The 57,671-nt window shown below is 41.0% G+C and carries 53 protein-coding genes, 5 tRNA genes and 1 pseudogene (1 of these 59 running past the window's edge); 38 read left to right on the forward strand and 21 right to left on the reverse strand.

The genetic code is table 11. The features are described 5' to 3' along the window. Window positions 1-30 precede the first annotated feature (30 nt). The 7 genes from BOD01S_RS07290 to BOD01S_RS07320 all read left to right on the forward strand — a co-directional run bounded on the left by BOD01S_RS07290 (window position 31) and on the right by BOD01S_RS07320 (window position 6,446). Window positions 31-105, forward strand: a tRNA-Gln gene (locus BOD01S_RS07290). A 3-nt stretch (window positions 106-108) separates the two neighbouring features. Continuing rightward, a tRNA-Gly gene (locus BOD01S_RS07295) sits at window positions 109-183 on the forward strand. A gap of 13 nt (window positions 184-196) precedes the next feature. After that, window positions 197-270, forward strand: a tRNA-Cys gene (locus BOD01S_RS07300). A 50-nt stretch (window positions 271-320) separates the two neighbouring features. Continuing rightward, window positions 321-395, forward strand: a tRNA-Gly gene (locus BOD01S_RS07305). A gap of 6 nt (window positions 396-401) precedes the next feature. Then, window positions 402-483, forward strand: a tRNA-Leu gene (locus BOD01S_RS07310). A 1,398-nt stretch (window positions 484-1,881) separates the two neighbouring features. Next, window positions 1,882-5,466 (forward strand): S-layer homology domain-containing protein, encoded by a 3,585-nt coding sequence (locus BOD01S_RS07315; protein WP_169745632.1) that lies wholly within the window; start codon window positions 1,882-1,884, stop codon window positions 5,464-5,466. A 107-nt stretch (window positions 5,467-5,573) separates the two neighbouring features. Then, the gene (locus tag BOD01S_RS07320) at window positions 5,574-6,446 is read left to right on the forward strand and encodes a GNAT family N-acetyltransferase (protein ID WP_036157639.1); all 873 of its coding nucleotides are present in this window, start codon (window positions 5,574-5,576) and stop codon (window positions 6,444-6,446) included. A 588-nt stretch (window positions 6,447-7,034) separates the two neighbouring features. Here the strand turns inward: BOD01S_RS07320 and BOD01S_RS07325 are convergent. Continuing rightward, window positions 7,035-7,757 (reverse strand): hypothetical protein, encoded by a 723-nt coding sequence (locus BOD01S_RS07325; RefSeq protein ID WP_233153080.1) that lies wholly within the window; start codon window positions 7,755-7,757, stop codon window positions 7,035-7,037. 172 nt (window positions 7,758-7,929) lie between these two features. Here BOD01S_RS07325 and BOD01S_RS07330 point away from each other — a divergent pair, with 172 nt between their 5' ends. The 5 genes from BOD01S_RS07330 (at window position 7,930) to nagB (ending at window position 14,431) form a co-directional block, all read left to right on the forward strand. Further along, window positions 7,930-9,555 carry an alkaline phosphatase family protein gene (locus tag BOD01S_RS07330; protein ID WP_244887291.1) on the forward strand — a complete coding sequence of 542 codons (1,626 nt, stop codon included), beginning with the start codon at window positions 7,930-7,932 and terminating at the stop codon, window positions 9,553-9,555. Window positions 9,556-10,197: 642 nt separating this feature from the next. Next, the gene (locus BOD01S_RS07335) at window positions 10,198-10,881 is read left to right on the forward strand and encodes a hypothetical protein (RefSeq protein ID WP_052124955.1); all 684 of its coding nucleotides are present in this window, start codon (window positions 10,198-10,200) and stop codon (window positions 10,879-10,881) included. An 18-nt stretch (window positions 10,882-10,899) separates the two neighbouring features. Beyond that, window positions 10,900-12,786: a DUF6792 domain-containing protein gene (locus BOD01S_RS07340; protein ID WP_036157630.1), complete on the forward strand. Its 1,887-nt coding sequence runs from the start codon at window positions 10,900-10,902 to the stop codon at window positions 12,784-12,786. 6 nt (window positions 12,787-12,792) lie between these two features. Further along, window positions 12,793-13,119 carry a hypothetical protein gene (locus BOD01S_RS07345; protein WP_036157626.1) on the forward strand — a complete coding sequence of 109 codons (327 nt, stop codon included), beginning with the start codon at window positions 12,793-12,795 and terminating at the stop codon, window positions 13,117-13,119. A 598-nt stretch (window positions 13,120-13,717) separates the two neighbouring features. Further along, a complete protein-coding gene (gene nagB / locus BOD01S_RS07350) occupies window positions 13,718-14,431 on the forward strand; it encodes a glucosamine-6-phosphate deaminase (protein ID WP_036157730.1) in 714 nt (237 codons plus the stop codon). Window positions 14,432-14,461: 30 nt separating this feature from the next. On the opposite strand, the gene BOD01S_RS07355 is transcribed toward nagB, so the two are convergent. After that, complete coding sequence (locus BOD01S_RS07355; RefSeq protein WP_036157623.1) at window positions 14,462-15,340, reverse strand: DMT family transporter; 879 nt, start codon at window positions 15,338-15,340, stop codon at window positions 14,462-14,464. Window positions 15,341-15,525: 185 nt separating this feature from the next. Between BOD01S_RS07355 and BOD01S_RS07360 the strand changes: the two genes are divergently transcribed. After that, entirely contained in the window at window positions 15,526-16,437 is a 912-nt protein-coding gene (locus BOD01S_RS07360) for a S66 peptidase family protein (protein ID WP_036157617.1), read from the forward strand. A gap of 221 nt (window positions 16,438-16,658) precedes the next feature. On the opposite strand, the gene BOD01S_RS07365 is transcribed toward BOD01S_RS07360, so the two are convergent. Together BOD01S_RS07365 and BOD01S_RS07370 are read right to left on the reverse strand one after the other, a co-directional pair. Further along, the gene (locus BOD01S_RS07365; protein ID WP_036157615.1) at window positions 16,659-17,165 is read right to left on the reverse strand and encodes a hypothetical protein; all 507 of its coding nucleotides are present in this window, start codon (window positions 17,163-17,165) and stop codon (window positions 16,659-16,661) included. Window positions 17,166-17,176: 11 nt separating this feature from the next. After that, a complete protein-coding gene (locus tag BOD01S_RS07370) occupies window positions 17,177-17,866 on the reverse strand; it encodes a B3/B4 domain-containing protein (protein ID WP_036157613.1) in 690 nt (229 codons plus the stop codon). Between the two features lie 50 nt (window positions 17,867-17,916). On the opposite strand from BOD01S_RS07370, the gene queG reads away from it, so the two are divergent. Both queG and trmL read left to right on the forward strand, forming a co-directional pair. Further along, window positions 17,917-19,044 (forward strand): tRNA epoxyqueuosine(34) reductase QueG, encoded by a 1,128-nt coding sequence (queG, locus tag BOD01S_RS07375; RefSeq protein WP_036157611.1) that lies wholly within the window; start codon window positions 17,917-17,919, stop codon window positions 19,042-19,044. 16 nt (window positions 19,045-19,060) lie between these two features. After that, entirely contained in the window at window positions 19,061-19,534 is a 474-nt protein-coding gene (trmL, locus tag BOD01S_RS07380; protein WP_036157608.1) for a tRNA (uridine(34)/cytosine(34)/5-carboxymethylaminomethyluridine(34)-2'-O)-methyltransferase TrmL, read from the forward strand. 140 nt (window positions 19,535-19,674) lie between these two features. Here the strand turns inward: trmL and BOD01S_RS23240 are convergent, their stop codons facing one another. Then, entirely contained in the window at window positions 19,675-19,836 is a 162-nt protein-coding gene (locus BOD01S_RS23240; RefSeq protein WP_169745631.1) for a hypothetical protein, read from the reverse strand. Window positions 19,837-20,039: 203 nt separating this feature from the next. On the opposite strand from BOD01S_RS23240, the gene BOD01S_RS07385 reads away from it, so the two are divergent. Further along, entirely contained in the window at window positions 20,040-20,261 is a 222-nt protein-coding gene (locus BOD01S_RS07385) for a hypothetical protein (protein ID WP_036157606.1), read from the forward strand. Between the two features lie 39 nt (window positions 20,262-20,300). Here BOD01S_RS07385 and lepB read toward each other — a convergent pair whose 3' ends face one another. The 3 genes from lepB to BOD01S_RS07400 form a co-directional block, all read right to left on the reverse strand. Beyond that, a complete protein-coding gene (lepB, locus tag BOD01S_RS07390) occupies window positions 20,301-21,092 on the reverse strand; it encodes a signal peptidase I (RefSeq protein WP_036157603.1) in 792 nt (263 codons plus the stop codon). Beyond that, on the reverse strand, window positions 21,085-21,633 hold the full coding sequence (locus BOD01S_RS07395) for a sigma-70 family RNA polymerase sigma factor (protein WP_052124954.1): 549 nt from the start codon (window positions 21,631-21,633) through the stop codon (window positions 21,085-21,087). The genes lepB and BOD01S_RS07395 overlap by 8 nt, the downstream gene beginning before the upstream one ends. Window positions 21,634-21,760: 127 nt before the next feature. Continuing rightward, on the reverse strand, window positions 21,761-22,645 hold the full coding sequence (locus BOD01S_RS07400) for a VOC family protein (protein ID WP_036157601.1): 885 nt from the start codon (window positions 22,643-22,645) through the stop codon (window positions 21,761-21,763). A 371-nt stretch (window positions 22,646-23,016) separates the two neighbouring features. Between BOD01S_RS07400 and BOD01S_RS07405 the strand changes: the two genes are divergently transcribed. Continuing rightward, complete coding sequence (locus BOD01S_RS07405) at window positions 23,017-23,178, forward strand: hypothetical protein (RefSeq protein WP_036157598.1); 162 nt, start codon at window positions 23,017-23,019, stop codon at window positions 23,176-23,178. 135 nt (window positions 23,179-23,313) lie between these two features. On the opposite strand, the gene BOD01S_RS07410 is transcribed toward BOD01S_RS07405, so the two are convergent. Both BOD01S_RS07410 and BOD01S_RS07415 read right to left on the reverse strand, forming a co-directional pair. Beyond that, window positions 23,314-24,927: a long-chain fatty acid--CoA ligase gene (locus BOD01S_RS07410; RefSeq protein ID WP_036157595.1), complete on the reverse strand. Its 1,614-nt coding sequence runs from the start codon at window positions 24,925-24,927 to the stop codon at window positions 23,314-23,316. Window positions 24,928-25,081: 154 nt separating this feature from the next. Next, entirely contained in the window at window positions 25,082-26,383 is a 1,302-nt protein-coding gene (locus BOD01S_RS07415; RefSeq protein WP_036157592.1) for an NCS2 family permease, read from the reverse strand. Window positions 26,384-26,533: 150 nt separating this feature from the next. Between BOD01S_RS07415 and BOD01S_RS07420 the strand changes: the two genes are divergently transcribed. Beyond that, a complete protein-coding gene (locus tag BOD01S_RS07420; RefSeq protein ID WP_036157589.1) occupies window positions 26,534-27,364 on the forward strand; it encodes an aldo/keto reductase in 831 nt (276 codons plus the stop codon). 66 nt (window positions 27,365-27,430) lie between these two features. Then, complete coding sequence (locus BOD01S_RS07425; RefSeq protein WP_036157586.1) at window positions 27,431-28,252, forward strand: aldo/keto reductase; 822 nt, start codon at window positions 27,431-27,433, stop codon at window positions 28,250-28,252. 125 nt (window positions 28,253-28,377) lie between these two features. On the opposite strand, the gene BOD01S_RS07430 is transcribed toward BOD01S_RS07425, so the two are convergent. The 5 genes from BOD01S_RS07430 to BOD01S_RS07450 all read right to left on the reverse strand — a co-directional run bounded on the left by BOD01S_RS07430 (window position 28,378) and on the right by BOD01S_RS07450 (window position 32,481). Continuing rightward, window positions 28,378-29,754, reverse strand: a complete 1,377-nt coding sequence (locus tag BOD01S_RS07430; RefSeq protein ID WP_036157583.1) for a hypothetical protein — start codon at window positions 29,752-29,754, stop codon at window positions 28,378-28,380. A 94-nt stretch (window positions 29,755-29,848) separates the two neighbouring features. Continuing rightward, window positions 29,849-30,469: a hypothetical protein gene (locus tag BOD01S_RS07435; protein ID WP_036157581.1), complete on the reverse strand. Its 621-nt coding sequence runs from the start codon at window positions 30,467-30,469 to the stop codon at window positions 29,849-29,851. A gap of 224 nt (window positions 30,470-30,693) precedes the next feature. Next, window positions 30,694-31,527, reverse strand: coding sequence for an RluA family pseudouridine synthase (locus tag BOD01S_RS07440; protein ID WP_036157578.1), 834 nt, complete (start codon window positions 31,525-31,527; stop codon window positions 30,694-30,696). Between the two features lie 59 nt (window positions 31,528-31,586). Next, complete coding sequence (locus BOD01S_RS07445; protein ID WP_036157576.1) at window positions 31,587-32,054, reverse strand: thioredoxin family protein; 468 nt, start codon at window positions 32,052-32,054, stop codon at window positions 31,587-31,589. Between the two features lies 1 nt (window position 32,055). Then, complete coding sequence (locus BOD01S_RS07450) at window positions 32,056-32,481, reverse strand: disulfide oxidoreductase (protein ID WP_036157573.1); 426 nt, start codon at window positions 32,479-32,481, stop codon at window positions 32,056-32,058. Window positions 32,482-32,603: 122 nt separating this feature from the next. On the opposite strand from BOD01S_RS07450, the gene BOD01S_RS07455 reads away from it, so the two are divergent. The 9 genes and pseudogenes from BOD01S_RS07455 to BOD01S_RS07495 all read left to right on the forward strand — a co-directional run bounded on the left by BOD01S_RS07455 (window position 32,604) and on the right by BOD01S_RS07495 (window position 40,136). Beyond that, window positions 32,604-34,160, forward strand: coding sequence for a carbon-nitrogen hydrolase family protein (locus tag BOD01S_RS07455; protein WP_036157571.1), 1,557 nt, complete (start codon window positions 32,604-32,606; stop codon window positions 34,158-34,160). Window positions 34,161-34,301: 141 nt separating this feature from the next. Then, the gene (locus BOD01S_RS07460) at window positions 34,302-35,411 is read left to right on the forward strand and encodes a sensor histidine kinase (protein WP_036157567.1); all 1,110 of its coding nucleotides are present in this window, start codon (window positions 34,302-34,304) and stop codon (window positions 35,409-35,411) included. A 12-nt stretch (window positions 35,412-35,423) separates the two neighbouring features. Further along, window positions 35,424-36,074 carry a response regulator transcription factor gene (locus tag BOD01S_RS07465; RefSeq protein WP_036157562.1) on the forward strand — a complete coding sequence of 217 codons (651 nt, stop codon included), beginning with the start codon at window positions 35,424-35,426 and terminating at the stop codon, window positions 36,072-36,074. A 139-nt stretch (window positions 36,075-36,213) separates the two neighbouring features. Further along, on the forward strand, window positions 36,214-36,987 hold the full coding sequence (locus BOD01S_RS07470; RefSeq protein ID WP_143815040.1) for a hypothetical protein: 774 nt from the start codon (window positions 36,214-36,216) through the stop codon (window positions 36,985-36,987). Beyond that, window positions 36,984-37,340 carry a GntR family transcriptional regulator gene (locus tag BOD01S_RS07475; RefSeq protein ID WP_036157558.1) on the forward strand — a complete coding sequence of 119 codons (357 nt, stop codon included), beginning with the start codon at window positions 36,984-36,986 and terminating at the stop codon, window positions 37,338-37,340. Before BOD01S_RS07470 ends, BOD01S_RS07475 begins: the two co-directional genes overlap by 4 nt. A 91-nt stretch (window positions 37,341-37,431) precedes the next feature. Further along, window positions 37,432-38,046: pseudogene (locus BOD01S_RS07480) on the forward strand (ATP-binding cassette domain-containing protein); the annotation flags it as partial. Next, a complete protein-coding gene (locus BOD01S_RS07485) occupies window positions 38,047-38,961 on the forward strand; it encodes an ABC transporter ATP-binding protein (RefSeq protein WP_036157553.1) in 915 nt (304 codons plus the stop codon). Then, complete coding sequence (locus tag BOD01S_RS07490) at window positions 38,945-39,877, forward strand: ABC transporter permease (RefSeq protein WP_052124953.1); 933 nt, start codon at window positions 38,945-38,947, stop codon at window positions 39,875-39,877. Before BOD01S_RS07485 ends, BOD01S_RS07490 begins: the two co-directional genes overlap by 17 nt. A 43-nt stretch (window positions 39,878-39,920) precedes the next feature. Then, entirely contained in the window at window positions 39,921-40,136 is a 216-nt protein-coding gene (locus BOD01S_RS07495; protein WP_052124952.1) for a hypothetical protein, read from the forward strand. Window positions 40,137-40,176: 40 nt separating this feature from the next. On the opposite strand, the gene BOD01S_RS07500 is transcribed toward BOD01S_RS07495, so the two are convergent. Further along, the gene (locus BOD01S_RS07500; protein WP_036157717.1) at window positions 40,177-41,067 is read right to left on the reverse strand and encodes a cation diffusion facilitator family transporter; all 891 of its coding nucleotides are present in this window, start codon (window positions 41,065-41,067) and stop codon (window positions 40,177-40,179) included. A gap of 74 nt (window positions 41,068-41,141) precedes the next feature. Continuing rightward, window positions 41,142-42,485 (reverse strand): hemolysin family protein, encoded by a 1,344-nt coding sequence (locus tag BOD01S_RS07505; RefSeq protein WP_036157551.1) that lies wholly within the window; start codon window positions 42,483-42,485, stop codon window positions 41,142-41,144. A gap of 646 nt (window positions 42,486-43,131) precedes the next feature. Here BOD01S_RS07505 and BOD01S_RS07510 point away from each other — a divergent pair. The 4 genes from BOD01S_RS07510 (at window position 43,132) to BOD01S_RS07525 (ending at window position 48,659) form a co-directional block, all read left to right on the forward strand. Continuing rightward, entirely contained in the window at window positions 43,132-44,874 is a 1,743-nt protein-coding gene (locus BOD01S_RS07510) for an ABC transporter ATP-binding protein (protein ID WP_036157548.1), read from the forward strand. Further along, window positions 44,871-46,607, forward strand: a complete 1,737-nt coding sequence (locus BOD01S_RS07515; protein ID WP_036157546.1) for an ABC transporter ATP-binding protein — start codon at window positions 44,871-44,873, stop codon at window positions 46,605-46,607. Before BOD01S_RS07510 ends, BOD01S_RS07515 begins: the two co-directional genes overlap by 4 nt. A gap of 35 nt (window positions 46,608-46,642) precedes the next feature. Continuing rightward, the gene (locus BOD01S_RS07520) at window positions 46,643-47,113 is read left to right on the forward strand and encodes a GNAT family N-acetyltransferase (protein WP_233153078.1); all 471 of its coding nucleotides are present in this window, start codon (window positions 46,643-46,645) and stop codon (window positions 47,111-47,113) included. Between the two features lie 262 nt (window positions 47,114-47,375). Then, window positions 47,376-48,659: an MFS transporter gene (locus BOD01S_RS07525; protein WP_036157711.1), complete on the forward strand. Its 1,284-nt coding sequence runs from the start codon at window positions 47,376-47,378 to the stop codon at window positions 48,657-48,659. A 120-nt stretch (window positions 48,660-48,779) separates the two neighbouring features. On the opposite strand, the gene BOD01S_RS07530 is transcribed toward BOD01S_RS07525, so the two are convergent. The 4 genes from BOD01S_RS07530 to BOD01S_RS07545 all read right to left on the reverse strand — a co-directional run bounded on the left by BOD01S_RS07530 (window position 48,780) and on the right by BOD01S_RS07545 (window position 52,210). Then, window positions 48,780-49,589, reverse strand: a complete 810-nt coding sequence (locus BOD01S_RS07530) for an undecaprenyl-diphosphate phosphatase (RefSeq protein WP_036157533.1) — start codon at window positions 49,587-49,589, stop codon at window positions 48,780-48,782. A 422-nt stretch (window positions 49,590-50,011) separates the two neighbouring features. Beyond that, the gene (locus BOD01S_RS07535) at window positions 50,012-51,340 is read right to left on the reverse strand and encodes a hemolysin family protein (protein WP_036157529.1); all 1,329 of its coding nucleotides are present in this window, start codon (window positions 51,338-51,340) and stop codon (window positions 50,012-50,014) included. 36 nt (window positions 51,341-51,376) lie between these two features. Continuing rightward, on the reverse strand, window positions 51,377-51,748 hold the full coding sequence (locus BOD01S_RS07540) for a MerR family transcriptional regulator (RefSeq protein WP_036157526.1): 372 nt from the start codon (window positions 51,746-51,748) through the stop codon (window positions 51,377-51,379). Between the two features lie 252 nt (window positions 51,749-52,000). Further along, entirely contained in the window at window positions 52,001-52,210 is a 210-nt protein-coding gene (locus BOD01S_RS07545; RefSeq protein WP_036157522.1) for a YheE family protein, read from the reverse strand. Between the two features lie 120 nt (window positions 52,211-52,330). Between BOD01S_RS07545 and BOD01S_RS07550 the strand changes: the two genes are divergently transcribed. The 6 genes from BOD01S_RS07550 to BOD01S_RS07575 all read left to right on the forward strand — a co-directional run. Then, window positions 52,331-53,476 carry a DUF445 domain-containing protein gene (locus BOD01S_RS07550; protein WP_036157519.1) on the forward strand — a complete coding sequence of 382 codons (1,146 nt, stop codon included), beginning with the start codon at window positions 52,331-52,333 and terminating at the stop codon, window positions 53,474-53,476. Between the two features lie 23 nt (window positions 53,477-53,499). After that, window positions 53,500-53,844, forward strand: a complete 345-nt coding sequence (locus BOD01S_RS07555; RefSeq protein WP_036157516.1) for a YlbF family regulator — start codon at window positions 53,500-53,502, stop codon at window positions 53,842-53,844. Window positions 53,845-54,198: 354 nt separating this feature from the next. Then, window positions 54,199-55,701: a coproporphyrinogen III oxidase gene (locus BOD01S_RS07560; RefSeq protein WP_036157513.1), complete on the forward strand. Its 1,503-nt coding sequence runs from the start codon at window positions 54,199-54,201 to the stop codon at window positions 55,699-55,701. Between the two features lie 135 nt (window positions 55,702-55,836). Then, the gene (locus BOD01S_RS07565) at window positions 55,837-57,027 is read left to right on the forward strand and encodes an MBL fold metallo-hydrolase (protein ID WP_036157510.1); all 1,191 of its coding nucleotides are present in this window, start codon (window positions 55,837-55,839) and stop codon (window positions 57,025-57,027) included. After that, on the forward strand, window positions 57,014-57,262 hold the full coding sequence (locus BOD01S_RS07570) for a DUF3006 domain-containing protein (RefSeq protein WP_036157507.1): 249 nt from the start codon (window positions 57,014-57,016) through the stop codon (window positions 57,260-57,262). Before BOD01S_RS07565 ends, BOD01S_RS07570 begins: the two co-directional genes overlap by 14 nt. 152 nt (window positions 57,263-57,414) lie before the next feature. Further along, a protein-coding gene (locus BOD01S_RS07575; RefSeq protein WP_036157505.1) for an HAD family hydrolase crosses the window boundary here: on the forward strand, window positions 57,415-57,671 show its 5' end (the start). Its footprint extends 532 nt past the window's final position; only the first 257 of its 789 coding nucleotides appear in the window; its start codon is at window positions 57,415-57,417; its stop codon lies off the right edge, out of view.

A 57,671-nucleotide genomic window follows, 5' to 3' on the forward strand; every position in this document is an offset into this window, starting at 1 on the left:
ACTTTTTAAATAACTTGCATATAATATTATTGGGGTATAGCCAAGCGGTAAGGCAACGGATTTTGATTCCGTCATGCCTAGGTTCGAATCCTAGTACCCCAGCCATTTGCGGAAGTAGTTCAGTGGTAGAACACCACCTTGCCAAGGTGGGGGTCGCGAGTTCGAACCTCGTCTTCCGCTCCAAATTTCTTTTAACGGCGGCTTAGCCAAGTGGTAAGGCACAGGTCTGCAACACCTTTATCACCGGTTCAAATCCGGTAGCCGCCTCCAGTATTTTTTTGATCGGACATCCGGTTTTTTTTTATCTTAACTAACAATCTGCGGAAGTAGTTCAGTGGTAGAACACCACCTTGCCAAGGTGGGGGTCGCGAGTTCGAACCTCGTCTTCCGCTCCAATCCTTGCCGGTGTGGCGGAATTGGCAGACGCGCACGACTCAAAATCGTGTTCCTTCTGGAGTGCCGGTTCGACCCCGGCCACCGGTATCATAATACTGCTACCATTGCAGTAAAATCAACGTTTCTTACTATATTGTAGGAAACGTTTTTTTATTTGCCTTAATATAATTTTGTAAAAGAAATCGTTTGCATAAAATTTTGCTTTTACCTGTCATTAAAAAGCGAAGAATTAATAGTAGCAGGATATACGAAGGAGCTATCTATTGAGGAATTATCATTCATTAATACAATAAAGGTTTTAAAATGTGCTATAAAACTCTAAGAGGATAGGACATTATCACCCTCCCTTAACACTACTATGAAAGAACATATAAAACGGAATGTTGTTATCCTCATAGAAGAAAGAAGGTATTATAAGCCTTTAAAAGGCACTTAAGAGCCATTCGGGCATTCTTTTATTAGGAGAGGAGAGAAAGATCATACTTTTCCTAAATGAAACAAGCATCTGTTTGATGAATTATAAGGAAGAGGGTTTTATTGAATAAGTTAATACGCCATACAATGAATATGAAAAGGTATAAAGGTTGAGTCATACCTATCCAGTTAAAAATGAAAATCAGCTCCAAAAGTATACTATAATTCATGGCGACTATAACTCTGGTGGATTGTTTAGAAGCTATGGAAGCTTGGATTAATTATGAAAAGGGAGTGTTGGTATCAACCCAACAGTGTCTAAGCAATCATTATAGGCTGGCACATCTTCTTTTTATCATATTATCAAAAATATAATGAAGACAAAGCCATAGAACGGCTTTGTCTTCACTCCGGAGCATTATCCAATAAGGATAATGCTCTTTTTCTTTAAATTAATAACCTTCATTTCACGGCAGTTTTTCTCTTTCGACAGTCTTTTGACTTGGTCAAAAGAGAGGTAATATAAATTTTTAATATAAACTATAGCTATTTTATTTATTCATCTTACACTTACAATTAATGGTTAGAGTTATTGTTATTCAATATTTTCTTTAAGTAGAGATCTAAATTCTTTTAGTCTTTTCTAGGGAGCAAGATAGTAGAGTGCGGGATTGTAATAGTGAGATGTTTGAAGGAAAAAATGATTCACCGAATAACAGCAATTCGGTTATAGATTAAGATACACTAATATTTTTATCCCGATATTCAAAAATTTATATATGAAAATTTTATTATTTATTATAAAATATTTTTACCACATTTGTATGATAGGTAGACTAATAGACTAAATATGGGAAGTAGTAAATGGTGGTATATAGATTAATTGGTAATTATGACCTAAAATCTATTGTGGAATTGACGATGAAGAAAGGAAGATATTCCAATCTAGAAATATATAGAAAAGATGCATCACTAATTACTACTTATTTGCACGATGGTCACCATCAATAATTAGAGAAAGAATGAGAGACTATGAAGAAAAAGAATAACAACAACAACTTTAATAAGATAATGGCATCTACGATTACAGCATCTATTGTAGCAAGTGCTTTAGTGACAGCTGTACCAAATGCTAACGCAGCTGCCGCTAAATTTAAAGATGTGCAGTCAGATGCATACTTTTACGAAGCAGTAAATAATTTACATGCGCGAAATATTATTAGCGGCTATGCTGATGGTACATTTCGTCCGTACGAAATTTTAACTCGGGCCCAAGCAGCAAAAATCATTGCACTTGCATTAGATTTAGATACAACGAATATTAAAGACCCAGGATTTAAAGATGTATCCAAGGAGAATGGTGCATATAAATATATTGCTGCATTGGCGAATAAAGGCATTGTTACAGGATCTAAAGGTGAATACAAACCGAATAATCCTATGACTCGTGCACAGATGGCTAAAGTTATATCCTTATCCTATAACCTTCAAAATGAAAATTCTCAACAGCTACCATTCGCAGATGTGAATCAAGACGATTGGTTTAAAAATTATGTTGAAGCATTGTTTGAAAATCAAATTACATCCGGAACGACTTCAACAACATTTTCACCTAATAAAAATGTGACTCGCGGACAAATGGTAGCATTCGTTTACCGCAGTGAAAACAAAATAAAGCCTGTTCAAGTAAATGAAACGATATCTAATATTACGAAGGAAACAATCGTTACATCTGAAGGAACATATATACTTTCAGACGAACAGAAGAAATGGATTAATCCTAGTAATCTGGAGGCTTTAAAAGGGGCTAGCTTAAAACTATCTTCAAAAGAAAATAAGATTGAAAAAATACAATCCATTGAATTAACAGCAAAGGGTACACCAAGTACAGATATATTAAACCCATATGCAAATCATCTTGTATTTGACGGAAAAGGAGCAATAATTGATTCGGATGTCATTGTGAACGGCGACTATATCACAATGAAAAATATCACAATTATGGGTGATTTACATGTTGACAAAGGCGTTGAGAATTCTTTCTTTTCTGAATTCATAAAAGTAGAAGGGAAAACGACGGTTGATGACTCTCTACAAGTAGCAAGCCAGACTAAATCATATAAAACTTTTGCAAAGGTAGCATCTACGAATAACTTCCCGTTAGCAGCCTTAAATACACTTACAGCGAAGGGAAGAGTTGTGTTCAGTGAATTCCAATTGGGAGATATGAATATCGATAAAAATGCAGATGTTATTTTCCTATCGAAAACATTGGGCATGTCTACAGTAGGAGAAATCGTTGTTAATAGCAATGTAACATTAACTGCAGAAAGTTCAGTGGTGCTTCCTAAATTAGTCATTGCTCAAGGAGCTGGCGACGTTGCCATTAACTCTAATGTAACATCCTTAAAAGTGACAACTACTAACAACGTTAAATTAGCAGGTAAAAGTGACATTGAAAACCTATCCCTAATGACAAAGGCAAATGTAAATCTACAAACAATTGGGCGAGTAAGTAACCTTGAAATAGTTAATAAAGAAACAAACGTGACAGTAGGAACAGAAACGAAAATTGGTAATCTTGTTATTCCAACAGGATCGAAACCAGTTGATATAATAGGAAACTATAATGCTGTAAAAGAAAATGTTGAACAAGTTGGAGGAACAAAGAACCCGGATTTATCTGACAATCCGTCTAGTAACTCAGGTAGTGGATCAATTGTCACGACACCACCAGCACCATCAGCAGCACCAACAGGACTGCAAGGTGTATCTCCAAGTGTGAGAGGCAATGATGGTAAAATTACAGGTTTAGATGCAAGTAAGACATACCAATATAAATTAACTACTGACACAAGCTGGACGAATATACCTTTATTATCAACAGAGATTACTGGCTTAGGCGCTGGAAACTACGAAGTACGTTTTGCAGCAAAGGGGAACGTACCAGCAAGTCTATCATCGACTGTATCTGTAAGTCTTGAATCATTAGGCATTTTAACTGTTAATGCTGTAGATGATGCTTCAAGTAACGATAAAACAAGCATTAATGTAACTGAAGTCCCCGATTTAGGCTCTGAATTTGCTTATAAGGTTTTTGATAATGATATTGCAGCGAATGCTGGAATACCAACAATAAACGCTGATGTGTCCTCTTGGGAGCCACTTCCGCGGGATGGAAAGATTTTAGCGGCTGATGGTAAGCAAATTGTTGTAGTAGAGAGAAATCAAGTAGGCCAAGCGAAAAAGACTGGACAAGTAGCTGCTGTGACACTGATCAACAACCGATTGTTAGAAACGGTTATGATAGACGGTAAAGATGGTGTAAGTTCTCAAGATGGAAAAGTTGAAACAATTCGCCTGAAGTTTTCAGCGAATATTGATCCAATGTCAGTATATAATAACTCATTTACAGTGAATGGATTTAATGTTGAGTCTATAAAAGTAACAGATAAAAACGGAAGAACGCCTGTACTTAGTGATGGTATAACTCCTAATCCTTTATATACGCAAGGTGAAAATCAATATATCACGATTAGAGTTACACCAAAGGAAGGTACTTTGTTCACACCAACAGTTAATCAAAATCCGGACTTATCTATAGTAGATGTTAATAGAGTGAATATAACTGGAATTAATGTTACAGCAATTGATCAGGCTGCACCAGTTATTATTAGTTCAGCCTTCGTTGACAATGGTTCTAGCGGTGTAGATGCAGGGGACCAATTAACGATTACATTCTCAGAAGATGTAAACCTTATTTCTAATAATCTAGCTGATTTAGCGAATGATTTTGCATTAAGTAATCAAGCTAATGCTAATTTTGCTTTTGCTAGCGATGATAGCTTCGAACTTACGGGAAATACAGTTACAGTAACATTAGGTTCAACGACAGTATCAAAAATGGAACCAAATACGACAATTACGATGAGTGGAAATGGTAATGATATTTCCTTAAGAGATGCCGCCTTGAATAAAGCGAAGCCTCAAAAAGTGTTTGTGAGTGAAACAGAGTATTCTACTCCAAAGACAATAGAGATAAATAACATACCATTACCTATCGTAAATGTAGTTGCTGCACCTAATGCAGCTAAAGCACAAGGAACCAATCCAGGAACAATCAAACTGACAGGATTGACTGATGGTGTTAAGTATGAATATTTAATAGATAATGACGCTGCAACATCTGTTAGCGTTGATTGGACACGGGCAACATCAGTAGCACTATTAGGTAAAACAGAAATTGATAACATTCCGGTGAATGCGGGTCAATATGTGCACATTCGTGTAGCTTCAGCAGAGGCACAACCAGCAAGTGACGTACAAAATTTAGCGCAAGTTGAGTTGAGTGATATAAAACCTGCTGCTGCTCCTAATCCAGGTGCAATGTCAATGGCGGGATCTACTGGTGCAGGGTATACAAAATTAACAAATTTAATACCAGAGGAGACTTATGAATATTATATTGATAGCAATCCAACTGCAGCAGATGACGCAACTGGTTGGCAAGAGGAAACGGCTAATCCAAATGGTGCTATTGAAAATATCCCAGCTAATACTTCGCAATATATTCATATTCGTGTAAAAGCCACCCTAGAAAAACCTGCATCTTATATAAAGGATATTCAGGGGCAAGGCCAAGTTTCAAATCCGTAATTTAGCTTCATGTTAATCGAAATGGGTCACTAAAAAAGTGATCCATTTCACCTTGTCATCAAATTAAATTTATTAGTTAAACTATTTTTATATAGAAGGTAAAAATCATGCAAATTCAAAAATTAAATCAAACACAAGTTGCTGAAGTATTGTTACATTTTGAGAACGTTAAAGGCGATTTTTTATTGAAGGACATAAACAACGAATCATTTGTAATAGGTGTTTCGATTGATAAAAATAATGAGATACTTGGGATAATATTTGCGGAATATAAAGAGTTAGACAGGATGGGGGTCGTCTATTCGGTCAATGTCAGGGAAAAGTTTCAAAATAAAAACATTGAAGAAAAACTATTGAAGTTTGCCGAAAAAGAACTAAAGGCAAAAGGTGCAAAAGTTTTATATACAAATATTTTTCCGGAAACTAGTCCGAATGTAAAATTTACATTAAGAAAGCAATCGTGGACTCCGCCAGCTTTGGATAAGACTCATTTTATTATTAATGTTAATGATATGAAGCAGGAAAAATGGATTGAAACAAACACTTTTTCGGAAGATTTCTCAGTGAAAGAGCTGAATCAAATTCGTGATACAGAGCTGGAATCCTTACGCAATGCTGATTGGTATCCTGCACATTTATCACCTTTAGAGGACTTTCAATTTGGCGAAGCTAGTACGCAAACGAGCTTTTGGCTTTACTTTAAAGAGGAAATCGTCGGTTGGATATTAAGTACAAACGTTAATAATGAACATTTATTTATTACATCTCTCTTCATTAAAGAAGATAGAAGGAATCATTATCTTTTAAGACCGTTACTAGGTGAGGTTATAAAAAATCAAATTAAGCTTAATATTCCTTATGCTTGTTTTGATGTGAGAAATGAAGACAAAAAAGTATTGAAATTTTTCAAGAGTTTTTTTAGACACTATATTCATAATACCATTGAAATTCACAGTTCATATAAAATATTGAGAAGGTAGTACAGAATCGTTAACAAGCATAAGCACGCTGAAAACCGTAGAGGTTAAGAGCCATTTATATTTTGGATTACGCTATGAAACAGTGGCTTTTACGATTTCTTTAGAAATGGCTCCTCCTGCTTGATGTAAAATGTGTTGATTCTAACGATTCACCTTCCCATAAAGGTAATAGGAATTTTTCATCTTTATTATAAAAGTAAGTACAAATTACCTCATGCCTTCTAATAATAGTAGTGTTCTATGATAATGATATTAACATTACTTGTTAGAAGGTTTTTTATATCGGAGGCAGAGAACGACTTAGATAAATCATTTGGTGAAATTACAAGCGAAGAGAAGGAATGTATGAAGTGCGGGTGCGTCTGTCTAATTTGAAAAGAATCGAGCATATTAGCAAGTAAGCATAGAAGGTTTCCCAACGCTGCTCCTCAACAGAAAAAATTCCTGAAATCTTGGCTGTACCGCCCATCAGATAACGGATATAGCCATAACGTATAATCAAATCATTTCAATTCGCGGGATTTTAATTAGAAAGAAGGAGAGCTTACTTCTTACTTAATAATAATCTGCTTATATATAAGACGTGTTTTAAATCAGTAATAACAATAAAGAATAGCCTACCATGCCTAGAAAGAAGGATATGAAGCTGCTTTTTCTTTCTTCGGGTAATTCCTCTTTTAAAACATTCAGGATGATACCGCCTGCCAAGAAAGCAGTAAGTAAGGAAACATACACTTCCTCTAATTGTGTATAGACTCCTACTACCCACCCAAGTAAAATAGCGACTGTTAACAGCCACCTTCCGTAGCGGTCATAAATTTCCTTATGGTCTTTTCGCAGACTATGGTCATTCGTAACGAAATGTACGGCCAAGGCCAAAAAATAAAAGAACATCCCCCAATTACTTTTATATTCCTCCCTGATCAGCAGATAGCCAATCAAGGCATTATAGAGAAAAAAAGAGGCAATATGAATCCAAAAAACACCTAGATTTGTTTCTTCGTCTTGCTGCTTTTTAGAGTTCTTCACCATTCTCTCCAGCCCATAAAAAGCAGTAAGACCCAATAAAGCAATTATATAAGCATGATTCTCTAAAGTTTCAAATATGCCTGATTTTACTGCTTCTGAAAGGATTTCCTGGTGCTTGTTTAAATCCGGTAAGAGATGAATAAAAACATAGGAGACAGCGATTCCCCCAGCAATTGAAAGGAAACGGCTTCTCGGAGTATCCTTTATAAATTTCATTGATTTCGAAAAGAAATGAATCAGCATAAAACCGATTGCAAAAATGAGGCTAAGCCACGTTTCCAAAATTCTCCCTCCCATGTCCAGCTTATTTATATGTACATTTCACCCAAAAAAAGAAGATGAAACAAAGGGATAAAGAAATTTAATTATTCTCATGTAAGCCTATGTAACGCCCTTATTCATTCGGTCGGCATATTTATACCCGAGCAGTGAAGGGATTTTATTTTTAAAAAGCATGTATTCATTCGGAATCACCATACTACTACTAATGAATGGAAGACAGGTGACAACGATGAAAAGAAAAATACTCATTGCTTTTGCTTTAGTTGTGATTGTGTGTGGGGTGCTTGCTTTTGCCATTTCCATGTCCCCGACAAAAAAGCTGAATGGAGCAACGGTAACCGAGACTCAAAAGCCGGTTATTCTAGTCACGGTTGATTCCTTAATGACTGAACCATTAAAAAAGGCTATAAAGGAAGGAAAAGCACCTGCTTTCTCCTTTTTGATAAAGAATGGGCAGTTCTATCCTGAATTTATAAGCTCTTATCCGACAATGTCTGTGACAATCGATAGCACGTTATTAACAGGGGCATATACAAATCGTCATAAAGTTCCGGGCTTGATTTGGTTTAAGGAAGATGAGAATCGGATGGTCAGTTATGGAAGCGGAATAAGGGAAATGTGGGCTAACGGGATAAAGAATGTAGCAGCTGATAGTGTGATTCGCCTGAACGAACAGCATTTAAGTAAGGATGTGCAGACGATCCATGAAGAACTAGCAAAAGTCAAATTGCAATCTGCCTCTATTAATGGTCTCTTATACCGTGGAAGTGTCCGGCAAGAATTGCATGTACCGAAGCTGCTCTCCTTCACCAGGCTGCTTCCAAAGAAAATAGAAGTGAACGGACCGATGCTTTTATCGCTTGGTGCATTATCTCAATATAATCCACAAAACGACTGGAATAAGTTTAGCTGGAAGCGTATGGGTGTCAATAATGACTTCACAGTAAACGAGTTGAAATATGTAATGGAAAAGCAGAAGCTCCCGTCTTTTACTCTTGTTTATTTTCCTGATGCCGATGCTTCTATCCATAGAAATGGCCCTGAAGATACGAAAGGTATAGAAAAGGCCGATCAAGCACTCCAAGAGCTATTCAATCAATTTGCTTCCTGGGAGGAGGCTGTGCAGAAGGTAACCTGGATTGTCCTTGGTGACAGTGGGCAATCATTGGTCAAGGAAAAAAAGGAGACAGCTTTAATTGATCTAAATGAGTTGTTAAAAGACTACACCTTCTGGGAGAACGGAAAAGAGAATGCGCAGCTGGCTGTAGCTGTTAATGAAAGAATGGCCTACATCTACCTGCATGATGAACAAATACCGTTTTCTGAGGTAGTAGACATTTTAAAAAAGGATGAGCGGATTGGTTTTGTTGCATGGAATGATCAACAAATAAACTATGTTACGGGTCCAATAGGGAAAGAAGAATTTACATTTTCACCAAATGGGCCGTTTACCGATGAGTACGGTCAATCATGGCAGCTGGATGGTGATTTGTCTATTTTGGATGTAAAGAAGGACCAGCAGGGAATCATACGTTACCATACGTATCCTGATGCGCTTGCAAGGCTGCATGGAGCGCTTCATTCACAAGAAGGAAAGGTAATCATTGTAGATGCAAAGCCTTCTTACGAGTTTATCGAAAAGCATAGTCACGATCATGCTGGCGGCGGAGCACATGGATCTCTCCATCGTGTTGATTCTCTTGTACCGCTCATTATTACGGGGGAAACAGCTAAGCCGCCATCGAACCGGCTTGTAGATGTGAAGGGATGGGTTTTAGACTTGGTAGGTGGCTCGTAAATGTGGGGCTGCCTTTTTTGGCTAGATATGCATGTTTGGATAGAGAGTAATTACTTTTAGAACATCTTTTAACAGTTATGTAATCGGGTTGATTAGCGGGTTAGGAAATGTTTTTCACTCCTATTGAATGAAAGGGAATCCTTGTTTGAAGGGATTCCCTTTATTTGTGCATAAAGTGAGGGGATAACGGGGAAGGGCTTTTAACAGGGAAGGCAATGGGCCGGGAATGTAATAAGTAATATTTAACAATGAGAAAATTTTCCCTTGTCGAACGAAGGTGACTAGATGAAAAGCATTAATTTGCTTTTACTATATCGTTTGCTGCGCCATTCTCTGCTAAATTATTAATAGGTAAATTTTAGATGGTGAGAGGGAAGTATCCGGAAAGTGCGCGATTTACAATGGACCCTTATAATTATTTCTTTGTTGGGTGGTTGCATGACGAAGGATAGGGAAGCGAAGCAACGAAAAAAGAGGTACAAACAATGACTTTGTATAGAAAGGTCAAAGAAAATGCTACTCCTTCCACACGGAGGAGAACGGATAAGCAGGAACTTTTCGAGGTGTAAAAGACCTGTGCTTCAACAATATAAAATATCATCGAAAATTTTAGGACTGATCAACAAAGAAGGAGGCATCATCTTGGCTAAACGTTATTTACCATTTCTTTTTGCAGCGACTTTATTAATAGGAGGGTGTGGGACAATGAAAACAAATGACAATTCAGATACTAACTCAAATAATCATTCAGGAGAGGAGGAGATTCAAACGGCGGCATTGCAGGATGATTTTACAAAAGAATTCATTACTTCAAAGGAAGAGACAGAAAAGGGCTACTATACATTTAAATCGAACGTTGGCGGTTATACGATGCTTTACCCAGTGAATGCAGTGATGGATCAGACATATTATCAATATCGTGGTCAGGAATATGAAGCTATTTATTTTGGCGAAGGACGAGAAGAAGAGAACTACGGTTATTCTGTAGTAGGGAATTTCGAAGATCGAAAAGTTACACAGTCCATTGATAGCAATCTAGATTTGCTGATAGGTTCGACGGATTTATTAACTCCTCAAGATTTTGAAAAATACACAGTAGAAGATAATGATGTCTACTTTGCAGAATATAGACAGGATATAAATAATGACAAAAACGGATTTTACCTGCATTTTCTCGGCTATATAAAATCCCAGACTACCGATAAAGCAATAAGTCTAGAGTATAGTTCTACATGCATAAGCAAAACGGAAGAATGCAATCTCGATCTAACCGAAGAAAGAGAGCGGGCAAAAAAAATCTTCCATTCTGTTCGTTTTAATCCTTAATACAGGAGAGGTGATTTTATGGAAGAAGTATTATTTTCAGATGAATTGCGGGGACGAATTGTAGACCTGGAGTATGGCAAACTGACAGAAGAAGAAATAAAGCGCATATATTTTGAGGAAACCGGAAAGGAATTGACGGCTGATATTGAGCTGTATCATGCAAGTGATTACGGCCAAAAATTAGACATAGGAAAAAACGGGTTTGATGGAACGATTATTCACTTTTTCGATGAAGATAAAGGTGTCAATCAAGTCTATTCGATTGCGCGCGGGAGCGAAATGAAAGAGGAAGAAAACTGGCGCCCAGAGGACTGGATGTACAATACATTCGGTATTTTTGTAGGTCAGAATAATGGACAATACCGTGATGCCCAAAGGTTTGAGCAGGAGATTACCCAAATTATCAATAAACAAACTGAAAAAAGTGATATTGATTTAATGAAAATCGGGCTTGGCCACTCGCTGGGTGGTAATACGAAGCAAATGCAGCAGTTAATTAATCAAGAATTTGATAGAGTATATACCATTAATGCCGCACAGCCGACCGTTTACCAATTAGCTTATACTGATCGTGAGTTTCGTAAGGAATTAGAGAAGAACTTCGGTTTAAATCCATGGAATTTTAGCGATATCTATACAGTTGATCCAGAAGCCCTTGTACAATTTACTGAACAATACTATAAGGACGCGGGGAATGATATTTACCGTCTTGTAGCAGAGGAAGATATGATGTTGGCCGTAAGTCAAAATATCCGCGGATTCATAACGGTTGGGCATGGCGAGCCAATTGACACGATGGCGGACTTTGCGGGAATCGGGGATATTTTAGGTGAAATTCCTGATAAGGACATCCAGGCGATCCAGACGTATATGGCCAAATATGCTTCCAATTACAATAATGAAGGGTTTGACGGAGCCGTTGCGGCTATGACGGGTATTGATCTCAAGCTGATTGATAAAGTAATGGAGAATGATGGCTTTTGGGATCATGTTAAAGATGCACCGCAAATAATCAGTGAAGGGATTCCTATGCTTCAAAATATGAGTAAGAAAATCCCTGAGTTGCTGACGCATTTATCAGTTATTCATAAAAATTTAGATCCGATTTTAAGCGCTATGGTAAAGCACGGTTATGTCAATCAGGACCAAAAGGCGGCTATTCTAGATGCAGTAGATGGAATAGAGAAGGATTTACAGGACATTGTAGAGGCGATAAATAAAGCACTTGAACCTAATTTGACAACAATTGGTGATGTTATCGATATTATTAATGCCTATAAAACAATCAAAGAGAAATGGAACAGCATTACGAGTCACCTAGATACAATCCAAATGAGCTTGAGTGATCTAATGAAAGCTTTAGCTAACAGTGTTGAGGGGCATTCAATTTATAACCTTCTAGAAGCTCTAGCGGCAGACAAAGGGAAGGCGTACAAAGGGAAAGACCTGTTTATGACTGTGACAAGCAAGGGGCAAAAGGTTAAGATCAATCTCTCTTCCGCCGTGCGTATTTATACAGCAGGAATGGCTATCTATGATGAAAAAGAGGAAGTCCTAGGGCGCCTGAAAACTGACTATGAAACAAGCTATCTGCAGGACTTTGAAAACAGAAAGGCAAAGTTGCTAGAAAAGATTACCGATATGGAAGTTAACTACTCCAAGTATCAGTACTTGCTTGGAAGTTTTACGTATGATGCCTATCAGAAATATGTTTTGACAGGAATTAATGTACATGAAGATATCCCGCCGCTTGCCGAGAATTTCAAAGCTGCCTTTGAACATATGTTTCATTATTACGAGCAGGAAATACAGCAGGGACGAGAGGCGATGGCAAAGATTAAAAAGACAATTGAGGATTATTTCAAATTTGACGAAGAACTTGCTGGGAAGATAGAAGCGGGGTGATGAAGCGTGCCACAGCAAACAATGTTTCACCAGTTTTTTATAAATGAGGATTTAACATATAAAGCAAACTCCTTTATTACAAAAATCCAGGAGCTTCGCCAATTGGGCGGTGAACTCCAAAGCACTATTCAACAGGAAACATCAGAACAAATGGGAGATATCATTGAAGCGATCAATGAGACCATTCAAACAAAGGAGAAAGTGAACGGGGCATATCATGATGCATATGAAATTGTCATGAAAAATATGGCGAGTCATTATTCCAATCATATTATGGAAATGAATAGCCAAAAGTTGACGCTGTATTACGACATAATAGAAAATAAAAAATAAATGTGAGCCATCTCTTCGATTCTTATAAAAGAAGGAAAATGAACGAATGGATGCGTTGTGGAGCCGCTTTTTCTTATTTAAATAGGAAAGGCGGTATTTTTTTGTTATAAAGGATTTCCTTCTTTCAGACTCCCTAAGATTCTTTTGCTCTTAAATAGGCAGTGTTGGCAGTAACAGTGAAAGCAAAAGAGAAATGCCGGGTAGGCACAGTTGAAAGCTGTCTTTTGATTTTGGCATTATGGTACAATCGGTACTATATGAAAAATTTTTCACATTTATAAAATTAAGGGATAACTCTCGTTCCTAATTGTTTAGAGGATCATTATATTAAGGAGCCATTATTCTTTAGTGATGATATCTTTCATTGCGGGCATGTTTTTTTAGAAGAGAGAAACAGGCCTTGGCCACCATCAAACAGGAAGACTAACATTTAATAGAGTTAGTCTGACAAAAAGAATGAGGGGAGCAAGCGGGCCGGAATTCGTCAGCTGCCAAAAATAGTGATAAGTAAAGTCCCAATTTTACAATTGTCAGGTGTGAAATGATGGGAATTTACGGTAAGGATTATATGATGATAAATAGAGAAGGGGATGTTGATATGAAATGGATTGAAGCGGCAAGCTACGGGGAGATGAGTAAAATAGCTGCCGACCTTTTCATCGACCATATTCAAAAGGATAGCAAAAGTGTAATTGGATTGGCAACAGGGGGAACACCGGAAGGCTTTTATAAAGAGCTTGTAAAAAGCTATGAGGCGGGGGAGATTTCATTTTCGGAAACGACAACCTTTAATTTAGATGAGTATGTTGGAATAACGGAAGAAAGTGAAGCAAGTTATCATCACTATATGAAGAAGCATTTGTTTCACTATATTGATATAAAGCCAGAGAATATCCATTTGCCAAACGGGAGTGCCCCGGATCTGGAAAAGGCAGCAAAGGAATACGAATCGAAGATCAAGGAAGCAGGCGGTATTGATGTGCAGCTGCTCGGTATCGGAATAAACGGCCATATCGGCTTTAACGAACCTGGCTCCTCATTTGAACAGGAAACGCATATTGTAGAATTGACTGCCTCTACACGGGAGGCGAATAAGATATATTTTGAACGGTTGGAGGATGTGCCGACCCATGCCATTACGATCGGCATACAAACAATTATGCAGGCTAAAAAAATCGTTCTGCTAATTTCCGGTGCCTCTAAACAAGAAGCATATGACCGTCTTCGTACAGGGCAGGTGACAGAACAGTTTCCAGCAAGTGTGTTGCATCTGCATGGAGACGTTACGGTTATTTATACAGGGGTATCATAAACGGAGCGGGGGAACAGCCCCCTGCTTCGTTTATTTTTTGTTGGAGAGGACAACACCCGTGATAACTGCTAAACCGCCAACCAACTGGGCAGCAATCACTTCCTCCCCTAAGAAGAGAATGGCAAAGATAGCCGCAAAAAGAGGGATAAAGTTGAGATAGATGCCTGCTCTATTTGGACCTATTGCGACTACACCGCTGTTCCAGCTTAAAAAAGCCACAATCGAGGCGGCAATTCCTACATAAAAAACAGCGCCCAGTGTACCGATGGACCAGTTGATAGCAGTGGGAGTTGTCATCAGCTCATACACAGTAAATGGAAGGAGCATTATGATGCCTAGCCCAATCGTAACAAGGAATGTGGAATAGCCCGGCAGACGACCTGCATACTGTTTGACGAGTAATGAATAGATGCTCCAGCAAAAGACAGCAACAAGAACAATCAAATCTCCTTTATTAAAAGAAAAGGCAAAGAGGCTTTTGATTGAGCCGCCCGAAATGATGAATAGTACCCCTATCAATGACACGATGGTTCCTGCCAGCTGAAATTTGGAGAGGCGTTCCTTTAAAAAGAGAAACGATAGTATGTATATAATAATCGGCGTTGAAGAATTCATCAGCGATGCATTAATGGACGTCGTGTAGTGAAGCCCGATGTACACAAGTGTGTTAAAGCAGGTAACCCCTGTTATGGCCATGGCGATAACAGCCGGCCAGTTGGCCTTAATCATTGGCCATTCCTGCTTCGTTCTCCGGTAAACGATCGGGAAGAAAACAGCAAAAGCTACACACCATCGCAGAAAGGAAAGGGTAAGTGGCGGGATATCTCCGGAAACAGCGCGGCCGATGACAAAGTTGCCGCCCCATAATATAGTAGCTAGAACGAGTGGTAACTGCGGTGGGAAATTCATGGAAAAGCTCCTTTCTTTACGTTAGTATCCCTCGGCGTGACCTTTACTTTTTCTGCAAGAGAGCACCTGACGAAGGAAAATAAACGATTTTAAAAACTTACATATATTATAGGAATGGAATGGTTCAGATTGCAATGAGCTTCCTATGGTAAAATAACATGGATGACAAAAAGGGGGAATGAAGGATGAAAATACGCCCGCAAAGATTAAAACAAGGTGATACAGTAGGGCTGGTAGCGCTCAGCAGTCCGCTGAAAATGGAGCAGTTGGAGGCGAAGACAGCATTTATCGAGTCGCTCGGACTTCATTATAAGCTGGGACAAACAATCGGGTTGCCGGATGGAATGCTTGCTGGAACAGATGAGGAACGCTTGGAAGATCTTCATGCCATGATAAAGGACCCAGAGATAAAAGGCATTTTCTGTGTAAGAGGCGGCTATGGTCTGGCGAGAATTGTCGATCAAATCGATTATCAGCTGCTAGAAGAAAACCCGAAAGTTATTTGGGGCTTTTCAGACGTTACCTCCCTGCATTTAGCTGTTAATGAGTTTTCCAACCTTGTCACATTCCATGGGCCGATGCTGTCCAACGGAGAAGAAGCAATGGATGCATTGTCGGCTAAAATGTTCCAGCAGCTCTTTTCACCGTTGGAAATTCAGTATAGTGAGATGATCAGCCCGCTGGAGACAATCTCTGGAGGAGTTGTACGCGGTGAGCTGACAGGCGGAAATTTAAACCGGATTGTGAGAACACTCGGGACGAAATTCGAGTTTAATGCCCAGGGGAAAATCATTGTACTGGAAGATATTAAGGAAGAGCTGGAGCATATTGATGGGATGATGAACCAATTGCGGCAGGCTCGTAAGCTTGAGCAGGCGGCAGGTTTCGTGATTGGCAGCTTTACAGAGCTTGGTAAAGAAGAGACGTATGAAGAGGTGCTCGGTATTATGCGTGAATATTTAGCGCCATTAAATAAACCTGTACTGGCTGGCTTTCAGATTGGCCACTGCAAGCCGAATGTGGCCATTCCTTTAGGGGTAGAGGCCATTCTGGATGCAGATGAAAAAGTACTGCGCATACTGCCGGGAGTAGAATAAAAAGAGAGGGGTGTGGCTGTTTAAGGCCACACCCTTCTTGCTACGGATGTCAAAATAAACGAAATTACGAAAGGTCACTTTAGCAATAGTTGGTCATTTGTTAAAGGTAACCGGAGTAACAGGTTATTGGTCATCGGTTTGCATATGGCAACTAAGTTGAGGTATGCAAAAATGCATGAGGACATCCGCAGCAACCCGGGTTGGACTCTCACCGCGCCGGGTTAGAAATATTTCGAGTCGTCAAAGTCGACCTGGACTTGATAGTTTTTGGCATTAATAGCGTTCGATAGACGATGAGCAGACTTTTCGAGCTCATTTGCCTTTACCCGATATTCGTTCGGGTCATACAGGGCAACGCGGTAAAAAATTGTATCTCCTGAGCCGTGAAAGAAGGATTCTTTCTCGGACAACCCGAGCTCCTTATAGAGGGTAGATTGGGCACGCAGTTGGATTGCCAGCTCGATCGCCTCTACTAATGTATAAGTCTCGTTTTCGAATTCAATAGAATTCTGGATATTTGCCTCATAGATTAGTCGGTCAAGGATACGTGCATCACGGCGTATGTCCTCCAGCTCTGTATCGATTTGGTTTAATGTCCGGTCTGGAATTTTAGGCTCCTCACCTTTCTCTACAATTGCATGGGAGACGCTATGAATTTCAGAAATTAACTCCTGTTTCTTTTTGTTTAAGATCGATTTTAATTTTACTGCTTCTGCTAATGAAATCATTCAATCGCTCCTTATAGGGAAGTCGTTGGTTCGGCGGCAGAAAGAACAGCCAATTCGAAATCGCCGCCATTTACTTGTGTAAACATTTTACCGGAAGAAGTGAGCAGCTGTCTCGCTTCAGCTTCCTCAATAGATGGACGAAGGTAGAAAATATGCAGCGCATCTGTTGTATTTTCCGATACAGCCGTACGAATAGAATCTACATAGGGACTTCCGAATGGACCAATCGCATCTTTAGAATGAGGTATGTTTTTCAAGGAGATGGATCGTCCATTCAGCCCATCATAGCTTGTATTCTCAGTTCCTAACGCAATTGTAATATCTCCTTCTAGGTGAACCGTATCATAAATTCCAATTGGGACTTCATATTGAAGGGAGAAAAAATTATTAATATCTACGGCAGAATGGAACGGTACGAGGTATTGCTGTTTGGCAATACGACGCAGCAGGCTTTCTGCTGAGTGGCGGTAACGGTTCGGGTCAGCACCGAAGGCCTTCCAAAGAGACCGCCACTCCTGAATGCCCGGGCGTTCAGTAACAGGTGTATCCTGGAGTTCAAAGAATAAATTTTCCTGATAAAGCTGTATACGCCCTTTAATCATTTGAGGAGAGTCAGAGACGGTAATTTTGGTATAATGAATGAGGCCGATTTTCATAGCGGGCACTTTTTCAAGAAGAGATGTATCGAGCGAAATGTTCATAGTATCACCTCGGAATTTTTAATTTATTGTACCATAAGGAAGGTGAGGAAATGCGTATAGCAGATTTGCAGGCACAGTTAATTGAATATGCAAAGTCGATTGGCGTTGATAAGATTGGCTTTGCAACCGCCTCGCCGTTTCATGAGTTGAAAAATAGATTGCGCCGTCAGCAGGAGCTGGGCTTTCAGTCCGGCTTTGAAGAATCGGATATCGAGCTTCGGACGGAGCCGCTCCGTTTATTGGATGGCGCAGAGAGTATTATAGCAATTGCTATTGCATATCCTTCGAAAATGAAGGATGCCCCTGCCGGAAAAAAAGGAGAGCGCCGCGGCATTTTCTGCCGGGCGTCATGGGGCATTGATTACCATGTAGCTGTCAGGGAAAGACTGCAGCTGATAGAGGCATGGCTGGCCGAGCGTGTCCCGGATGTTCGTATAAAATCAATGGTTGATACAGGGGAACTTGTGGACCGTGCCGTGGCAGAGCGTGCCGGTATCGGCTGGAACGGGAAAAATTGTTCTATTATTACGCCGGAATTTGGTTCTTATGTATATTTGGGTGAGTTGATCACGAATATTCCATTTGAGCCTGATACGCCGATAGAAGACGAGTGCGGCGATTGTACACTCTGTCTCGATGTTTGTCCGACAGGGGCTATTGTAGCACCCGGGCAGTTGAACTCGCAGCGCTGTATTGCCTACCTGACACAGACGAAGGGTTTCTTACCCGATGAGTTCCGCGGGAAAATTGGGAATCGTTTATATGGGTGCGATACATGCCAGACAGTATGCCCTAAAAATAAGGGGAAGGCAAATTGGATTCATGAGGAATTTACTCCAGATCCGGAAGTTGCTAAACCGCTATTGTCTCCGCTTCTTTCCATTTCGAATAAGGAATTTAAAGCGAAATTCGGACATGTTTCCGGCTCCTGGCGGGGGAAGAAGCCGATCCAGCGTAATGCGATATTGGCATTGGCCCATTTTAAGGAGCAGTCAGCGATACCTGAGCTGATTGACGTGATGAAAAAGGACGAACGCCCTGTCATCCGGGGAACTGCCGCATGGGCACTTGGTAAAATAGGTGGGCACGAGGCCCAGCTTGCGCTTCAAGGGGCAAAGGAACGTGAAACGGACGCCGAGGTGCTCACGGAAATAGAAAAAGGATTAGCATTATTATAAGAAAGAGGTCTTTAGTTTGCCGTTACATGTAGTTTTATATCAACCAGAAATCCCCGCCAATACAGGGAATATTGCCCGCACATGTGCAGGGACAAATACAAGTCTGCATCTGATCCATCCACTTGGATTCTCAACGGATGACAAGATGCTAAAAAGAGCGGGATTGGATTATTGGGAGCATGTAAATGTGGTTTATCACGATTCATTGGAAGATTTCCTCGCCTATTCTCAAGGGGGCGATTTGTATCTGATTGAAACATATAGTGAAGAGCCATTTACAACGCATGACTTCAGCGACACAGAGCGCGACATTTATTTTATGTTTGGGAAAGAAACGACCGGGCTGCCAAAGGATTTTGCGTATGAACGTCAGGATATGTGTCTGCGTATTCCGCAAAGTGATCATATCCGTTCTTTAAATTTATCCAATACCGCGGCTATAGTTATTTATGAGGCACTTCGACAGCAGGGCTATCCAGGGCTCAAATAGAATCCGTAAAAACAGCAGGGGAAGAAAATTCCCCTGCTGTTTTTCTATGAAGAAAAGAAGGGGGTTTTGCAGAAAACTGACTTTCAAAAGATAGATCAAACTCTAAAAAAATGGTGTGAAAATGAGGGGGAAGAATAGGGCTATGAAGGGTTAATGACATCTGATGGCTGTTTGTCATGAGAAAACTGATTAGAGCCGGCTGTAGCATCATAAGCAATAAGAATGACTCCGAGTTTCTCTTCCAATGCATTAATTTCATCGAGCCTTTCACTAGTAAGCTGCGCGAATGGTGTGTCTTCCAACAGTATCACTTCCTTTCTTAAATAGTATGGATTATAGAACTGGTGCTATACTTGTGGACTTTTGATCGGTTGGTAAGAGACGAGAGGGACATATCTCCTCAGTTCGATAGGAAATGTTGTTTACTGAAGAGGCAGTTGAGGAATTTACTAACTATCGAATCATTTAGTAAACAATTAGCTAAAACCTATGTAGGAGGCTCATTATGCTGACGTATTATTTTTATAATCAAAACACCGATGCCAAAGGGAATCATCAAGTGCATGCGCCAGATTGCACTTACTCGCCTGAAGTAGAGGATACGATTGCTCTCGGCATGCATGCCAATTCTAAAGAGGCCATCCAATATGCTGAAGCTTTTACGGGAAAAACAAACTTTGACAGCTGTGCATGCTGCTGGACAAAATTAGAAAAGAGCCAGGCTTAAAGAAGCGGTCATTCTAAGACAGGGGAATGACCGCTTTTCCTATTGTGCATATCCTTTTACTATTCCTATGATTTGATCCGTCCGCAAGGGACCGTAATCCTTGCTGTCCGCGCCGCGCCACCATTGATCAACAAGTACAAATACTTCATTCTCTCCGACTGTTACCGGCGGCATCTCAGTGGAGAAATAAGCACGTGCTGCCTCCTCGTCTGCAATATTACCTGGATTTATCTTTTCAAAATAGACGGTTTCATTAAGCCCATGCATCGTCGCTTCCGCATAGAAGGCCAAAAGCTTTTTATCATCTATCCAAACGTGCCCATCAATAATTTCCACTGTTTCACCAGGAAGACCAACAATCCGCCCTATATTTTGAACAGTAGTATTTGGAACGGCTTCATTGACCGAAGAGGGCATTTGATAGTATATAACCTCGCCACGTTTAAAAGCTGCAATTTCAGAATCAACCACAAGCGGTGAGTGGTATGATGTAACATAATCATGATTACCTCTATCCATCGCATCGGACAGCCAGTCAATCGTAAACATTTCTCCAGACACTGCTAGTATTTGAGGGCTTTCCGGAGTATTTACGTCTGAAATCGTTTCAATTGTTTCTTCTTCCAGTGAGCTATCGGAAATAAACAGATATAAGCTGCTGACTGTAATTAAGGTGAAGAGGATAAAAGCTGCTTGAGGCATGAAGCGAAATCTTATCTTTTTACGCTTTACTCTCTCCAGTACAGCCTGTTTATCTTTTTGAGTAAAAGTAATATGTGACAGTGTCTGTTGGCTTTGCTCTTCCTTCAGTGCTTTAAGCTTTTCATCCACTGAAATCACCTTCCTTTACTAGCTGCTTTAATAATTCCCTTCCTCTTTTCAGCCTTGTTTTAATGGTATTTTCATTAAGTTTGAGCATATAGGCTATTTCTGCGATTGACACGTCCTCATAATAAAAGAGTAACAAAGCCTCACGGTACTTAACGGGCAATTCAAGGACATGCATTAGCAACTGGTGCTGCTGCTCCTGTTTAATGAGCATCTGCTCTGTAGAATGGGGAGCTTTTGTATAAGGGGGGATGAGATTGTTCAAAATAATACGTTTCAGCCAACCACTTCTTAGCCTATCCTTGGAGCGGTTAATTGTTACTTTATATAGCCATGCTTTTAATGAAGCGATCTGCTGGACCTCTTCGCAGCGTTCATAACATAGAAAAAATACATCCTGCACTATTTCCTGTGCCTTTCCGATATCTTTGACATACGTATAAGAGAGCTTTGTTAATGCATCCCCATACATTTCCATTACATACGTTAGCCATTCGATTTTTGCGGTGTTGTCTTCTGTAGAAGAAAGGTGAGAAGCATCCATTTCATCCCCCCTCAGAATCGTTTTATCTTAAACGAATGAAAACGGGGAAAAGTTTCAAAATTGTTTAATTTTAATAAATGGGGGCTCGAGAAATAAGAAAAAGGCTATCTCAGTGATAGCCTTCATCTTAGTTACCTTCTATTGTAAAGAAAATTCGAATACCATTTGGGTCGACAGTGGAGAAAAGAGGGTTGCTGCTGTATAGTAGTTCCTCGGTCTGTTGCTCTACCAAATAGCCTGCTGATTGCAGCTTATTTTTAACGGAATCAGCATATGTTTCGTCCTTTAGTACAACGGTATAACTTTTCAAGCCGGCCGCATCATCCGGTAAAGCAGGTCTGCCGTTGCTTTGCCAAGTGTTTAGCCCAATATGATGATGGTAATTGCCAGTAGACACAAACAGCGCCTGTCCACCGTACCGGCAGACAACTTCATAGTCCAGTACTTGTGTATAAAATTCCTCTGTTTTTTCTAGATCACTTACAGATAAATGGATATGCCCCATCACCGTGTCTGTCGGCAGCCCGTCCCATTTGCCGTCTGCCTCTGCTAAAATCGATTGGAAGTTCAGTTGCTCTGTTGTCATATGAACAAGGCCGTCACGATTCCATGTCCATTGCTGTTCAGGGCGGTCAATGTAAATTTCAATCCCGTTCCCGTCAGGATCATTGAGGTAGAGGGCCTCGCTTACATCATGATCTGCTGCGCCTAGACGGATATTGTGCTGGATAAAATGCTGTACGATGTTTCCAAGATCTGTCCGTGTCGGTAGTAATAGGGCAAAATGATATAGTCCTGTGAATCCTTGCGGGGAAATCGCGTCTTTTACCTCGATTAAAGAAATCAGGCTGGATACCCCGTCAACCGTTAAATAAGCAATCTCTTCCGTTTGTTTTAATACGCGGAAGCCTATAATAGTAGTGTAATACTCAACAGAGCGCTTCAAGTCGGATACTTTTAACTGCACATGAGTAGTATATAGATTCGGTTTTTTATGAAAATGTGTAGCCATAGGGAACAATTCCTCACTTTTGATTATTATTTTATAGTTACTTACTTTATGTAACTTATTGTAGAGGCTGAAATGAATGGCGTCAAGAAAAAAGACGACCGTTTGGAACGGTCGTCTCTCAGTAGCTTTAGTTACGTATTAGTTTTCTTTAGAAAATGGTTTACCTTCGTAACCAGCTGTGAAGATTGCAGTTAAGAATGCAGCACATACACCAAGAATTAAAATTAATTTCATGGAAGTACCCTCCTTACACGTAGTAAAAAATCTCTTTTATCAGTATATCCTATCTAACAAGGCTTTACCAATATATTTTGTGACATAAATGGTTCAAATGATGAAACAAGGGAATAGTGTAAAAAGGAGGGATAAGCATGGAAAAGGACAAGGATCAAATAGTAAATGGAAATATGGCAAACACAATGGAAGAGTTAAAAAACTTAGGGAAACAGATGGAACACTTGCGTGACGAACAACAATTGGAGCAAGACGGAAGAGAAGCGGACCCTGTACAATTTGATGAGAAAAATCAGTGAAATTTCTAAAGAACTCATAGCTTTTACGGGAATGACGGAGAGAAGGGGGAGCTATTTGCTAGAAGGGTTGAGAGATAAAACAAGCAATTAAAACAAGGAGATATCCGGTTAAGGGAAATCTCCTTGTTTTATTATTTATAATGGCAGTTTATAGTCATTCAACTCTTCGCGAAGCTTTGCTTTCAGGAATTTTCCGACAGATGTTTTGGGAATTTCATTCAGGAATACGACATCATCTGGAATCCACCAATTGGCGAATTGACCGCGAAGGGATTCTAATAACTCTTCTTTCGTAGCCGCTGCTCCTTCATGCAGCACTACACATGCCAGTGGGCGTTCCTGCCATTTTTCATGCGGGATGGCCACAACCGCAGCTTCAAATACAGCGGGATGGGACATTAATGCATTTTCTAAATCGAGAGAGGAAATCCATTCACCGCCCGATTTAATCAAATCTTTTGTCCGGTCAGTGATCTTGATATAGCCTTCCTTCGTCAGTACAGCAATATCGCCTGTATACAGCCAGCCATCATGGAATGCTTCTGCTGAGCGTTCATCCTTATAATATTCGGAAGCAATCCAAGGACCGCGGATACGAAGCTCGCCCATTGTCTTGCCGTCCCATGGAACAGGGCCGTCTTCATTGACGACTTCTGTTTCGATAAGAGAAGATGTCAGCCCCTGTGTCGTACGGAGATCCATTAATTCTTCAGCAGAATAATCCTCCATCGTAGAAAGTGGATATGACATGCTGACAAGCGGTGATGTTTCAGTCATCCCGTATGCATTTATATAAGGGATACCATGTTTTTCATTATAGGCTTTAATCAGTCCCTGCGGAGAGGCGGAGCCGCCAGAGATGACTAGCCGAAGGGATGATAGGTCACGCGGGTTTTTTTCCTGTTCGTTTAACACACCGAGCCAGATGGTAGGAACCCCGGCCGTTACTGTTACCTTCTCCTTTTCGAATAGATCGAGCAATAATGCCGGCGTAAACATCGGGCCAGGCAGTACCTGTGTTAAACCATAGTTAACTGCCGCAAATGGGAAGCCCCAGGCATTTACATGAAACATAGGAACAACAGGCAGTGCAACATCGCTTTCCTTAACACCGAATGACTCGGCGAGCCCAAGAGCAAGGCTATGAAGAACAATGCCTCGATGGTTATATACGACCCCTTTTGGCATGCCTGTTGTCGCGGATGTATAACACATCCCCGCTGGCATCTGTTCATCCAAATCCTCAGGGAACTCAAAGTTTTCATTTGCTTCTGCTAATAATGCTTCATAGGAGTGTACATTTTTAAAGCTGGATTCAGGTACTATCATGTCATCGCGCATAACAACTACATGTTTAACTGTTTTCAGATGGGCTAGTGCAGGCTCTACCAATGGGAAAAGATCACCATCAATTAACAAAATCTCATCTTCGGCATGGTTGATAATATAAATAATATGCTCAGGTGCCAAGCGGATATTGATTGTATGGAGAACGGCTCCTGAACATGGAATGGCAAAATAGGCTTCTAGATGACGATGGTGGTTCCAGGCGAATGTTCCCACCTTGGTTCCTCTTGTCATGCCGAGCTTCGTTAAAGCATCAGCCAGACGGCGGGTACGTTTAGCGTATTCGGCATAGGTAATACGGTGCGTCATCGTGTCGCTTGTACGTGAAACGATCACCTTGTCAGGAAAGAACCGTTCAGCACGCTTTAAAAACCCTGTCAATACTAACTGTGTGTCCATCATATTCCTTCATCCCCCTTGTAGGAAAAATGTGTAACTTAGTTAAATATTCTACTTTATGCTTATAAATCCTCTAAAAAACGAAATAATTCTACAATAACGAACGTTCCTAAAGTGAAAAAGAGTGCCCTGCCATAGGGCAGCAGCACTCTTTTTACTAGTGGGGCAGAAATACTAATTGAATAATGAATAAAACAGCAAAGATATAAAGAAGCGGATGAACCTCGCGTGCTTTTCCCTTCACCATTTTAATTAATGGATAGGTAATGAACCCAAGAGCAATACCTGTAGAAATACTTGAAGTTAAAGGCATAGTCAATATTACTAAAAAGGCAGGAAAGGCTTCATCAAAATTATCCCATTCAATCTGCTTCACCGCGCCGATCATCAAGCTTCCTACAATAATTAATGCTGGAGATGTAATGGCAGCGACACCTGAAATAGAAGCAACCAATGGACCGAAGAATGAAGATAAAAGGAATAAAGCTGCAACAGTCAATGTCGTTAATCCTGTACGGCCGCCCGCAGCAACACCTGCTGAAGATTCAACAAAAGCACTTGTCGGACTTGTACCTACCATTGCCCCGACCGTTGTAGCAAGCGAATCTGCAAGCAATGCCTGACGAGCTCTCGGTAAATTTTCTCCCTTCATAAGACCGGCTTGTCTAGCTACGCCGACCATCGTACCTGTTGTATCAAATAAAGTAACTAAAATAAATGAGAAAACAACGCCGTATAATCCGTAAGAAATGACATCACCGATCGCGGCAAGCGGATTCCAAACGAGTATACCTTTCGGAAGATGAGGCATTGCTACAACTTTTTCAATTTTTAATTGGTTTGTCAAAACAGCTGCAATCGCTGTAGCGACCATCCCGATAAATAATGCCCCTTTAACATTGCGGGCCATCAACACTACTGTCAATGCAAGACCGAATAATGTGAGTAAAACAGAAGGGCTTGATAAATCCCCTAAACCTACCAGGTTTGATTCATTTGCTACGACAATATGAGACATGCGAAGCCCAATAAAGGCTATGAAAAGCCCAATACCAGCTGTGATGGCCAGTTTCAGATTTTTAGGGATCGACATAATCAGCTTTTCACGGAACGGTGTCAAACTTAAAATAACAAAAATAATCCCTGCAACGAATACAGCGGCGAAGGCAGTTACATAATCAATTGCCCCATCAGAACCGATGACTACTGCGTAAGTGAAATAAGCATTCAATCCCATACCAGGTGCAATAGCAATTGGATAGTTAGCCATAAGTGCCATCCAAACTGTCCCGATGATAGACGCGATAATTGTAGCCATAAATACTTGATCTATTGGGACACCGGCATCAGCTAAAATAATCGGATTGACAATAACAATATACGCCATCGTCAAAAATGTCGTAAGCCCTGCCAGCATTTCTGTTTTTACTGTTGTATTATTTTCTTTTAATCGAAACATATAGAAGTAATCCTCCTTGAAACACGAACATTTTGAACAACATTTTATATAATATTCGTTTTTGGCGGAATTTGCAACTGTTTTCTTGTAAATATCATGATAGCGCTGAAATTGTTATAATGAAAGTTATTACAGTGAAGGAGTGGAATAATGGACTTACAAACAACAAAGCGATTAGCTAATGGTATTGAAATGCCAATATTTGGACTAGGCGTTTATAAAATGACAGATCCACAAGAAACAATTGAGGCCATTACAACGGCCTTGCAAGTAGGATACCGTGCCATCGATACGGCCTCCCTTTATCACAATGAAGAACAAGTAGGTGAGGCTATCCGTCATTCCGGGGTGCCTCGCAACGATATTTTTGTTACAACAAAAGTGTGGAATACCGACCAAGGGTTTGATAATACACTGCGCGCCTTTGAAGAATCACTTAAGAAACTGGACATGGATTATGTCGATCTTTATCTAACTCATTGGCCCGTGGAAGGAAAGTACACAGAAACTTATCGTGCAATCGAACGATTGTATGAAGAGAAATTAATCCGTGTTCCAGGTGTTTCAAATCATCATAAACAACATATTGAAGAGGTATTGAAGGTGGCACAGACACCTCCGATGGTGAACCAAATTGAAGCACATCCTTATTTATCACAGGAACCGCTCCGTGCATTTTGTAAAGAGCATAACATTGCTGTCACGGCATGGTCGCCGCTTGGCCGGGGTGGAGTACTGATAGATGAAACAATACTAAAAATGGGTGATAAATATGGAAAATCACCAGCCCAAATCGTGCTTCGCTGGCATATTCAGAATGATATCCTTGTCATTCCTAAGTCGGTGACACCTTCTCGTATTGAAGAGAATGCCCGTATTTTTGATTTTGAACTGACTGAAGAGGACATGCGTTCCTTAAATAATCTAAACCGGAACCAGCGTTTTGGGAAAGATCCGGAAAATTTCCACTTCGATTTTTAATTCGGATGTCGAAATTATCAGCTTATTCCTTTATAATAGTTTTGTAATAGGAAAAGGGGGATTTTTATGACAATTGCCAAAACAATTACATTAGCGAATGGAGTCGAGATGCCGCGTATCGGCTATGGTGTCTTCCGAATGAAAGAGCACGAAGTAGCATATAACGGTGTGCTGGAGGCATTAAAGGCAGGATACCGGGCAATCGATACAGCTGCTGTCTATCAAAATGAGGAAGCTGTGGGACAGGCAATCAAAGATTCCGGGATTGCACGAGAAGAGATTTTTGTTACGACGAAAGTGTGGAATTCGGATCAAGGATTCGATAATACGCTCCGTGCATTTGAAACATCACTGAATAAATTAGGCCTTGATTATGTAGATCTGTATTTAACACATTGGCCAAAGCCAACACTTGCTGAGACATATAAAGCGATTGAGCGTCTGTATGAAGAAAAGCTGATCCGCGTTCCGGGTGTATCCAACCATCACCAGCATCATTTAGAAGAAGTATTTGCAGCCGCAAATGTAAAGCCGATGGTCAACCAGGTAGAATGCCATCCATCATTATCCCAGGACAGCTTGCGTGCCTTCTGTGCAGAACATAATATTGCTGTTACAGCATGGGCTCCGCTTGGTACGGGCATTGTCTTTACACATCCTGTGGTGACACAGCTTGCAGAAAAATATAGTAAAACACCTGCACAAATTGTCCTTCGCTGGCACTTGGAGATTGGCAATATTGCAATTCCGAAATCAGTTACACCAGCACGTATCAAAGAAAATCTGGATGTGTTTGATTTCAATCTGGCACCGGATGAAGTGGCTGCTATTACGGCCCTTAACACATTCCACCGAACAAGTGCTGATCCGGACAATTTTGATTTTTAATTAACAATAAGAAAATCCCCCTCTTCTTTTTGAAGAGGGGGATTTTTTGCATATTATTGTACAACGTTCGATTATAAGACAAAGAGTTTATTCATAGAGCTTGCATATTATTGTACAACGTTCGATTATAAGACAAAGAGTTTATTCATAGAGCTTGCATAGTATTGGCAGGCACTTGCTTTTGCATAAAGTGCGTCAAAAGCCGGAATACGTAAATCTTTTGAATAGGCCAGTCCGAAATGAATCGGCAAGATATCAGGAGGTAACTCATTTGGCTCTGTCATTTTCCGCACGTTCTGATAGATTGAATACACTGTCTGTTCAGTATCGGTGTCGTTAAATAAAATAATGATACCCTCCTCATGCCCAGTATGAGTAAATAGGTGAGGAATATTTTTTAAGTGTTCTTGTATCATGCTAAAAACAGCATAAGTTAGTTGATAATGCAGCTGCATTTCCTTGTGATGTTTCCGGGCTTCCTTTTGGGGTAATGAAAATAGAACGCATACACAATTTTGCCCTTGTGCTAACGATTGATCAGTTAGTTCTTGTACTTGGGTAAGGTCCATTAAGGCTAAAGAATCGAATAGCATATGATTGTTTTCATCTGAAAGGCTGACAGGAGATTGAAATGCTTCATTCCCTTCTGAAAAGCTATTATTCCATTCAACAAGACGTTTCTCAATTATTTGAAGCTGGGTACGTATATAGCCTTTTGGGAAATAGGCATCCAAGCGATACTTTAAAATATCATGATAGATATAGCAAAGATACACAAGGTGCTCCTCTGTATCCAGCAGCTCGAGTGCCTGCTTAAAAGTTTGACTGCTTTTTTCCAGTTCGTGGAGATTGTAAAGCAGCTTTCCTTCAAATAAAAGCATTTTTGCAAATTGAAAGTGAAGCGGCCGAGTGCCAATAAGCTTTATTGTCATCTCACGTAACTCCATGAATTCCTCACGTTTCGTCAGCTGAGCATATGTATACATGAGGGAAATGTTTATACGGATGACCGGTTCTGTTTCATCGAAGATATGCTGACTGTAATGGTGGGCGAGTTTGACTCCGAACATTGCTTGCTGCTCTTCTTCCATATCGATCAAGACATTGCTGATCAGGGCATAACAAGAAGCAAGTACTTCATAATCCTTTAGTTCGTGCGCATAATGGAGGGCGCTTTTATAAGAAGCAAGCGCAAATTCCTTATTGCCTGTAACTCCATGGAAAATACCCGCGAATTGGGAATAATACATTTTATCCTTCAGGCTGCCATGTACTTTGCACAATTTCTCATATTCACGCAATGATTCGTGTAATAAAGAGATATTCCCTATGTTTCTGTATGCTTCCAGGATGTCTTTATAAAATGTTAAAGCTTCGGGATAACACTGGTTTTGTAAAGCTAGTGACAAGGCTTGTTTACTATATTGAAGCATCTGTTTAAAAAGGCCCTGAGTATATAATTGGTTAATATATTCCTGATGGCTGGACATTTTAAGCTGCATAATATATAGTCACCTCGATTTAATCAAGTATGCCTCTAAGTCATTGTACCCGAGGACTTTTATTCTATGGATGATAAGCACCTGCAAAAAGAGTTTAAATAAACGCATCATATAATAAATAATACATATCCTTTGCAGCCTTAACGGCATTTTCTACAGCTTCATTCAGTTCACTCTGTGATTTGGCTGTGATTTCAGTAATTTTCTTAAATACCTTTGCCTGGGTAACTGCCAGCAACTTCGGATAAGTCTCCAATGTTTGGAAAGACTCATCGAAGTAGCTTGATATATCCTTTGAAGCATAGACCATCAAATCATTATAGTAACTTGCATATTCATCATCTAGTCTCGTTTTCGAAGTAAAAAAATTATCCAGTTCAATAAGCGTGTAAAGAGAAAACAAATAAGCAAATCGATCATTTTTATATGTTAAAGGAAGCACTCGTTGAACGGCCTGCAGTTGAAATGCTTCATGAATGAGCGTTTTACGAACTATGTAAATGAGCGAATGGTGTGGATGCTCGATTAAATCATCTTCTGTGAAGGCAGATTTTACCCAGAAATCGACAAATAAGTTCCATACTTGGAAGCGGTTAAAAGTCGACGGTATGCTAAGTGTAATAAGCTCTAATTCTTTTCGAAGGCTGTTAAAGCGATCAAGCACTGTATCATTTATTAAGAATAAACTATCAACTTTCTTAATATTTACAAACAACTACAATCCTCCTTTATGAAGAAAAGAGTATTTTTTTTAATCATAATCTAAAAATAGGAAAAAATTAATAGAAAGAAGGATGCTTTTAAGAAAAAAAACAGCTGATACTCCATAACCTTTAAAATGTAAAAATATGGTATAAAATAGAGCTGTTATAAAGGAAAGAAAATCAAAAAGTCTATACTTTCCGGTAGAAAGATACAGACTTTTGAGGCACTATTAATTTATTTGTCTTTTATTGTAATATTGTGATCTGTAAATGGATGGATGAAGTCCAGCTGAATTGCATGGAGTTTATAATCGCCGGCTGAAGTTTGGCGCGCATTATACAACGTATCTCCTACAATCGGGTGACCGATATGGGCAAGATGGACCCGGATTTGATGTGTCCTTCCTGTTTCCAGCACGAGATGGACAAGGCAGGTTCCTTTAAAGCGCTTTACAACTTCGTAGCGAGTTACTGCATGCTGGCCCGACGATGAAACAACACGTCTTGTTTTATGGTGGCGGTCCTTGCCAATAGGCTCATTAATCGTGCCGCTATCCGTTCTAATATTGCCCTGTACCTCTGCTTCATACGTCCGGATAATCTTTTTCTCCTCGAGCATCCGGTCAAATACTGATTTGGCAATCGGGTGCTTGGCGATAAGCAGCAAGCCTTTTGTTCCTTGATCAAGGCGGTGTACATGCTCTGCGTACTGTCCGCCATTTGCCTTCACATACGCCATAACATGGTTCATGCATGTATCTGTATCAGAAGGGGTATTTGGATGTGTAGCCATTCCTTTCGGTTTAGAGACAACAAGGCAATGCTCGTCTTCATACAGTACATCTATCCCGCACTCGTTCATCGGTTTATAGGCAGAGGAGGGAATATCGAATAGAAAAGTTAATTTCGCCCCTTTCGGAAGCGGCTCCTTCCAATTCACCGGCTCACCGCCGACTGATACCGCCTTTGCCATTCGCAGCTCATGGACCTGCTTTTTCCCCAGGCGCCATTTGTTTCGCAGCAGCTCTTCTACTGTTTCGCCGTCTTGCATAATTTCATATTGAAACATCTTCTTCCTCCGTTTTAAAAAAGGCGTGCCCCCCTTAAAGGACACGACCTTTTGTTTTTTTATTTTTCTATGCTTGCAAAGAATTGACGTACTTCATCTTCACTGTGATCGCCGACTAGACGTGTCACTTCCTTGCCATCCTTAAAGTAGATAAGCGTCGGCGTTGCTTCAAGCTGATAAGTCGTCCAGGCATTTTCGTATTCATATACATTCAGCTGGTCAATCTGGATATCTTCTTTCTTAGCAACAGGCATCAATTTCGGTGTGAACTGTTTACAGTGGACACAAACTGGGCTGAACATATAGGCGAATACTTCTTCACCGGATGCAATTTTCTTTTCTAAATCCTCTGGCAGGATAATGTTTTGATAGTTTTCATCGTCCAGTAGATCAATTGTAGGCTGCTGAAGGTTCTCTGTTCCGTAAGGGTTGTCCTTTAGCTTATCTGAATTTGTCATATTAGTTAAAACGATAATGCCAATGAACAGGAGAATGACAACTCCACCGATAATTCCTAACTTTTTCACGTTACTTTTCCTCCTTTAATACTTTAAGCATATAAAAGCTTGTAATGGCGATAATAATAAATGCAGTCAGTGCCAATAACGGAATCGTAATAAAACCGAGCCAGTTAATATATGCCCCTATACAGGATACTTGTCCACAGGCCGGTGCAGTCTCTTGTAAAAAGGAGATTTTTTGAATGCCGTAATGGTAAAGGGATATACTACCGCCAATGACAGCAAACGCTGCCGTTGTAAGAGCGATGCGAGCATTTTTTTGTATGTATGCAATAGTGGAAATGATGACAATCGGATACATGAGAATACGTTGGTACCAACATAAATCACAAGGAATGTAGCCTCTTATTTCCGAAAAATAAAGGGAGCCGAGTGTGGCGATAAGGGATGTAATCCAAATGATAAGCAAGCTATTTTCCAGCTTCTTGTTCATAAAAAAACCTCTGCTTCTTATTTTATTTTGTTTTCTTGATTATAAGTTGTTCTAAATAAGAAGTAAATTGTTTCGATTGAAAGGAATTGGAATTGGGTATATGGGTAGAGGAGGTGTGAAATTTGAGTGAATCACTTGATACTTCGCAGTTTGAAAAGAAAATGATTATACGAAATATGCAGCATGAAGATATTGATGCCATCTTGGAAATCCAGCGTGTATCCTTTCCAGGGATGTCCCCTTGGAAAAGAGAGCATTTATATAGCCATTTGGCGATTTTTCCGGAAGGTCAGATTGTCGCTGAATTTGAAGGAGAGGTAATCGGCTCGTGCTCCAGCCTGCGGATTAACTTCGATGAATATGACGACCGCCACACATGGAGCGATATTACAGATGATGGTTTTATCACAAACCATGACCCAAATGGCTATAATCTGTATGGTATTGAGGTAATGGTGCACCCGCAATATCGCAGAATGAAGGTCGGCCAGCGCCTTTACGAGGCAAGGAAAGATTTGGCGAGAACATTAAATTTAAAATCGATTATCCTTGGAGGCCGCATACCGAACTACCATCTGCATGCCTCGGAAATGACACCACGCGAATATGTGGATGCAGTAAGCCGGCATAAAATTTATGATCCGGTTTTAACATTCCAGATTATGAATGGTTTTATGCTGATGCGGATCAATCCCAATTATTTGCCGGACGATGTTGCTTCAGGAAAGTATGCTACATTAATGGAATGGAATAATGCGGACTATTTGCCGCAGTCAAAGCGCCATTTCAAAACGAGCTACCCTGTCCGAATCTGCGTTGTACAATACATGATGAGGAAAATCGAAAGCTTTGACGATTTTGCGCAGCAATGTGAATATTTTGTGGATGTCGGCTCTGATGCGGCAGCGGATTTTATCGTTTTTCCGGAAATCTTTACAACACAGCTTATGTCCTTTTTAAATGAAAAATCTCCTTCGCAGGCCGTTCGTAAATTAACTGAATTTACCCCTCAGTATATAGAGCTGTTTACGAATTTAGCAGTACGCTACAATGTTAACATTATAGGCGGCTCGCATTTCGTAGAAGAAGAGAATGAAGAAATATATAACATTGCATACTTATTCCGCCGGGACGGGACGATTGAGAAGCAATATAAAATCCATATTACACCGAATGAGCGAAGATGGTGGGGAATTTCCAACGGTGATTTAGTAAAGGTGTTCGATACGGACTGCGGCAGGATTGCCATCCAAATTTGTTATGATATTGAGTTCCCTGAACTTGCACGTATTGCAACCGATATGGGTGCCAATATTATTTTTGTTCCTTTCTGTACAGAAGACCGACACGGGTATTTACGGGTTCGTTATTGTGCTCAGGCCCGAGCGGTTGAAAATCAGGTATTTACAGTTATTTCAGGAACTGTCGGCAACCTTCCCCATACAGAAAACATGGATATTCAGTATGCACAGTCTGCTATTTTTGCACCGAGTGATTTTGAATTTGCCCGTGACGGAATTGTCGGGGAAACGAATTCGAATGTTGAGATGGTATTAATCAGTGATGTCGATCTGGAAGTGCTTCGCAGACAACGCCAAAATGGTACAGTCAAGCATCTGAAGGACCGCAGACATGATGTATACCGAATCGACTATTTAAAAGACGAGGGAACATTCTAATTATTAACTACACGATTGTATGAATGTTTGTTTTACCTCTGTGTCATTTACATTTTTATACAAGTGAAGAGCGTGCTGCAATTTGCGGCACGCTCTTTGTTATGGTATAGATGAAGTAATGGCAAAAGAGAAGGTGACGACATGAACGATCATTCAAATATAACAATTTTAAAAGAAATTGCAGAGCTATTGAATGAAGAGACGGAAATGATTCCAATGCTGCGGGGAGCTCTCCATAAATTTTTGGGGGGAACTAAATTCGATACAGGGTGGATTTTCTTTATTAATGAAAAAGGAAAGCCGGAACTTGTTGCCCAGGAGCATTTACCGGGAGCGCTCACCTATAATAAATGTGAATATTTAAGGCATGGCGGCTGCTGGTGCGTATCCCGCTTTCGCAATGATGAACTAAAGAGGGCTTCCAATATTATCGAATGCCAGCGGATCGAAAGTGCCATCGAGGGGGAAGTGGGCGACCCGGAAGGTATCACACATCACGCCACAGTCCCGCTCCAATCAGGACAGGAGAAGTTTGGTATTCTTAACGTTGCTTCTAAAAATACGATCCGTTTTTCAGAGGAAGAGCTGGAGCTGCTGGAATCTGTTGCATTCCAATTAGGCTCGGCCATCAAACGTATTCTTCTTGTGAATGAACAGCAGGAGATTGCGCTCGTTCAGGAACGAAACCGGCTGGCTAGAGACCTCCACGATTCGGTCAACCAATTATTATTTTCTGTTACGCTCACGTCACGTGCAGGCATTGAAATGACAGAGGATGCGGAAGTAAAAGATACCTTTAAAGAAATCCAAAATTTAACACAGGAAGCATTGAATGAAATGCGGGCACTAATCTGGCAGCTGCGTCCAAGAGGGCTTGAGAGCGGTCTGATTGATGCGATTAAAATTTATGCAGAAATGCTTGGCTTAAAGCTGAATGTAACGGTTTCCGGCGTGTTGCAGTTTCCTTCTAAAGTAGAGGAGACGCTTTTCAGGATTTCGCAGGAGGCACTGAATAATATAAGGCGCCATGCAGGTGTAAAGGAAGCGGAAATGTTTGTAACGGTAGCTCCTACAGATGTCCTGCTTGTTATTAAAGATGAGGGGCGGGGGTTTGCCCTTGACCCGCAAGCAGCCCTTCCTTCTATGGGCCTGCAATCTATACGGGACCGAGCAAAGGCAATCGGGGGTTCGGCAGATTGGGTGAGCGAGCTTGGGAAGGGAACAGAGCTATTGATCCGTTTGCCATATTAAGGGGGAAATGAAATGATACGAGTGTTAATTGCAGATGACCATCATGTAGTGCGTCGGGGTCTGTTGTTTTTTTTAAAAACACAAAAAGATATAGAAGTTGTAGGGGAGGCGAAAAATGGGCTAGAAGCGATTGATATGGTAGCCCAATTAAAGCCGGATATCGTATTGATGGATCTGGTTATGCCCAAGATGGACGGTATCCAGGCGACAAAAAATATTAAAACAAAATGGCCGAATGTCCAAGTGCTGATGCTGACAAGCTTCTCCGATAAAGATCATGTGCTGCCTGCCATCGAGGCAGGGGCATCAGGCTATCAATTGAAGGATATTGAGCCAGATGAATTAGTAGAGTCGATCCGGCTAACGATGCGCGGGGAAAATACAATCCATCCTGAAGCAACAACACAGCTGGAGGAGGGACTGCGCGAGGAGGAAAACCTGCCGCACGTTTTAAATCCGCTGACACCCCGTGAACAGGATGTACTGGCGGAGCTGACTAAAGGCAAGAGCAATCGGGAAATTGCTTCTTCCTTATTCGTAACAGAGAAAACAGTGAAGACCCATATATCCAATATTTTTGCAAAGCTTGAAGTACAGGACCGGACACAGGCTGCTCTGTATGCTGTCAAACACGGTTTGACAGAAGGAAGCGGTAAGGCATAGGAAGTCATTAAAGGCATGGTAAATGTTCCATGTCTTTTTTTATTTGGGAAAATATTATAAAACCGGTTGCGCTTTATAGGGTATTAGTGTACTATGTCAATAGTACACTAATACGAAATTTTGAAGGGCGTTGAGTTATATGCGCAAGTTTTGGAGCCTAGTAAAGAAAGAATGGCATATGTATAAGGCTTGGCCAATTATCTTTTTAATAGTAGGAGCAGTATCCATTGGTTTATTACCTATGTTTGAAGGACGCTTCATTAACGTCAATATAGCGAAAGAGGAATTTAGGTTAGGGCTGCTGTTTCTTGGACTATTTTTAACAGGAGCTGTGATGCCATGGCAGTTTCTTTTCAGTATTAGAAGAGGCATCAAGGAAAAGGAGTTATGGCTGCATAATAGCAGTCCGATGACTGTGCTTATCGGTGCTAAGCTATTTTATACCGTTGCATGGACGACGTTGAACAGCGCATTCTATACATTCTTTTTTCATTGGACACCAAGTATTATCGAGGGATCTACCAGTGAAATTATTTGGATGCAGGGACTAGTCGTTAGCATCATTTTCCTTCTCGGAATCCTTACAGCGGTAGGGGCTCTGCTGTTCTATACGGTCTATATCCAGTTGAAACGATATATTAAATATGGAAGTGTGATTATCACAGGAATGCTATTCGGATTGTTTTTATTTACGACCGATAAGATTGCGAACTCCTCTCTATACGACAAACTGCTAATACATGGGGAGATTCCGCTGGCTTTCCTAGAGAAGAATATGCCGGTATTCACATCGGAGGACGTGCTTGTAAACTTTTACAGTCTGTATATCGTCGAGGAATTGGTTATGTGGCTGGTGATGGCCAGCTGCTTCATCGCGGCAAGTAAATGGATTGAAAGGGTGATTACGCGATGACGCAGGATTTTTCAAAAGATAAGCCAATTTATGCACAGCTGGTCGATCGTATATGTGGAGATGTCCTGAAAGGATATTTGAAGCCGGGGGAGAAGCTTCCTTCTGTTCGCGAATATGCGATAGAAAGCGGTGTGAATGTAAATACAGTACAACGTGTATACAAGGAGCTTGAAGCAATGGAAATGACAGAAACAAAGCGTGGGCAAGGAACGTTTATTACCACAGATGAGGAGCGCATTGGGCAACTGAGGGAAGAAATGATGACGCAAGTAGCAACGCAGTTCCTGACCATGATCGATTCACTGGGGTTTACAAAAGAAGAGATGATTGAAGTATTGAAAAAAGGAGGTTGAGGATATGCTACAATTGGAAAATGTGCTGTTTAAATACAGAAAAAAACCAATCATTAATGATGTTTCCTTTACTATTCCGACTGGACAGATCATCGGCGTGATTGGGGAAAATGGCTGTGGGAAATCAACGCTGCTTCAATTGATGGCGGGGCTTCTTCGGCCGAACAAGGGGGCTATACAGTTGGAAGACCGAAAAGTGACAAGGCGATCTGCCGATAAAATAGCCTATTCACCTGATATTGATCTGTTTTACGAAAGCTATACAGGCGAGCAGGTTTTCCGCTTTTATAGTGAGCAGTTTTCCGATTTTTCTTTGGAGAAGGCTCACATTATCGCCAAGCATTTGGAGGCGCAGACAACAGTTAAGCTTGGAAAGTTATCAAAGGGAAACCGTGCCCGTATTAAAATGGCGGCGACACTAGGACGCGAGGCATCACTTTACTTACTTGATGAGCCTTTTGCAGGACTGGATCCGCTTGCGAGAGAGTCACTGATTAAGGCACTAATCCGTTTTATCGATATAGAAAACCAGTCTGTCGTCCTTTCGACTCATGAGGTAAACGAGGTGGAGCCGATTTTGGATCAGGTTATTCTGCTTCGTGATGGCAGGCTGACGGCAATGGAGGAAATGGAACTCATTCGTGATGAGCGGAATGAGGATGCAGTGGAATGGATGAAATCATTATATGAAAAGCAGGTGAGGTAAATGGCAAAACCAATAGTTCAATTAAAAAACATATCGAAAACGATTAAAGGAAAACAGATTATTAAAGATATTACACTGGATTTTTATCCAGGCCAGATTACAGGCTTCCTAGGGCCGAACGGAGCAGGGAAAACAACGACAATACGTATGATGACACGTCTTATGTATCCGACAAGCGGTGAAATAATAATTGACGGTAAATCACTTGCTGATAATTACGAAGAAGCTATATCACAAGTCGGGGTAATTGTCGAAAACCCGGAAATGTATAAATTTTTATCAGGCTATAAAAATCTTCTGCATTTTGCGCGGATGCATAAAGGCATAACAAAAGAGCGGATTGATGAGGTAGTAAAGCAGGTCGGTCTGGAAAATAGAATTCATGAAAAAGTAGGAACATATTCTCTAGGAATGCGGCAGCGTCTCGGTTTGGCTCAGGCACTTTTACACCGCCCGAAGTTTCTTATTTTGGATGAACCGACAAATGGACTTGATCCGGCGGGGATACGGGAATTCCGTACTCACTTGCGGCATATTGCTGAAACAGAAGGAATTGCGGTTGTTGTTTCCAGTCACTTATTATCGGAAATTGAACTGATGTGTGACCGGATAGCCGTTATTCAGAATGGGAAACTCATCGATATTCGTGATCTTCAGAATACAGCAGTCTCTCTTTACTATATTGAACCAACGTCTATTCAGGCGGGAGCAGCTGTTTTGGAGAAACAAGGCTATACGTTTACTGTACAAGGGGATGGCATGATCGTAGAAATCGAAAAGAAGGATGTCCCTGTGCTGACACAGCACTTATTCGAAGCAGGCGTACAATTATATGCAGTACAGCCGCATATGAAAACACTTGAAGATCAGTTCTTAGAAATGACAGGAGGCGGCGCAATTGCTGAAATACATTAGAAATGAATGGATGAAGCTATGGGCTAAAAAAAGTACATGGACGATGCTGGTATTAACGATTCTACTAGCTGTCGTTCCGGCAATCGTCATGAAATATACAGAAGATAATGAAAAAGATTGGCGTACAGTTGTACAAGAAGATACAAATATGTATAAAAGTATGCTGGCAGAAGAGGGGCTAGCAGCGAGTGACGCAGCCTACTTTAATGAACAAATTGCGCTTAATGAGTACCGTCTGGCAGAGGATGTTCCTCTTGCTGTCACTACTACTTTTGATAGCTATTTAAGCTATGGGGTAGGCCTTATAATAATCGTCACGATTTTTTCTGTTGTTGTAGCAGCGGGGATTGTCTCTTCGGAATTTTCGACAGGTACGATTAAAATGCTGCTGACACGGCCTGTATCCAGAACAAAAATTTTATTATCAAAACTGCTGACAGTTATTCTGTTTGGCCTGTTGTTATACGCGGTATGCCTTGCCGGCTCTTCTATAATAGCTCTAATTTTATGGGGAACAGATATCTCACACGACCTCCAAATGGTAGATGGGGTTATTAAAGAAGTAGATACATGGGGAGTTATCTTTGAGAAATTTATCTTGTCCTTCGGAGATTTCTTCATGTCCATTTTCTTTGCTTTCATGCTTGGCTCTATTTTCCGCTCGAGTTCGTTGGCAATTGGACTAACGCTTGTTATTTCTATGATGGGTGCATTGATCATCACATTGATGAGCAAGTACAGCTTCGCTAAATACGTATGGATTTCGCATTCAGATCTAACCCAGCATGCAAGCGGCGGTACACCATATTTAGAAGGAGTAACACTACCATTTTCTTTAACCGTATTGGCGGTTTATGCCATTCTATTTGTTTTAAGTAGTTTTATTATCTTTAATAAACGTGACGTGACGGCTTAATAGTGTGTATAATGGACCTACTTGAATAAATAGAGGTGCTGCTATGAGTATCGTTATGGCGGGAGTGCTTGTTTCCTTCTCGGGAATACTGGTCATAGCGTCTGTAATCTTGGGGATTCTCCCGGCTGACAATAAAACTATGCAGATTGCTTTTCTGGCAATCGGGTGGATATTTGTCGTGATCGGTGCCATTATCCGGTATAAAGGGCTAAAGATGGAACGGAATCGGGAACAAGCAAAAGAACAGTCGAAAAAGTAAAAAAATGCGAAGTGGACTTGTCCCGCTTCGCATTTTTTATTTATGGGGAGTCAGTAGCTGATGGAATAAAATGAGGCTCAATATGCACAAGGGCGATGCAATATGGATTGAAGTGTTGTACAGTCGCTTCAATCTGATCACTGATCTTGTGGCTTTCAATGACATTTAAATAAGGGTTGACCGTCACGGTTACATCAATAAAATTCATATTTCCATGGGAGCGACCCTTTAAATCGGTGATCTGGATAACACCTTCCACCCCTGCAATCAATTTCCGCAGCGTTTCTGTTTCTTCTGTATCGAATCCATCTGTTAACGTAACGACAGCTTCCCAAAAAATTTCAATGGCTGTTTTTATAATAATCAATCCAACCAATAGAGCTGTAATAATATCGATAATAGGAAACCCAAAAATAGCCGCGAGAATCCCGATTGCTGTACCAATACTTACGAGAGCATCTGAGCGGTTATCGTAAGCAGCTGCCCTGACAGCAGAACTATTTATTTTATCGGCAAGCGCCAGATTGTAGCGATAGACAACATACATAATAGCCGCACTGAAAAGCGCTACTACTGCCGTTAAACTCGACGGGGCTTCCTGAATGGGTGCAAACATACCGCGAATGGAGGTGGAGAGTACCTGCAGTCCTACGACCATCATGATGAAGGAGGCAATGAGCGATGCAATGGTCTCCGCACGTAAATGTCCATACCGATGGACACGGTCAGGAGGCTTTTGGGAAATCCGCAGCCCGATTAAAACAGCAATGGATGCAACAATATCAGTTGTATTATTTAAACCATCCGCTTTTAGGGCAGCGCTGGCACCTAAATAACCGACAATTAGCTTCATTGCACTTAAGAAGATATACGTACCAATGGAAAGCCAAGCACCTTTTTCTCCAGCACGCAAATTTGAATATATTTCCAAAACAATTCCCCCCATAAGATTAGAATACGAGAAAACGACCCTCTTAATTGAGAGAGCCGTTTTCCTATCCATCCTTATTCTTCGAAAATTTCTGCGTCTTTTTCTGGTAGTTTTGTTACTTCTAGGTATAGGATATGATGACCGTCAAGTTCCTTGATTTTAAATTCATAACCATGGGCTTCAATTGCATCGCCTTCAACGGCATCAAAATGCTGGGTCATGAACCAGCCGCCGATTGTATCGATGTCTTCATCTTCAATGTTTGTCCCAAGAATGTCATTAACTTCTTGCAGCAGCATTTTAGCATCAAAGATATAATGTTCGCCCTCCGTGATTTCTTGTACTTCGGGAATTTCATCTTCATCAAATTCATCTTGAATATCACCGACAATTTCCTCGATAATATCTTCGATCGTAACAAGGCCGGATGTACCGCCGTATTCATCCATTAAAATGGCCATATGGATACGCTCCTGCTGGATTTTCAGCAGCAGGTCACTGATTGGGATCGTTTCTATTACCCGTATGATTGGCTGCATATAATCAGTTACCAATTTATCCCCATTTGCCGGGTTTTTAATATATGCGGTAAGCAGGTGTTTCATGTTCACAAGTCCAATTACATGGTCCTTGTCGCCATCTGTAATAGGATAACGTGTATATTGCTCTACCCCCATCACTTCAAATACCTCACGTAAAGTTAAATCCTTTTCAATGCTGGTAATTTCAGTACGAGGAACCATAATCTCTTTTGCAAGACGATCGGAGAATTCGAAAATACTATTTACATATTCATACTCAGAAGAATTGATCTCACCGCCCTTATAACTGTCTGTCAGAATAATACGGAGCTCCTCTTCCGAGTGGGCTACTTCAGATTCTGATACAACGCGCAGGCCGAACAGGCGACCGAGTCCACGTGCCGAACCATTTAAAGCACGGATAAATGGATACATGACGTTATGGAATAAAATCAGTGGTCCTGCTATACCTAAAGTAAGCTCTTCAGATTTTTGAATAGCAAATGATTTTGGTGTTAATTCCCCTACAACAACGTGCAAGAATGTAACAATTGCAAATGCAAGAGCAAATGACAGCAAAGAAGTGACACGCGCTTCTAAACCAAGTAGTTCAAATAATGGGTGCAAAATTAAGTCGAATGTCGGTTCACCCAGCCACCCAAGACCAAGGGCTGTGATTGTAATACCGAGCTGACAGGCGGACAAGTATTCATCCAGATTTGAAATTACCTTTTTCGCCTTGATCGCTTTTTTGTCGCCTTCAGCAACAAGCTGATCAATTCGTGTTGTTCTTACTTTTACAATGGCAAACTCTGTTGCAACGAAAAATGCCGTAGCGGCAATTAATAGAGCGAATGCTCCGAGCTTAATGGTTAGCTCAACTATATCTACGTCCAAATACTATCTTTACTTACGGCGCAAATGAGCGGGGCAAGCAAAGAATACACCTCCTATGAGAAAAAATATTAGATAAGATAATCATAAAATATTTCAAAAGAAAAAACAAATTTTGCCTTCCCGAATGTCTTTCGGATTTTTTGAAGCTGAAGAAGAGATATTGCCATTTGACATAAAATATTATATTTTCAAAAAATATTGACAACGGAAATTTTTGTATGCTAATGTTAAGACACACTAAATAATCGTGAAGAATGGAGGACCGGAAATGATGACTATTAAAAAAAATTCGCCAGCAATCACACATCAACCTCCCATCCTGCAGCCATTCTTTTCATTATTTGCTTGAAACGCGCATAAAAGAAGGAGTACAGGTGAGGCTTACCTGTACTTTTTTTAGGCATCTATCCTAAAAAGGGTAGGTGCTTTTTTGATGGAAAAAAGATGTTTTCAGTCTTTTTCCCGATGGTGATTGCCTCTTGGAAGAGGCAAAATGTTGGTGAAAGACATTGCGCACCAGGTCAGTGTAGAAAAATTTAGAGGAGGAAAAAAGATGAGAATCATGAAGGCTGCAAGAACGTTTTTTACAAGGGAGCTGCTTGATAGCGGGTAGTGGAATCAAAGAAGAAGGAAGGAAAGAAATTTTATGTTTGATGTACTGTTTAAATTAAAGTGGTTTTTCAAGGAGTATAAAAAGCAATACACAATAGCGATTGTGCTATTGATTTTAGCAAGTGTCATTGAAGTGCTGCCGCCTTGGCTTGTTGGGGAAGCAATCGATGATATGACCGGCGGGGGTATGACAACCAGCCAGCTGTGGATATATGTCGGCGCTATTTTGCTGGCGGTAGTAGTAAGCTATACGATGGGCTATGTATGGCAGTACCAGCTGTTTGGCGGCGCCATCAAGCTTGACCGGATATTGCGCAAAAGACTTATGCATCAATTTTTAAAAATGACACCTACATTTTATGAAAAGAACCGGACAGGTGACTTGATGGCTAGGGCAACGAATGATTTGAACGCCGTGTCACTAACTGCCGGATTTGGTGTTATGACACTTATTGACTCTACGGTTTATATGGGTGCTATTATCTGTGCGATGGGCTTCTTCATTTCGTGGAAGCTAACATTTTTCGCCATGCTGCCAATACCGATTATGGCCGTTCTTATTCAATATTTAGGGAAGATTGTTCATGAGCGTTATATGACGGCTCAGGAATCATTCGGTGAATTAAATGACAGCGTCCTTGAATCAGTGGCAGGAGTTCGTGTAATCCGGGCTTATGTACAAGAAGCGAGGGATGAACAGCGTTTTGCCGATATGAGTGAGGATGTTTACGAAAAGAATATGAAAGTGGCATTTATTAACGGTTTGTTTATGCCGATAACAAAGGTCGGAACAGCTATATGTTATGTGGTAGCACTAGGATACGGAGCCGTTCTTGTTTCAGGCGGAGAACTGTCAGTAGGTCAGCTTGTATCATTTAACGTCTATCTGGGCCTTGCAGTTTGGCCAATGTTTGCTATTGGGGAACTGATTAATGTCATGCAGCAGGGAAGTGCCTCACTTGATCGTGTACAGGAAACGCTTGATTATAAAGCAGATGTACAAAATCCTTCATCCCCGCAAACAGTCGACACACCTCATACAATCGGCTTTGACAGTTTTACATTCCAGTATCCATTGTCACAGGTAAAGAATTTGCAGCGGATTTCCTTAAACCTGAAAAAGGGACAGACGCTTGGTATTGTTGGGAAAACAGGAGCCGGAAAGACAACATTCATCCGTCAGCTATTAATGGAGTATCCCCTTGGTGAAGGCCAAATAGTAATAGGTGATGTGGACCTGGCAAAGCTGACAAAGGAACAGGTACTCGACTGGATTGGCTACGTACCACAGGATCATGTGTTATTTTCACGTACAATCCGTGAGAATATCAAGTTTGGAAAAGAGGATGCCACGGAAGAAGATATTGCTGAAGCAATCCGCCTGGCATATTTCGAAAAAGATTTAGAACATTTACCGATGGGCTTGGAAACGCTCGTCGGCGAAAAGGGTGTATCCCTATCGGGTGGTCAAAAGCAGCGTGTGTCTATTGCGCGGGCCCTCATTAAAAATCCTGAAATTTTAATTTTAGATGATTCATTATCAGCAGTTGATGCAAAAACAGAATCGAAAATTATTGAAAATATACAGACAGAGCGTGCAGGGAAAACAACAATCATTTCAACGCACCGTCTATCGGGTATCCAGCATGCCGACGAAATCATTGTATTGGATGATGGAATCATTACAGAGCGTGGTACGCATGAGGAGCTGATTGCTCTAGGTGGCTGGTATAAAGAGCAATATGACCGCCAGCAGCTAGAGGAGGTGGGCGCATGAGTACATCAAAAAGATTGTATTTCTACGCAGCAAAATTTAAAAAACCGATTATAATCGGACTCTTTTTATTAACATTGGCTGTCCTGACAGACATCGCAGGACCGTTTATCGCAAAATATATTATTGATCATTATATGGAACCCGGAAAGCTTGCTGCGAAGCCGATTGCCTGGCTTTTGGCTTTGTTCTTCCTGCTGGCTGTCCTGACAGCGGTCTTCCGATACTTTATGTTTTTAAGCCTTCAACAGGGGGCAAACCGTATCGTCCAACAGATGAGAAAGGACGTCTTCGGACATATACAGAAACTGCCGATCCATTATTTTGATAATCTACCGGCGGGTAAAGTTGTGGCCCGCGTTACAAATGATACAGAAGCAGTAAGAAATCTTTATGTAACGGTTCTTGCTCAATTTGCTACAAGCATCATTTCCATTGCAGGGGTTTATGTTGCACTATTTATCTTGAACTGGAAGATGGCGTCATTTACATTGATCCTCATTCCTATCGTCTATATTTGGATGATTTTATATCGTAAATATGCATCAGCCTATAACCATGTCATCCGTACAAAAATTGCGGATATTAATGCAATGATTAATGAATCCATTAACGGGATGACAATTATCCAGGCATTCCGCCGTGAAAATCAAATGAAAAAAGAGTTTGCGGAGATGAATGAAGAGCATTACGAATACAATCGGAAACTGCTCGTTCTGGATTCCGCTACCGCCCATAATTTAGTAAATGTAATGCGCCTCATTATGTTTGCTGTATTCATCTTTTATTTTGGCACCCAGTCGATGACCTTGCCGGAAGCTGTATCTGCCGGTACGCTATATGCATTTGTCGACTATATTACACGCTTGTTTAACCCAATTGTGAACATTGTCAATCAGTTTTCACAGCTGGAACGTTCCTTAGTGGCCGGTTCACGTGTATTTGAGCTACTAGAGCAAAGCGGTGAGGAGGTTAGCAAGAAGCGTGTGCCTCGTTACGCAGGGAATGTCGTTTTTGAAAATGTATCGTTTGCCTACAAAGGTGACGACTATGTATTAAAAAACTTGAATTTCGAAGCGAAAAAGGGAGAAACGGTAGCTCTAGTCGGTCATACCGGCTCAGGAAAAAGCTCAATTATGAACTTGCTGTTCCGCTTCTATGATCCTCAAAAAGGCCGTATTTTAATTGATGGAACAGATTTAACACATCTTTCACGACAGGCTGTACGTGATCATATGGGTATTGTGCTGCAGGATCCATATTTATTCACGGGCACCATTGCCACGAATGTCAGCTTGAATGATGAGCGAATCTCCCGTGAGACAGTGGAACGTGCTTTAGCAGCCGTCGGAGGAGAGCGCGTACTGAAGAACTTGGAAAAAGGACTAGAGGAGCCGGTAATTGAAAAAGGCAGCACACTTTCTTCAGGACAGCGCCAATTAATTTCCTTTGCCCGTGCCTTAGCATTTGACCCTGCCATCCTTATCCTGGATGAAGCAACGTCAAATATTGATTCAGAAACAGAGGAAATCATCCAGCATGCAATGGATGTCTTAAAGGAAGGGCGAACAACCTTCATCATTGCACACCGTTTGTCGACGATTAAAAATGCTGACAAAATTTTAGTATTAGATCGCGGAGAGATTGTTGAACACGGTACACATGATGAATTGATTGCCTTAGGCGGACGTTATGAAACGATGTACCGACTGCAGGCAAAGTCACTGCATGCTTAATTTGTTAAACCGCACTTAAAATGAGGTGGATTAAAATGAAGTTGGTGGAAGTGTCAGAACAAAACTGGCTAAAGGTCATCTTTTTATCAACGAGTGATAAAATGCCGGCAATTTGTGAAGAATTTGTCGCTTCGAATGCCCTCTCCCTTGTGCAGGCACAATTTGAGCCCTTTTGGGTGACAAAGGTCATTGAAGCAGAAGACGCGTTAGTCGGGTTTACTATGTACGGCTTTGTACCCGAAGACCAGCAATATGTGATTTGCCGCTTAATGATCGATCATAAGTTCCAGGGAAAAGGCTATGGAAGAAAGGCAATGGAGCTAATCATTGCTGAATTGCAAAAAAATGAAGATTGCGATGCCATTTATTTATCGACGGAGCCGCATAACGAGGTAGCCAAAAAGCTATATAAAAGCCTGGGATTTAAAAGTACAAACCGGGTGGTCGATGGCGAAGAAGAATTTGTTTATATGCAGCAGCATGTCGGGGAAACAACAAGTATATAATTAGGTATATAAGGGGCTGTATTAAAAGTCAAACTGGCTTTTAATACAGCCTTTTCCCATTATAAAAATATTGCTTCTGCAGGGTTACATCAATATGCCGCGATTCTTGCCGCAAAAGGGGTGGTCCAGAACGTAATTTCGGCTATCCTCCTTTGCTATGTATTCTTTAAGAGAAATAGGGGGAAGGTTCAGAAAATTTTTATTTCGTATTGCGAAATTTATAGAAACAACGTATTATTTAGGGAAACGAAATATAAGAAATATGGAGTGCGTTTCCGTGAAAAAGTGGCTTCAATTAGTAAAATCGTATAATTACAATATCCGTACATTTATTATTGCTAATATTCTCATTCAGATCGGGATGGGCGTATTCAGTGTCATGTACAATTTATATATCCGTGAGCTTGGTCTGCCTGAAGCTGTAAATGGAAGCGTCATCTCCATCAATTCTCTGGCAACAGCGATCATGCTTGTGCCCGCGGGTATCTTAAGTGATAAGTTTGGCCGTAAGTGGATTTTAATCACAGGAACAGCACTAACAGCGATTATGCTGTTTGGGCGAAGTATTGTGACTGCTGAGCAGCCGATGCTCATTCTTGGGTTTGCGACAGGTATTGTCTGGGCTTTGACACAAGTATCAGGCGTTCCTTTTTTGGCTGAAAACAGCAGGCCCTCAGAACGTATGCAATTGTTTAGCATTCACTTTGCACTTGTAACAGTTGCAAACGTAATAGGAAGCTTGCTTGGTGGTGTCATAGCAGACTTTGCGCTTATGGTAGGCGCAGGGGATGTAGCCAGTATCCAAATTTCCTTGTTAACGGGTGTTCTGTGCTTTGTAGCAGGGCTGCTGCCGCTCTTTTCGTTGAAGACAACCAAAGCAGCGGAGATGGAGGACGAGGAGAGAGAACAGAATGAAGAGATTCAGACAGTTGCGGATTTCAGATCGAATTTAAAAGTAATTGTCCTCTTCAGTATTGCCAACCTGATTATCGGCACCGGATCCGGTCTTGTTATTCCGTATCTTAATTTGTATTTTGCCAATCGTTTTGATGCAACGAATTCGTATATAGGCTTTATTTTAGCACTTGGTTCAGCGATGACAGCGGTTGCCATGCTGATAGGACCCCGCCTTGTAAAAAGAGTAGGGAAGGTAAAAGCGCTGGTCATTTTCCAGATTGCCTCCATTCCATTTCTTTTTTTAACAGCCTATACAGGCTCCTTACTTTTGGCGAGTATTGGTTTTTTGCTAAGGCAGGCATTGATGAATGCGGGAAACCCTATTCAAAGCGCCATTGCAATGGATGTCGTGCACCATAAATATAAAGGTCTGGCTAACTCAGTTAACCAAATGGTGTTTAATATCGGATGGGCGACAATGGGGCTGCCGGCTGCATGGCTAGTAACAGAGTACGGGGCATACTGGGGCTATGCCATTGCCTTTTCTATTACAGGCGGTCTCTATTTAATAGCTTCGACATACTTCTATCTCATGTTTGGGCGTAGGTATAAGCCGGTAAAACAGGCAGGCGGGAAAGTTGCTTTATGACATGCTTTTGCGGGTGGGCAGGCGGTATGGCGAAGATATGGCAGGAAATAGGTTCTTTAGTAAATAGTAAAAAAGCAGAGCTGCAGAAAATGTTTTCATTTTCCTGGCAGCTCTTTCTTTTTAGTAAAAGATCAAGAGCAGGGTCCCTACGATAAAGCAATAATACGTAAAGTAAATAAGCTTGCCATGCTTCATAATTCCCATGAACCATTTCATGGCAAAATAGGTCATAAAGAGGGTCGCGATAAATGACACCGCATAAGGCAGGGCGAGTTCTGCTTTGTTCGGTTCATCAAGAAAATCAGAAATTCCTAAAACGACCCCTCCAAGACTGACCGGGATATAAAGCATAAAGGAAAAGCGAAGGGCCGTCTCCTGCTTCATCCCTACAGCAATGGCAGAAATGATCGTAGCGCCGGAGCGGCTGATGCCCGGAGTAAGGGCGACTGCTTGCCCAAGTCCTACAAGAAAAGCATCCTTGACGGTAAGGTCTGCATCCCCCTTCTTTCCGTGCATATTACGGATCAGCCAGAGTGCGGTCCCGGTTACAAATAACATAAGGGCAATGGTTGTCATACTAATGTTTTCGGCAATCACATCGTTCAGTAAAATACCGAGCACGCCTGCTGGAATCGAACCGATTATAATTAGAATTACAAAACGGAAGTCAGCAGCATATCTGCTGTTTCTCGTTTGTATATAACGAAGAGAATGGACCGCCAATCGGATAATATCCTCCCGGTAAATGAATAGAACAGCGAGTAAAGAGGCGGTATTTGTTAGAATAGCAAAGGTAAATCCCTGTTCCCCAAGACCGAGAATTTCAGAGGCAATCATTACGTGTCCACTTGAGGAGACAGGGATTGGCTCGGTGAAACCTTGTACAATTCCTATAATGAAATGTTTAAGTAGTAAAACGAAATCTTCCATAATCAGGCTCCTTTAAAAATATGTAAAGTTCATATGAACTGTTCACCCGGTGTTTGTAAAGCCGCACCAGGGGAGGTAGGTTAAAAAGGTACTTCTTTTCATTGTATTATAAGAGAAAGGGAAATTTGACTAGTGGATGGAATGGTTTAAGACAGTACCAGCGAAGTGTTTCTTCCACCTTTTTTCCATTCGTCATACAAGACGATTTTATATGGAAAGGGTTGCTGTGAAATTTGAGTTGAAGGGAAGAACTTACTTATAAGATGAAGGGAAGGCAAAAGAAAAAGCTATCCGGAAAGTCGAAATTTTCCGAACAGCCTTATGCTGCAAAATCTATAGCCGACAGAAGGTTCTGCTATTGCTAAGATTGCTTTTCATCGCTTCTGCCAAGACCCAACCTGATTTTTATAGTTTTCTTTTTCTTATTCTGCTATTGCTTGGGCTACAGGAGCAGCTTCTTTTTTCACTTCTAAATACTGAATTTGATGGCCATCTTTTTCTTTAATGGAAAAAGTAAAGCCTTCGTGATATAGAGACTTATCCATATCCAAATCTACATCATTTGTATAGTACCAGCCGCCGATTGTATCAACGTCTGCATGCTCCAATTCGATATACAATAGCTTTGCGACATCATCCAAAAGCACTTTCGAATGGAGAATGTAGTGATCTTCACCGATACGGCGTATTTCTGGAATTTCATCATCATCAAACTCGTCGCGGATCTCGCCGACAAGCTCTTCCAAAATATCCTCAACCGTCACCATACCACTAGTACCGCCGTATTCATCGAGTAGGATGGCGATGTGAATGCGCTCCTTCTGCATTTTTTGGAGCAAATCATGGATCGGGGTTGTTTCAATCGCCCGTACAACTGGATTAATAAAGTCCGCCAATTCAAATGACTCAGGGCGAATTCGATTTTTTAAGCCAAGTGTCAGGAAATCCTTAATATTAAGGAAACCTAAAATATTGTCTCGGTCTCCTTCATAAACCGGATAACGTGTATACCGTTCTTCCGATACCTGTGTCAGTACCTCTTCGAACGTAGCGTTTACATCAAAGCCGACAATATCTGTACGCGGTACCATAATTTCGCGCGCAATTTTATCATCAAACTCAAATACATTGTTTACATATTTTAATTCGTTCATATTGATTTCGCCTGATTTATAGCTTTCAGAAAGCAGGAGACGAAGCTCTTCCTCTGTATGGGATAGTTCATGCTCACTCGCAGGCTTCATGCCGAACAGGCCGACAAGAAGACGGGCTGAGCCATTCAAGAACCAAATGAACGGATAAAGAATTTTATAGAAAATCATAATCGGCTTGGCAAAAGCAAGTGTAATAGCCTCAGCTTTTTGAATAGCGACTGTTTTCGGTGCTAACTCCCCGACAACAACATGAAGGAAGGTTGCAATGACAAAGGCTCCGCCAATAGTAAACCAATGGATAGTATCAGTCGGTATTCCCACTGACTTAAATAAAGGGTGCAGGATAAACTCAAACGTTGACTCCCCGACCATACCAATACCAAGCGCTGTCACGGTAATACCTAGCTGACAGGCAGATAAGTATTCGTCCAGATGCGTGGTCACTTTCTTCGCTGAAAGCGCCCGTGATGTTCCTTCTGCTACTAGCTGGTCAATGCGGGATTGACGTACTTTGACGATAGCGAATTCCGTCGCTACGAAAAAGGCCGTTAATGCCAATAAAATGATGAAAATCGTTAAGTTAATTGCGGTGGACAATTAGTCGTTCTACTCTCGAAGTAGAACGTTCACCTCCTAGTTATTTAAAAGTAATAGTAAAGACTGCATGAGTGCCACACTTTCAGGAGACACTTTTTTTCGTATCTTTTGCTTTTCCTTTTCATCGAGCTGGCCCATCAGCTTTGCTACATCGTGTTCAAGCTTTTTCATCTGTAGACGAATTTCCTGAACATCAACTTCTTCAGCGATAGGTTCCTCGACATTTAGCATTCTACGAATCTCCTCCAGGGATTTACCATCCGCTTTTTGCTCTTCAATCCAATGAATCCGTTCCACCATTGCGCGGTCATAATAGCGATAATTTGAAGCAGAACGTTCCATTAGTAATAAGCCGAGATTCGTATAATAATCAATTGTTCTTTTCGTTACGCCCGTTTGCGCAGCCAATTCACCTATTTTTAATTTCTCGTTCCCATATTATCACCCCAAACCGTCACGTTATAGTTTTAAGTATAAGGCAAGATAATCAATTTGTCGACCTTTTCAGCTGAAGAGAGGAATTTTGTGGAAGATTAAACTACAGCGCAGGACTGCAGCTTTGTATTTTTAAAGGTGCCATCGCTTTCTTCTGAAGGGGGAATGATGGAGGGTAGGTTCTATTCAAAAGAGACGCCGATCCATGATCAACGTCCCTTTTTTTCAATCATATACGTGGAATAGCATTAATTCGTGAATCATTTTTTCGACATGTGCCAAATCTTCAGGTGACGGTGCTTCACCAATATACCGGATACCGCCGTCTTTTTTGTATTCCGCCTGGTAGCGCTTTTGCTTGTAGAAAAATGATAGTGCCCAACCTGGAAGTTGTGTATTTTCATATAAAGGTTTATAACTAAAATGTTGAATCATGGAACTTCCCTCCCGGTTCAATCGTACTTGATAAAAAGGGTCTATGCAATTGCCAAACAGCTTATAATTCCATTTTCGGTGGTATAATAAAAAAAGTTGAAAAGGAAATGAGAGGATTCAATGGATAATTTATTTGTTTTAATCTTATTTTTAGCAGGTGTCGGAGCAATCGTTGGGGCAGCGACAAACTATCTGGCAATTAAAATGCTTTTCCGTCCCCACAATCCGATTTATTTTATGAAGTGGCGTCTGCCATTAACACCCGGTCTGATTCCAAAACGGCGGGATATGCTGGCTATCCAGCTCGGTAAAACGGTAACGGAGTATTTATTGACCCCGGCTACCATTAAAAAGAAGTTCTTATCAGACGAGGTGCGCCAAAATGTGCTGCAGTTTGCACAGCAGAAAGTAGAGCAGGAAATCTTTTTAAATGATAAAACATTGAAAGACTGGCTGGATCTTACGGGCTTCGGGCATCTTCCCGCGACTGTAGAAGGAAAAGTAGATGTCATCATATACAGCCAGTTTGAAAATGTAAAACATGTGCTTTCTACAAAGAAAATCCAAGAAATTCTACCGGCGGATTTAGAGCCTGTCCTGGATCGCAAAATTTCCGAAGCCGTTGGACAGATTCTCCAAAAAGGCGAGGATTACTTTTTATCGCCAGAAGGATATATGACAATTCGTAACATGCTTGATGACTTTTTATCGTCAAAAGGTTCGATTGGTGGTATGATTCAAATGTTCATGGGCGATTCTTCCTCACTTGTGGAAAAAGTGCAGCGTGAACTCGTGAAATTCTTGCAGGCACCGGGGACAAGCGCATTGCTGAACCGGATTTTTCTAACAGAGTGGGAAAAAGTAAAGGAACGTCCCGCAATGGATTTTATGAAGGATATTAATTTCGACCGCATTGCAGGCAATATTCAGGAATATGCTAAAAGAGAATTAGCACTAGATGAACGTTTAGATAAAAGAATCCAGGATTATTGGCCGCAGGGAAATGACTGGGCGAAAAACGAACTGCTTCCAAAGCTGCTTAATAAAGTATTTATAGAAGCAGAGAATAAAATTGAAGATGTACTACAGCGTCTAAACTTAGCGGAAGTAGTCCGTGAGCAAGTGGATTCATTCCCGACTGCCAAGTTGGAGGAGCTCGTTTTGGGGATTATCAGCAAAGAGCTTCGCTTAATTACATGGCTCGGCGGGATTATCGGCGGGTTAGTCGGTATTGTGCAAGCCTTCATTGTGTTCTTCACCAACTAATTTAAAAGAGAGTAGGCATACAAATGATTAATATTTATGATGACATTAATAAGCTGGAAGCTACCTTCCGTAATACAGAGGAATTTAAGGCATTGAAAGAATCGGTAGAAGTAGTGCGAGCTGACGAAGAAGCACGCGTACTGTTTACGAATTTCCGCGATATTCAAATGAAGCTGCAGCAAAAGCAGGCAGCCGGGGAAGAGCTTCTGGAAGATGAATATGTCTACTTACAAAAAGCAGCACAACTTGCACAGCAAAACCCGAAAATTTTAGCGATGCTTGAGGCAGAAATGTCAATGAGTACTGTTTTGGAAGAAGTAAACCGTATTTTAGTAAAGCCAATCCAATCATTATATGATGGACTATAAGAGTGAACATGAGGGCCGTACAGATTGTACGGTCCTCACGTGTGTTGCCGAACGCTTTTAACTAGCGTTGCTTGTCGGGCGAGCGTTTTCAAGTCAAACTGGGTAAGTCTTCTATTTGCCATCTTATCAAAGGGTGAGTTGTCTCTGACAACTCACCTTTGAGTTTTTTATGCAAAAAGGGGGATTGCCCCCTCGCAATTGTATCTTCTTACGATCTGATTTTACGGCCGTAAATGAAATATAAAACTTGAATCATTCAAGACTGTGGTGTAGGCTGTTTTTTGTTACAATAGGTAAGATGTTTTAATAAGTAAATAATCATAAAGATGAATTTAACGAAAGTAGAGAAAATAGATGAAAACGATATACATTACTGAACAATTTAAAGATGACTGGAATCGTGTGCTGAATCATATTGCGAATCTTTTTTACGAGGATTCCGTAATCAAATTTACAAAAGACGGCTCGGACATGTCGATTTCTTTTACACATGCCATCGACGAGCAATTCACTATTACAACGGCGGCTAAACTCATTGTAGACGGACAGGAGTATACAAGCGATTATTCAATTGGCTATGCCACGGAGGGGACAGAAAAAGAGCAGAATATTCGTATGAAACGAGCTCTTTCCCACGTGATGCTGGATGTACTGGAGCAGTATACAGGCATGACGCAGCAATGGGGTATATTAACAGGTGTCCGCCCGACAAAGCTATATCACAAATACCGCAAGGCCGGACTTCCTGAAGAAGAAATCTTTGCCGTTCTTAAAAAGGACTTCCGCCTCTCTGACGCAAAGATCAGCCTGATGAAAGAGATTGTAGCCCGCCAGCTGCAGATTATCCCGGATTTAGATGAAATCGGGCAAGAGATTTCCATCTATATCGGCGTGCCGTTCTGTCCCACAATGTGCGCCTATTGCACATTCCCGGCATATGCTATCCAATCCAATCGGAAAGCAGGGCGGGTAGAGAAATTTATTGACGGCCTGCATATTGAGCTGCGGGAAATGGGGAAGTGGCTTACAGAGAAAAATATGCGCATTACTTCTATTTATTGGGGCGGGGGTACACCAACTTCAATAGAAGCTGAAGAAATGGATGCACTTTATCAAACAATGTTTGATTCATTCCCGAACAAAGAGTCTATCCGTGAAATTACAGTGGAGGCTGGACGACCGGATACGATTACACCTGAAAAGATTGAGGTATTGAAAAAATGGGGAATTGACCGTATTTCCGTAAATCCGCAGTCTTATACGCAAGAGACGCTGAAGGCAATCGGCCGTCACCATACTGTACAGGAGACAGTCGACAAATTCTGGTTATCGCGCAATATGGGAATGAATAATATCAATATGGATTTAATCATTGGTCTGCCGAATGAAGGCATCGAGGAGTTCAAGCATTCATTGGAAGAGTCAGCGAAAATGCAGCCGGAATCATTGACTGTTCATACATTGAGCTTCAAGCGTGCTTCTGAGATGACGCGCAACAAAGATAAATACAAAGTAGCTGACCGGGATACAGTGGCAGAAATGATGCAGATGGCAAGTAACTGGACTAAGGAAAACGGCTATGTACCATATTACTTATACCGCCAGAAAAACATTTTGGGGAATCTTGAAAACGTAGGCTATTGTAAGCCGGGAGAAGAATCAATCTATAATATCGTGATTATGGAAGAAGTGCAGACAATTCTTGGTATCGGCTGTGGCGCTTCATCGAAATTTGTGCATCCTGTAACAGGGAAAATTACACAGTTCCATAACCCGAAAGATCCCGCGGCATATATTATGACGTTTGAGGATGCAATTAAGAAAAAAATCGATATTTTAAATGAATTGTACTCATAGGAAACGGATCCTATTTTCAAAAGCAGGTGAGCATTTATATAGAATGCTAGGCTCTGGCAGCTAACGCCAGGCCGCCGCTTTCTTAACAGTAATTGGCTGGGTAGACTTCTCGCCAGTAAAAAAAGGATTTGTAATATGAAGAAAATAATTTTGCTAGTAATGCTACTGCTGCTCGCAGGATGTGCGGAAGTAACGGAATCTGTAAAGGATGAAAAAGCTGCAAAGTCCGGAAAAGAAATGCTGGTTCATTTTATTGATATCGGTCAAGGAGACGCTATCCTGATCCAGTCACCGAATGGCAAAACGATGCTGGTTGACGGCGGAGTGAAGGGGCAAGGAACGAATGTTGTATCCTATCTGCGGGAGCAGGGTGTCGAGCGTTTGGATTATGTAGTAGCGACCCATCCGGATGCTGACCACATTGGCGGCTTAATTGCCGTATTGAACTCCATTTCAATCAAACATTTCGTGGATTCGGGGAAAATGCATACATCGCAAACCTATGAGGATATGATCTCGTTAGTTTCTGAAAAAAATATTCCCTATATTGTTCCAAAGACCGGGGACAACGTAAAATTGGATGATGCACTTGAGATTGCCGTCCTCCATGCAGACGAAGATGCGGCTGATAATAATGAGGCATCAATTGTGCTGAAAGTGGTATATAATAATGTATCCTTTTTATTGACAGGAGATGCTGACATTAGCGTGGAGAAGGAAATGATCGCTTCTCAAGACGTAAAAGCAACGGTTCTAAAGGCAGGGCACCACGGTTCCAACACAAGCAGTTCATCTGCCTTCATAGAGGCAGTCAGACCGGAAGTGGCTATTTTAAGCTATGGACAGGGGAATAAGTATGGTCATCCCCATTTTGAAGTAGTAGAAAGTCTGCAGCAGGCAGGCAGTAAAATTTATGGAACGGCTGAGTCAGGCCATATTGTTGTTGCAACCGATGGACAAGCCTATTCGGTCAACGCAGGAGAATGGACAGGAGTAGGCGCCGTAAGCTCTATTCCTGTACCATCCAAAGGAAAAATAGAAATAGTCAGTAAAGACTTGGAAAAGGAATTAGTAAGCGTCAAAAACAGCAGTGACAAAGCAGTAAACCTGTCGGGATGGCAGTTAGTTTCGGTAGAAGGAAACCAAGTATATGAGTTCCCTGATTATACGTTGCAGCCAGGTGAAGCGGTAACGGTTGCGAGCGGCCCGAACGCAGTAGAAGCACAAGGAATGCTGAAATGGACAAACCGGCAGATCTGGCTGAATTCGGGAGATGCCGCAAGACTACAAAACGCTAAAGGAGAGGTTGTCAGTGAGCTCGAATAACTATACCCTCGATCGTTTTGAGGCAGATTATGCGATTTTTTTAAAGCGCCCTAATGAAACAGAGCAATTAATCATTCATCGAGATGATATCCATGTATCCGTAAAGCCCGGGGATATTGTCAGCATCAAAGATGACGGAGAAAATTATGAAATTCTTGTGCTGACGGATGAAACAAAGGCGGCTGAAGAACGGATCAAGCGTCTTAGAAATCAGCTCCAGCAAAAACAGCAATAGAAAAAGCATTGCACTAACCCGTAAATGTCACGTATCAATCGGACGTTTACGGGTCTTTTTATATAGAAAATTATTCATAAATCATCGGAATTTTAAGACTTTAATATGCTAAAATGGGAAGTAGATATTTTGATGATGTAGGAGCGAAACTGATGACAGTAAAAACGATAATTTTTGACCTTGATGATACACTATTATGGGATCAAAAGTCAGTAAAAACAGCTTTTGAAAAAACTTGTGAATATGCGGCGACAAAGTATGAAATAACATCTGATGAATTGGAAACAGCTGTTAGGGAAGCAGCACGGACACTTTATGAAGGTTATGAAACATATGACTATACAGTGCTGATTGGTATTAATCCATTTGAAGGGCTATGGGGCGTATTTGACGATCCGACACCGGAATT

Origin of the sequence: Lysinibacillus odysseyi 34hs-1 = NBRC 100172, assembly GCF_001591965.1 — a bacterium.
Classification (GTDB): Bacteria; Bacillota; Bacilli; order Bacillales_A; family Planococcaceae; genus Lysinibacillus_B; species Lysinibacillus_B odysseyi.

Excerpts from the sequence above, each read along its gene's own strand:
- BOD01S_RS07315 (WP_169745632.1), top strand. The coding sequence starts at position 1,882 with ATGGCATCTACGATTACAGCATCTATTGTAGCAAGTGCTTTAGTGACA.
- BOD01S_RS07320 (WP_036157639.1), top strand. The coding sequence starts at position 5,574 with ATGCAAATTCAAAAATTAAATCAAACACAAGTTGCTGAAGTATTGTTA.
- BOD01S_RS07330 (WP_244887291.1), top strand. The coding sequence starts at position 7,930 with ATGTATTCATTCGGAATCACCATACTACTACTAATGAATGGAAGACAG.
- BOD01S_RS07340 (WP_036157630.1), top strand. The coding sequence starts at position 10,900 with ATGGAAGAAGTATTATTTTCAGATGAATTGCGGGGACGAATTGTAGAC.
- nagB (WP_036157730.1), top strand. The coding sequence starts at position 13,718 with ATGAAATGGATTGAAGCGGCAAGCTACGGGGAGATGAGTAAAATAGCT.
- BOD01S_RS07355 (WP_036157623.1), bottom strand. The coding sequence starts at position 15,340 with ATGAATTTCCCACCGCAGTTACCACTCGTTCTAGCTACTATATTATGG.
- BOD01S_RS07360 (WP_036157617.1), top strand. The coding sequence starts at position 15,526 with ATGAAAATACGCCCGCAAAGATTAAAACAAGGTGATACAGTAGGGCTG.
- BOD01S_RS07365 (WP_036157615.1), bottom strand. The coding sequence starts at position 17,165 with ATGATTTCATTAGCAGAAGCAGTAAAATTAAAATCGATCTTAAACAAA.
- BOD01S_RS07370 (WP_036157613.1), bottom strand. The coding sequence starts at position 17,866 with ATGAACATTTCGCTCGATACATCTCTTCTTGAAAAAGTGCCCGCTATG.
- queG (WP_036157611.1), top strand. The coding sequence starts at position 17,917 with ATGCGTATAGCAGATTTGCAGGCACAGTTAATTGAATATGCAAAGTCG.
- BOD01S_RS07385 (WP_036157606.1), top strand. The coding sequence starts at position 20,040 with ATGCTGACGTATTATTTTTATAATCAAAACACCGATGCCAAAGGGAAT.
- BOD01S_RS07395 (WP_052124954.1), bottom strand. The coding sequence starts at position 21,633 with ATGGATGCTTCTCACCTTTCTTCTACAGAAGACAACACCGCAAAAATC.
- BOD01S_RS07400 (WP_036157601.1), bottom strand. The coding sequence starts at position 22,645 with ATGGCTACACATTTTCATAAAAAACCGAATCTATATACTACTCATGTG.
- BOD01S_RS07405 (WP_036157598.1), top strand. The coding sequence starts at position 23,017 with ATGGAAAAGGACAAGGATCAAATAGTAAATGGAAATATGGCAAACACA.
- BOD01S_RS07410 (WP_036157595.1), bottom strand. The coding sequence starts at position 24,927 with ATGATGGACACACAGTTAGTATTGACAGGGTTTTTAAAGCGTGCTGAA.
- BOD01S_RS07415 (WP_036157592.1), bottom strand. The coding sequence starts at position 26,383 with ATGTTTCGATTAAAAGAAAATAATACAACAGTAAAAACAGAAATGCTG.
- BOD01S_RS07420 (WP_036157589.1), top strand. The coding sequence starts at position 26,534 with ATGGACTTACAAACAACAAAGCGATTAGCTAATGGTATTGAAATGCCA.
- BOD01S_RS07425 (WP_036157586.1), top strand. The coding sequence starts at position 27,431 with ATGACAATTGCCAAAACAATTACATTAGCGAATGGAGTCGAGATGCCG.
- BOD01S_RS07430 (WP_036157583.1), bottom strand. The coding sequence starts at position 29,754 with ATGCAGCTTAAAATGTCCAGCCATCAGGAATATATTAACCAATTATAT.
- BOD01S_RS07440 (WP_036157578.1), bottom strand. The coding sequence starts at position 31,527 with ATGTTTCAATATGAAATTATGCAAGACGGCGAAACAGTAGAAGAGCTG.
- BOD01S_RS07450 (WP_036157573.1), bottom strand. The coding sequence starts at position 32,481 with ATGAACAAGAAGCTGGAAAATAGCTTGCTTATCATTTGGATTACATCC.
- BOD01S_RS07460 (WP_036157567.1), top strand. The coding sequence starts at position 34,302 with ATGAACGATCATTCAAATATAACAATTTTAAAAGAAATTGCAGAGCTA.
- BOD01S_RS07465 (WP_036157562.1), top strand. The coding sequence starts at position 35,424 with ATGATACGAGTGTTAATTGCAGATGACCATCATGTAGTGCGTCGGGGT.
- BOD01S_RS07470 (WP_143815040.1), top strand. The coding sequence starts at position 36,214 with ATGCGCAAGTTTTGGAGCCTAGTAAAGAAAGAATGGCATATGTATAAG.
- BOD01S_RS07475 (WP_036157558.1), top strand. The coding sequence starts at position 36,984 with ATGACGCAGGATTTTTCAAAAGATAAGCCAATTTATGCACAGCTGGTC.
- BOD01S_RS07485 (WP_036157553.1), top strand. The coding sequence starts at position 38,047 with ATGGCAAAACCAATAGTTCAATTAAAAAACATATCGAAAACGATTAAA.
- BOD01S_RS07495 (WP_052124952.1), top strand. The coding sequence starts at position 39,921 with ATGAGTATCGTTATGGCGGGAGTGCTTGTTTCCTTCTCGGGAATACTG.
- BOD01S_RS07510 (WP_036157548.1), top strand. The coding sequence starts at position 43,132 with ATGTTTGATGTACTGTTTAAATTAAAGTGGTTTTTCAAGGAGTATAAA.
- BOD01S_RS07515 (WP_036157546.1), top strand. The coding sequence starts at position 44,871 with ATGAGTACATCAAAAAGATTGTATTTCTACGCAGCAAAATTTAAAAAA.
- BOD01S_RS07520 (WP_233153078.1), top strand. The coding sequence starts at position 46,643 with ATGAAGTTGGTGGAAGTGTCAGAACAAAACTGGCTAAAGGTCATCTTT.
- BOD01S_RS07525 (WP_036157711.1), top strand. The coding sequence starts at position 47,376 with ATGGAGTGCGTTTCCGTGAAAAAGTGGCTTCAATTAGTAAAATCGTAT.
- BOD01S_RS07530 (WP_036157533.1), bottom strand. The coding sequence starts at position 49,589 with ATGGAAGATTTCGTTTTACTACTTAAACATTTCATTATAGGAATTGTA.
- BOD01S_RS07545 (WP_036157522.1), bottom strand. The coding sequence starts at position 52,210 with ATGATTCAACATTTTAGTTATAAACCTTTATATGAAAATACACAACTT.
- BOD01S_RS07550 (WP_036157519.1), top strand. The coding sequence starts at position 52,331 with ATGGATAATTTATTTGTTTTAATCTTATTTTTAGCAGGTGTCGGAGCA.
- BOD01S_RS07555 (WP_036157516.1), top strand. The coding sequence starts at position 53,500 with ATGATTAATATTTATGATGACATTAATAAGCTGGAAGCTACCTTCCGT.
- BOD01S_RS07560 (WP_036157513.1), top strand. The coding sequence starts at position 54,199 with ATGAAAACGATATACATTACTGAACAATTTAAAGATGACTGGAATCGT.
- BOD01S_RS07565 (WP_036157510.1), top strand. The coding sequence starts at position 55,837 with ATGAAGAAAATAATTTTGCTAGTAATGCTACTGCTGCTCGCAGGATGT.